This window comes from Pseudomonas brenneri (genome assembly GCF_007858285.1).
Lineage (GTDB): Bacteria > Pseudomonadota > Gammaproteobacteria > Pseudomonadales > Pseudomonadaceae > Aquipseudomonas > Aquipseudomonas brenneri.
Map to the genome: position 1 here is coordinate 170,993 of NZ_VFIL01000009.1, position 56,756 is coordinate 227,748.

At 57.9% G+C, this 56,756-nt stretch carries 53 protein-coding genes, 1 tRNA gene and 1 pseudogene (2 of these 55 running past the window's edge); 31 read left to right on the top strand and 24 right to left on the bottom strand.

All coding sequences use genetic code 11. The features are described 5' to 3' along the window. Both fdhD and FJD34_RS20290 read right to left on the bottom strand, forming a co-directional pair. On the bottom strand, positions 1 to 823 hold the 5' portion of the coding sequence (fdhD, locus tag FJD34_RS20285) for a formate dehydrogenase accessory sulfurtransferase FdhD (protein ID WP_032856592.1). Its footprint begins 17 nt before the window's first position; 823 of the gene's 840 nt are visible here — the first part of the coding sequence; it begins with the start codon at positions 821 to 823; its stop codon lies beyond the left edge, outside the window. A 115-nt stretch (positions 824 to 938) separates the two neighbouring features. Beyond that, positions 939 to 1,808 carry a LysR family transcriptional regulator gene (locus tag FJD34_RS20290; protein ID WP_032856593.1) on the bottom strand — a complete coding sequence of 290 codons (870 nt, stop codon included), beginning with the start codon at positions 1,806 to 1,808 and terminating at the stop codon, positions 939 to 941. A 134-nt stretch (positions 1,809 to 1,942) separates the two neighbouring features. On the opposite strand from FJD34_RS20290, the gene lysM reads away from it, so the two are divergent. After that, positions 1,943 to 2,386 (top strand): peptidoglycan-binding protein LysM, encoded by a 444-nt coding sequence (gene lysM / locus FJD34_RS20295; RefSeq protein ID WP_032856594.1) that lies wholly within the window; start codon positions 1,943 to 1,945, stop codon positions 2,384 to 2,386. 106 nt (positions 2,387 to 2,492) lie between these two features. On the opposite strand, the gene yrfG is transcribed toward lysM, so the two are convergent. Next, complete coding sequence (gene yrfG, locus FJD34_RS20300; RefSeq protein ID WP_032856595.1) at positions 2,493 to 3,161, bottom strand: GMP/IMP nucleotidase; 669 nt, start codon at positions 3,159 to 3,161, stop codon at positions 2,493 to 2,495. Positions 3,162 to 3,252: 91 nt separating this feature from the next. On the opposite strand from yrfG, the gene nudE reads away from it, so the two are divergent. Beyond that, positions 3,253 to 3,819 carry an ADP compounds hydrolase NudE gene (nudE, locus tag FJD34_RS20305; RefSeq protein ID WP_065944487.1) on the top strand — a complete coding sequence of 189 codons (567 nt, stop codon included), beginning with the start codon at positions 3,253 to 3,255 and terminating at the stop codon, positions 3,817 to 3,819. After that, positions 3,816 to 4,652 carry a 3'(2'),5'-bisphosphate nucleotidase CysQ gene (cysQ, locus tag FJD34_RS20310; protein ID WP_032856597.1) on the top strand — a complete coding sequence of 279 codons (837 nt, stop codon included), beginning with the start codon at positions 3,816 to 3,818 and terminating at the stop codon, positions 4,650 to 4,652. The genes nudE and cysQ overlap by 4 nt, the downstream gene beginning before the upstream one ends. Before the next feature lie 145 nt (positions 4,653 to 4,797). Here the strand turns inward: cysQ and FJD34_RS20315 are convergent, their stop codons facing one another. The 7 genes from FJD34_RS20315 to rfbB are packed head-to-tail and all read right to left on the bottom strand — an operon-like array spanning position 4,798 to position 11,877. Beyond that, a complete protein-coding gene (locus FJD34_RS20315; protein WP_090292699.1) occupies positions 4,798 to 5,253 on the bottom strand; it encodes a thioesterase domain-containing protein in 456 nt (151 codons plus the stop codon). Positions 5,254 to 5,279: 26 nt separating this feature from the next. Continuing rightward, positions 5,280 to 6,662, bottom strand: coding sequence for a sigma-54-dependent transcriptional regulator (locus FJD34_RS20320; protein ID WP_032856599.1), 1,383 nt, complete (start codon positions 6,660 to 6,662; stop codon positions 5,280 to 5,282). Further along, a complete protein-coding gene (locus FJD34_RS20325) occupies positions 6,659 to 8,467 on the bottom strand; it encodes a sensor histidine kinase (RefSeq protein WP_032856624.1) in 1,809 nt (602 codons plus the stop codon). The genes FJD34_RS20320 and FJD34_RS20325 overlap by 4 nt, the downstream gene beginning before the upstream one ends. A 35-nt stretch (positions 8,468 to 8,502) precedes the next feature. Next, the gene (gene rfbD / locus FJD34_RS20330; RefSeq protein WP_090292701.1) at positions 8,503 to 9,384 is read right to left on the bottom strand and encodes a dTDP-4-dehydrorhamnose reductase; all 882 of its coding nucleotides are present in this window, start codon (positions 9,382 to 9,384) and stop codon (positions 8,503 to 8,505) included. Continuing rightward, positions 9,381 to 9,926 carry a dTDP-4-dehydrorhamnose 3,5-epimerase gene (gene rfbC / locus FJD34_RS20335; RefSeq protein WP_065944489.1) on the bottom strand — a complete coding sequence of 182 codons (546 nt, stop codon included), beginning with the start codon at positions 9,924 to 9,926 and terminating at the stop codon, positions 9,381 to 9,383. The genes rfbD and rfbC overlap by 4 nt, the downstream gene beginning before the upstream one ends. Next, positions 9,923 to 10,798 carry a glucose-1-phosphate thymidylyltransferase RfbA gene (gene rfbA / locus FJD34_RS20340; protein ID WP_065944490.1) on the bottom strand — a complete coding sequence of 292 codons (876 nt, stop codon included), beginning with the start codon at positions 10,796 to 10,798 and terminating at the stop codon, positions 9,923 to 9,925. The genes rfbC and rfbA overlap by 4 nt, the downstream gene beginning before the upstream one ends. Further along, the gene (gene rfbB, locus FJD34_RS20345; RefSeq protein ID WP_090292702.1) at positions 10,795 to 11,877 is read right to left on the bottom strand and encodes a dTDP-glucose 4,6-dehydratase; all 1,083 of its coding nucleotides are present in this window, start codon (positions 11,875 to 11,877) and stop codon (positions 10,795 to 10,797) included. Before rfbB ends, rfbA begins: the two co-directional genes overlap by 4 nt. 177 nt (positions 11,878 to 12,054) lie before the next feature. Here rfbB and FJD34_RS20350 point away from each other — a divergent pair, with 177 nt between their 5' ends. From FJD34_RS20350 to FJD34_RS20365, 4 genes are all read left to right on the top strand, one after another. Then, positions 12,055 to 14,964 carry an aminotransferase gene (locus FJD34_RS20350; protein ID WP_090292704.1) on the top strand — a complete coding sequence of 970 codons (2,910 nt, stop codon included), beginning with the start codon at positions 12,055 to 12,057 and terminating at the stop codon, positions 14,962 to 14,964. Between the two features lie 214 nt (positions 14,965 to 15,178). Further along, the gene (gene aguB, locus FJD34_RS20355; RefSeq protein ID WP_090292706.1) at positions 15,179 to 16,057 is read left to right on the top strand and encodes an N-carbamoylputrescine amidase; all 879 of its coding nucleotides are present in this window, start codon (positions 15,179 to 15,181) and stop codon (positions 16,055 to 16,057) included. Between the two features lie 5 nt (positions 16,058 to 16,062). Beyond that, positions 16,063 to 17,169 (top strand): agmatine deiminase, encoded by a 1,107-nt coding sequence (aguA, locus tag FJD34_RS20360; RefSeq protein ID WP_032856605.1) that lies wholly within the window; start codon positions 16,063 to 16,065, stop codon positions 17,167 to 17,169. Between the two features lie 243 nt (positions 17,170 to 17,412). Then, a complete protein-coding gene (locus FJD34_RS20365; RefSeq protein ID WP_065944495.1) occupies positions 17,413 to 17,625 on the top strand; it encodes a hypothetical protein in 213 nt (70 codons plus the stop codon). A 58-nt stretch (positions 17,626 to 17,683) separates the two neighbouring features. On the opposite strand, the gene FJD34_RS20370 is transcribed toward FJD34_RS20365, so the two are convergent. Beyond that, the gene (locus FJD34_RS20370) at positions 17,684 to 19,771 is read right to left on the bottom strand and encodes a TonB-dependent receptor (RefSeq protein WP_032856607.1); all 2,088 of its coding nucleotides are present in this window, start codon (positions 19,769 to 19,771) and stop codon (positions 17,684 to 17,686) included. 469 nt (positions 19,772 to 20,240) lie between these two features. On the opposite strand from FJD34_RS20370, the gene FJD34_RS20375 reads away from it, so the two are divergent. Beyond that, the gene (locus FJD34_RS20375) at positions 20,241 to 21,536 is read left to right on the top strand and encodes an OprD family porin (RefSeq protein WP_090292708.1); all 1,296 of its coding nucleotides are present in this window, start codon (positions 20,241 to 20,243) and stop codon (positions 21,534 to 21,536) included. Positions 21,537 to 21,610: 74 nt separating this feature from the next. On the opposite strand, the gene FJD34_RS20380 is transcribed toward FJD34_RS20375, so the two are convergent. The 4 genes from FJD34_RS20380 to FJD34_RS20395 form a co-directional block, all read right to left on the bottom strand. Beyond that, the gene (locus FJD34_RS20380; protein ID WP_090292709.1) at positions 21,611 to 23,176 is read right to left on the bottom strand and encodes a M48 family metallopeptidase; all 1,566 of its coding nucleotides are present in this window, start codon (positions 23,174 to 23,176) and stop codon (positions 21,611 to 21,613) included. A 12-nt stretch (positions 23,177 to 23,188) separates the two neighbouring features. Next, positions 23,189 to 23,554, bottom strand: coding sequence for a hypothetical protein (locus FJD34_RS20385; RefSeq protein WP_032856610.1), 366 nt, complete (start codon positions 23,552 to 23,554; stop codon positions 23,189 to 23,191). A 38-nt stretch (positions 23,555 to 23,592) separates the two neighbouring features. Beyond that, a complete protein-coding gene (locus FJD34_RS20390; protein WP_090292711.1) occupies positions 23,593 to 24,936 on the bottom strand; it encodes a CHASE2 domain-containing protein in 1,344 nt (447 codons plus the stop codon). A 138-nt stretch (positions 24,937 to 25,074) separates the two neighbouring features. Further along, positions 25,075 to 25,962: an EamA family transporter gene (locus tag FJD34_RS20395; protein ID WP_090292712.1), complete on the bottom strand. Its 888-nt coding sequence runs from the start codon at positions 25,960 to 25,962 to the stop codon at positions 25,075 to 25,077. Between the two features lie 119 nt (positions 25,963 to 26,081). On the opposite strand from FJD34_RS20395, the gene FJD34_RS20400 reads away from it, so the two are divergent. Then, entirely contained in the window at positions 26,082 to 26,864 is a 783-nt protein-coding gene (locus FJD34_RS20400) for an AraC family transcriptional regulator (RefSeq protein ID WP_032856613.1), read from the top strand. 51 nt (positions 26,865 to 26,915) lie between these two features. Here FJD34_RS20400 and FJD34_RS20405 read toward each other — a convergent pair whose 3' ends face one another. From FJD34_RS20405 to FJD34_RS20415, 3 genes are all read right to left on the bottom strand, one after another. After that, positions 26,916 to 27,206, bottom strand: a complete 291-nt coding sequence (locus FJD34_RS20405; RefSeq protein ID WP_032856614.1) for a DUF3077 domain-containing protein — start codon at positions 27,204 to 27,206, stop codon at positions 26,916 to 26,918. Between the two features lie 971 nt (positions 27,207 to 28,177). Next, positions 28,178 to 29,746, bottom strand: a complete 1,569-nt coding sequence (locus FJD34_RS20410; protein WP_146552260.1) for a hypothetical protein — start codon at positions 29,744 to 29,746, stop codon at positions 28,178 to 28,180. Positions 29,747 to 30,480: 734 nt separating this feature from the next. Then, positions 30,481 to 31,095 (bottom strand): DUF4145 domain-containing protein, encoded by a 615-nt coding sequence (locus tag FJD34_RS20415; protein ID WP_090292716.1) that lies wholly within the window; start codon positions 31,093 to 31,095, stop codon positions 30,481 to 30,483. Positions 31,096 to 31,428: 333 nt separating this feature from the next. On the opposite strand from FJD34_RS20415, the gene FJD34_RS20420 reads away from it, so the two are divergent. The 19 genes from FJD34_RS20420 (at position 31,429) to FJD34_RS20510 (ending at position 46,809) form a co-directional block, all read left to right on the top strand. Next, a complete protein-coding gene (locus FJD34_RS20420) occupies positions 31,429 to 32,856 on the top strand; it encodes a tyrosine-type recombinase/integrase (protein ID WP_157695995.1) in 1,428 nt (475 codons plus the stop codon). A 1,311-nt stretch (positions 32,857 to 34,167) separates the two neighbouring features. Beyond that, positions 34,168 to 34,335, top strand: coding sequence for a hypothetical protein (locus tag FJD34_RS28105; RefSeq protein WP_157695996.1), 168 nt, complete (start codon positions 34,168 to 34,170; stop codon positions 34,333 to 34,335). A gap of 1 nt (position 34,336) precedes the next feature. Beyond that, positions 34,337 to 34,636 (top strand): helix-turn-helix domain-containing protein, encoded by a 300-nt coding sequence (locus FJD34_RS20430; RefSeq protein ID WP_090292719.1) that lies wholly within the window; start codon positions 34,337 to 34,339, stop codon positions 34,634 to 34,636. Continuing rightward, on the top strand, positions 34,633 to 35,151 hold the full coding sequence (locus tag FJD34_RS20435) for a Rha family transcriptional regulator (RefSeq protein WP_223232734.1): 519 nt from the start codon (positions 34,633 to 34,635) through the stop codon (positions 35,149 to 35,151). The genes FJD34_RS20430 and FJD34_RS20435 overlap by 4 nt, the downstream gene beginning before the upstream one ends. Then, positions 35,148 to 35,627 carry a hypothetical protein gene (locus FJD34_RS20440; protein WP_146552262.1) on the top strand — a complete coding sequence of 160 codons (480 nt, stop codon included), beginning with the start codon at positions 35,148 to 35,150 and terminating at the stop codon, positions 35,625 to 35,627. Before FJD34_RS20435 ends, FJD34_RS20440 begins: the two co-directional genes overlap by 4 nt. Beyond that, positions 35,624 to 35,887: a hypothetical protein gene (locus tag FJD34_RS20445; protein WP_090292721.1), complete on the top strand. Its 264-nt coding sequence runs from the start codon at positions 35,624 to 35,626 to the stop codon at positions 35,885 to 35,887. Before FJD34_RS20440 ends, FJD34_RS20445 begins: the two co-directional genes overlap by 4 nt. Further along, positions 35,884 to 36,393 (top strand): hypothetical protein, encoded by a 510-nt coding sequence (locus FJD34_RS20450; RefSeq protein ID WP_090292723.1) that lies wholly within the window; start codon positions 35,884 to 35,886, stop codon positions 36,391 to 36,393. The genes FJD34_RS20445 and FJD34_RS20450 overlap by 4 nt, the downstream gene beginning before the upstream one ends. Positions 36,394 to 36,493: 100 nt before the next feature. Further along, complete coding sequence (locus FJD34_RS20455) at positions 36,494 to 36,781, top strand: hypothetical protein (protein ID WP_090292725.1); 288 nt, start codon at positions 36,494 to 36,496, stop codon at positions 36,779 to 36,781. Next, a complete protein-coding gene (locus tag FJD34_RS20460; RefSeq protein ID WP_090292727.1) occupies positions 36,774 to 37,001 on the top strand; it encodes a hypothetical protein in 228 nt (75 codons plus the stop codon). Before FJD34_RS20455 ends, FJD34_RS20460 begins: the two co-directional genes overlap by 8 nt. Continuing rightward, entirely contained in the window at positions 36,998 to 37,879 is an 882-nt protein-coding gene (locus tag FJD34_RS20465) for a toprim domain-containing protein (RefSeq protein ID WP_090292728.1), read from the top strand. Before FJD34_RS20460 ends, FJD34_RS20465 begins: the two co-directional genes overlap by 4 nt. Then, a complete protein-coding gene (locus FJD34_RS20470) occupies positions 37,866 to 39,659 on the top strand; it encodes a DUF927 domain-containing protein (protein ID WP_090292730.1) in 1,794 nt (597 codons plus the stop codon). The genes FJD34_RS20465 and FJD34_RS20470 overlap by 14 nt, the downstream gene beginning before the upstream one ends. Beyond that, positions 39,656 to 40,018: a hypothetical protein gene (locus FJD34_RS20475; protein ID WP_146552264.1), complete on the top strand. Its 363-nt coding sequence runs from the start codon at positions 39,656 to 39,658 to the stop codon at positions 40,016 to 40,018. Before FJD34_RS20470 ends, FJD34_RS20475 begins: the two co-directional genes overlap by 4 nt. After that, entirely contained in the window at positions 40,015 to 40,323 is a 309-nt protein-coding gene (locus tag FJD34_RS20480) for a hypothetical protein (RefSeq protein WP_090292731.1), read from the top strand. The genes FJD34_RS20475 and FJD34_RS20480 overlap by 4 nt, the downstream gene beginning before the upstream one ends. Then, entirely contained in the window at positions 40,320 to 40,928 is a 609-nt protein-coding gene (locus FJD34_RS20485) for a hypothetical protein (protein WP_090292733.1), read from the top strand. The genes FJD34_RS20480 and FJD34_RS20485 overlap by 4 nt, the downstream gene beginning before the upstream one ends. Before the next feature lie 106 nt (positions 40,929 to 41,034). After that, entirely contained in the window at positions 41,035 to 41,415 is a 381-nt protein-coding gene (locus FJD34_RS20490; protein WP_090292735.1) for a hypothetical protein, read from the top strand. A gap of 8 nt (positions 41,416 to 41,423) precedes the next feature. Beyond that, entirely contained in the window at positions 41,424 to 42,002 is a 579-nt protein-coding gene (locus FJD34_RS20495) for a tail assembly protein (protein ID WP_090292737.1), read from the top strand. After that, a complete protein-coding gene (locus FJD34_RS20500) occupies positions 41,999 to 42,583 on the top strand; it encodes a tail assembly protein (RefSeq protein ID WP_069868864.1) in 585 nt (194 codons plus the stop codon). The genes FJD34_RS20495 and FJD34_RS20500 overlap by 4 nt, the downstream gene beginning before the upstream one ends. A 44-nt stretch (positions 42,584 to 42,627) precedes the next feature. Next, entirely contained in the window at positions 42,628 to 43,062 is a 435-nt protein-coding gene (locus tag FJD34_RS20505) for a hypothetical protein (protein WP_090292741.1), read from the top strand. A gap of 129 nt (positions 43,063 to 43,191) precedes the next feature. Continuing rightward, positions 43,192 to 46,809 (top strand): SIR2 family protein, encoded by a 3,618-nt coding sequence (locus tag FJD34_RS20510; protein WP_090292743.1) that lies wholly within the window; start codon positions 43,192 to 43,194, stop codon positions 46,807 to 46,809. A 504-nt stretch (positions 46,810 to 47,313) separates the two neighbouring features. Here FJD34_RS20510 and FJD34_RS20515 read toward each other — a convergent pair. Continuing rightward, positions 47,314 to 49,779 (bottom strand): P-loop NTPase, encoded by a 2,466-nt coding sequence (locus tag FJD34_RS20515; RefSeq protein WP_090292745.1) that lies wholly within the window; start codon positions 49,777 to 49,779, stop codon positions 47,314 to 47,316. A gap of 1,538 nt (positions 49,780 to 51,317) precedes the next feature. On the opposite strand from FJD34_RS20515, the gene FJD34_RS20520 reads away from it, so the two are divergent. Then, a complete protein-coding gene (locus tag FJD34_RS20520) occupies positions 51,318 to 51,542 on the top strand; it encodes a hypothetical protein (RefSeq protein ID WP_090292747.1) in 225 nt (74 codons plus the stop codon). A 731-nt stretch (positions 51,543 to 52,273) separates the two neighbouring features. Then, positions 52,274 to 52,462, top strand: a pseudogene (locus FJD34_RS28895) (hypothetical protein); the annotation flags it as partial. A gap of 140 nt (positions 52,463 to 52,602) precedes the next feature. Here the strand turns inward: FJD34_RS28895 and FJD34_RS20530 are convergent. Then, on the bottom strand, positions 52,603 to 52,836 hold the full coding sequence (locus FJD34_RS20530; RefSeq protein ID WP_090292749.1) for a hypothetical protein: 234 nt from the start codon (positions 52,834 to 52,836) through the stop codon (positions 52,603 to 52,605). A 343-nt stretch (positions 52,837 to 53,179) separates the two neighbouring features. Next, positions 53,180 to 53,255 (bottom strand) — tRNA-Thr (locus tag FJD34_RS20535). A 341-nt stretch (positions 53,256 to 53,596) separates the two neighbouring features. Between FJD34_RS20535 and bcsQ the strand changes: the two genes are divergently transcribed. Continuing rightward, entirely contained in the window at positions 53,597 to 54,436 is an 840-nt protein-coding gene (bcsQ, locus tag FJD34_RS20540; protein ID WP_090292751.1) for a cellulose biosynthesis protein BcsQ, read from the top strand. 230 nt (positions 54,437 to 54,666) lie between these two features. On the opposite strand, the gene FJD34_RS20545 is transcribed toward bcsQ, so the two are convergent. The 3 genes in view from FJD34_RS20545 to FJD34_RS20555 are tightly spaced (at most 38 nt apart) and all read right to left on the bottom strand, a layout consistent with a single transcriptional unit that may run on beyond the window. Further along, positions 54,667 to 55,890: a methyltransferase gene (locus FJD34_RS20545; RefSeq protein WP_065944502.1), complete on the bottom strand. Its 1,224-nt coding sequence runs from the start codon at positions 55,888 to 55,890 to the stop codon at positions 54,667 to 54,669. Next, positions 55,871 to 56,560, bottom strand: coding sequence for an ABC transporter permease (locus tag FJD34_RS20550; protein ID WP_032862362.1), 690 nt, complete (start codon positions 56,558 to 56,560; stop codon positions 55,871 to 55,873). Before FJD34_RS20550 ends, FJD34_RS20545 begins: the two co-directional genes overlap by 20 nt. Positions 56,561 to 56,598: 38 nt before the next feature. Beyond that, positions 56,599 to 56,756, bottom strand: partial view of an ABC transporter permease gene (locus tag FJD34_RS20555; RefSeq protein WP_032862323.1) — the 3' end only. It continues 538 nt past the right edge of the window; only the last 158 of its 696 coding nucleotides appear in the window; the start codon falls outside the window, past its right edge — the gene reads right to left on this strand; its stop codon occupies positions 56,599 to 56,601.

Genomic DNA, 56,756 nt, shown 5'->3' on the forward strand with positions numbered 1-56,756 from the left:
TCGCAGGGCTGTAGACCCGCGGCGCGCTTTTCTGCGGCAGGTGGATAAGATTGAGGTTGTGCCGGCGTGCCCATTGCAGGGCCAGGCCGGTGGGCGACGACAGGCTGACCAGGGTCTGGATGCCCGCGCGCAGGACTTTCTGGATCAATTCGAGGCTGCAACGGCTGGTAACAATTGCCACGCCGCCTGCCGTCGGGATGCGCTGGCGGACCAGGGCGCCGATCAGTTTGTCGAGGGCGTTGTGCCGGCCGATGTCTTCGCGGCCCAGCAGCAGTTCGCCCTGGCCATTCATGAATACCGCCGCATGCACCGCGCCGCTGTACTGGCCCAATGGCTGAAAGGCGCTGATGCGCTGGCGCAAGCCCTCCAGCCACACGGCAGGCGGCAATGGTGCGCCAGGCAACACCTTGAGGTCGGGCAGCGCCTGCTCCACCGCTTCCACGCCACACAGGCCACAGCCGCTGGTGCCAGCCAGTTGCCGGCGCTGTTGCTTGAGGTTCCAGAAGGCGCGGCTGGAGATTTGCACCTGGGCGTACTGGGCTGAGCCTGCACCGCTCAGTTGCAGGTCGTAGATATCGCTGATGTCACTGATGATGCCGCTGCCCAGGCTGAAACCGACAATAAAGTCTTCAAGGTCGGTCGGGGTCACCAGCATCACGGCCTGGCTGATGTCGTTATAGGCAATCGCCAACGCGACTTCCTCGGCCAGTGCGGTACTGGCCGATTCCGTGTGTTCGAGGTTGCAGTACTGATAACTCTGGCTGGCGGTGGGCGCGGGCGTTGTCAGGGCGGGCGCCGCGCACGCTGGGCGCTGGGCGTTCATGAAGTCTAGTCACCGGCTAAGTGTTCAGCGTGAAGACTAGGCGCGACAAAGGGTCGCGTCTAATCGTCAGTACTGATCTACCGATAGATGACGTCGATCAAGGTTCCAGCAACGATTACTGATAGAGCGCGAAACACGCCTCGGCCAGTGCCGAACGCGGCGCGCTGCGGCGCATGATCAGCCCCAGTTTGGCCAGGGTCTGCGCGTTTTCGATGGGTTGCAGCCGCAGGTGTTCGGTCAGGGCGTCGAGGCCGCCGTCCAGGGGCATCACCGCACAACACAGGCCGCCGTGCACGGCCTGCAGCAACTGATGGACGGCATCGGTTTGCAGCAACGGTTGTGGCGTCAGGCCCCGGCTGTGGAAGTTATGGTCGATGGATTGGCGAAAGTGCATGCCGCTGGTGAGCATGCCCAGAGGCAGCTCGATCAGCGCCTCCCAGCTCAGGGGCCTTTCGCCAAAACTGAAGAACCGTTGGTCGTACAGCAGGCCCATGCGGGTTTCGTCCAGGGCCAGGGAGTCAAAGCGCTCGGCGTCCAGGCGCTCAAGGTAGGACACGCCCAGGTCCAGGCGATTGCTCGCCAGTTGCTCAAGGATCTGTTCAGAACTCAACGCCGACAACTCAAAGCGCAGGCTGGGGTGTTGCTTGTGCAGTTGTTGCATCAAGGCCAGTGGATCAAAGCTCGACAGCGGCACCACGCCCAGGCGCAATGTCCCCACCAGGTTGCCCCGGCAGGCTGCCGCCTCGGCCTGCAGGCCGTCATAGGCTGCCAGCACCGTACGCGCCCACGCCAGCACCCGTTCGCCTGGGGCGGTAAAGCCCTCAAAGCGCTGGCCGCGATTGACCAGCGGCAGTTCCAGCTCTTCTTCCAGGCTGCGCAAGCGCATCGACAGCGTCGGCTGGGTAATGTGGCAGCGCGCGGCGGCCTGGCCGAAGTGACGGGTTTCGTCGAGGGCGATGAGGAATTTCAGTTGTTTGATGTCCATCTTCGCTCCGGGGCTCTTATTCCAATGGCGTAGGGATTCTAGCGCGTTTGCGTCATTGGTCGGACTGGAACCAAGGTCTGTAAGACTGGTCTAGTCTTTGGCATCTGGAAACCCAATCCCAAGGAGAGCGCACTATGAGTCTTTTTAGCTTTATCAAAGAAGCCGGCGAAAAAATCGTTGATCTGTTGACGCCGGGTAATGCGAACGCGAGTGAGCAGTTGAAGGATCACGTTGCCAAGGTTGGTCTGGGTAACCCGAATGTGCAGACCACGGTGGACGGCGACAAGGTGACGGTCACCGGTGAAGTCGCCAGCCAGGAAGAGAAAGAGAAGATTCTGTTGGCGCTGGGCAATATTGCCGGCGTGGCTACTGTTGACGATCAGATTACCGTGGCCCCAGGGGCCGTAGTGGTGGCTTCGCGCTTTGTCGTGGTGAAAAGCGGCGATACCCTCAGTGCGATCTCCAAGACCGTTTATGGCGATGCCAACAAGTACAACAAAATCTTCGAGGCCAACAAGCCGCTACTGTCGCACCCGGACAAAATCTACCCAGGGCAGACGCTGCGTATTCCTGAGTAAGCTTGTCCCCTTGTAGGAGCGAGCTTGCTCGCGAAGGTCGTTAACGATGACGCGGACATCCTGAATGAAAGCGCTGTCTAGACGTTTTTCGCGAGCAAGCTCGCTCCTACAACGGTAATCCTGAAATCAATTCCCGGTAATCCCCCACAGCAGCAAACTCCGCCGTATCCTTAGGCCCCTTGCGGCTGTCCGGCTGTTTGACCGCCAGCAAATGCCCTACGCCAAAATCCCGTGCACTGCGCAGAATCGGCAACGTATCGTCGATAAACAGGCTGCGCGCCGGGTCGAAGTCGATGTCCGCCTGCAATGCGTCCCAGAACTGCGGGTTTTCCTTGGCAAAACCATAGTCATGGGAGCTGATCAGGCGCTCGAAATATGGCGCCAACTCAATGCGTTCCAGCTTCAACGACAGCGAGTCGCGGTGGGCATTGGTGATCAGGATCACGCGTTTTCCGGCCTGTTTGATGGCTGCCAGGAAGGTATCGGCATCCGGTCGCAGGGCGATCAGGTGGGCGGTTTCCAGCTTGAGTTCGCGCACCGGGATCTTCAATTCGGCGCTCCAGAAGTCCAGGCAATACCATTGCAACTGTCCGGCGTTACGCTCGAACAGCGGCTGCAATTCCATCTCGGCCATGGCCTGGCTCACCCCGTGCAGTTCGGCATATCGCCGGGGCAGGTGCTCCATCCAGAAGTGGTTGTCGAAATGCAGGTCGAGCAAAGTGCCGTCCATGTCCAGCAGGACGGTATCGATATCGGACCAGGGCAATGGAGGCATGGTGGGTTCTCAAGCAGGTAAGTAAATATATCCGACACAGACAATCGGAAAAGCCACGGTATAGTAACCCGATCACGCCAAGGAGCCCTTTATGCGCCAGAAACCCACCGTCCTCGCCCGCGAAATTGTCGCCAGTAGCCGTTTGTTCCGCGTGGAGCAAGTGCAGTTGCGCTTCTCCAATGGCGTTGAGCGGATCTACGAGCGCCTGGTGGGCCGTGGCGCAGGGTATGGCGCGGTGATGATCGTGGCGATGATCGACGCTGACCACGCGCTGCTGGTGGAAGAATACTGCGGCGGCACTGATGAATATGAGCTGTCCTTGCCCAAGGGCCTGATCGAGCCGGGCGAAGACGTGCTGGCGGCGGCCGACCGTGAACTCAAGGAAGAGGCGGGCTACGGCGCACGGCAGTTGGAGCACTTGACTGAACTGTCCCTTTCCCCCGGCTACATGAGCCAGAAAATCCAGGTGGTGCTGGCCACCGATCTGTACGAAGAACGCCTGGAAGGTGACGAGCCCGAGCCGATGCGCGTGGACCGGGTCAACCTGCGCGAGCTTGCGCAACTGGCGCAGAACGCGCAGTTCAGCGAAGGCCGTGCCCTGGCCGCGTTGTACCTGGTGCGAGACCTGCTGACCCAGCGCGGAGCGTACCAGCCATGAGCGAATTGTTCCTCGGCCACCCGTACATTGCTCCGGTGATTGAACTGGCCCGCCAGGCCGGCGAGGTCATCCTGCCGTACTGGCGCGCCGATGTGGCCGTGACGGCCAAGGCGGATGATTCGCCGGTCACCGCCGCCGACCTGGCCGCCCATCACCTGATTCTCGCTGGCCTCACCGCGCTGGACCCGAGCATCCCGGTGCTGTCGGAAGAAGACGCCGATATCGACCAGAGCGTGCGCGCTGGCTGGCAGCGCTGGTGGCTGGTGGACCCGCTGGATGGCACCAAGGAATTTATCAGCGGCAGTGAAGAGTTTACCGTCAACATTGCCTTGATCGAACACGGGCGGGTGGTGTTTGGCGTGGTGTCGATGCCCACTAGCGGCCGCTGTTACTTCGGTGGTGCTGGCCTTGGGGCGTGGCGCTCCGATGTGAATGCTGCGCCCCGGCAGATCCAGGTGCGGCAGAAGCCCGCCGTAGGCGAGGCGTTTACTGTGGTTGCCAGCCGTCGCCATACCAGCCCTGAGCAGGAGCGCTTGCTCGACGGTTTGAGTGAAGGGTTGGGGGCGTTGAAACTGGCCAATATCGGCAGCTCCCTGAAATTTTGCCTGTTGGCCGAAGGCAGCGCCGATTGCTATCCACGCCTGGCGCCGACCTCACAGTGGGACACCGCCGCCGCCCAAGGCGTGCTGGAGGGCGCAGGCGGCGAAGTGTTGGAGTTGAATGGCCAGCCGTTCAGCTACCCGGCGCGTGCGTCGCTGTTGAACCCGTTCTTCCTGGCCTTGCCGGCCAAGGCTGCGTGGCGCGAGCGCTTGCTGGCGCTGGCCCGTTCTTGAAGGCAATGCAGAACAAAATGTGGGAGCGGGCTTGCTCGCGAATGCGGCAGGTCAGTCAGCACATGTATTGACTGACACTCCGCTATCGCGAGCAAGCCCGCTCCCACATAAGCCCTGTGCCCACATTGGTTATGTGTTGTAGGGTTTAGCGGTGCAGGACGTACTGCCCGCTAAACGCCACCGCCTGCTCTTCACTGCCCTCATTCACAATCCACGTCTGCAACGCCAGCCGCGCCCGGCCATGGCGTTTGTAGGTCGCCAAAAAGCGCTTCCAAACCTTGTCCTCCGGGGCCTGGCAAATCGCCGTGGCGTCCTGGGTGACAGGCAGCGGGTAGCTGATCTGCCCTTCCTGGATCACGATGTGCCCGTCTTCGATCCCTTCCTCGCGCAATTGCAGGTGCAGCCAGCCCCAACCCGCCAGCACGGCGCCGCAGTACAGGCTGCCACCGAACATGGTGCTCTTGTGGTTGATATTGGCTTGCAAGGGTAAGTGCAGGCGCAGTTGCCGATCCTGCCAGTCGAGTACCTTGAGGCCCATCTCCCGGGTCAGGGGGATGTCATGGTGCAGAATGGATTCCAGGTAACGGCTATCGCGGCTCATGGCGGTCTCTTGGCGGGTGGGAAAGGTCATTCGTCATCGGCGTGCTGGTTACCGCTGTCGGCAAAGTTCAGCCCATGCTTGCGCAGCTTGTCATGCAGGGTTTTGCGCGGCACCCCCAGGGCTTCGGCCAGGCTGCGCATGGAGCTGTGAGGGCGACCGAGTTCGGCGGCGATCAAGGCTTTTTCAAAGTGTTCGACTTGCTCACTCAAGCCTCCGGTAGACATCGGCACACCGGGCGCCGGCCCATCCGGTGCGCTGTCCAGGGCCAATTCCAGGCCAAGGGCGAAGCGTTCGGCGACGTTTTGCAGTTCGCGCACGTTGCCGGGCCAGTTATGGCGCAGCAGCATTGCCCGTTGGCCGGGTTGCAACTCATGCAGCGGCAGGCCGTGGCGGCTGCTGGCCTCGTCGGCGAAGTGCTGGAACAGCATCAAGGCATCTTCGCCACGCTCACGCAGGGGTGGAATGCGCAGTGGCGCGACATTCAGGCGGTAGTACAAGTCCGCACGAAAGCGGCCCTGGTCGGCGGACTGGCGCAGGTCTTCCTTGGTGGCGGCGATGATGCGGATATCCAGCGGGATCTGCTGATTACCCCCCAGGCGCTCGACCACACGCTCCTGCAACAGGCGCAGCAACTTGACCTGCACATCCAGGCTCATGCTCTCGATTTCATCGAGGAACAAGGTCCCGCCGTTGGCAAATTCGAACTTGCCGATCCGCCGCTTCTGCGCCCCGGTAAATGCTCCCGGTTCATGGCCGAACAGTTCGCTTTCCACCACGGACTCAGCCAGCGCCCCGGCGTTGATGGCAACGAAGGGCCCGGTGCGGCGGTTCGACAGGTCGTGCAGGGCGCGCGCCACCACTTCCTTGCCGGCCCCGGTTTCACCGAGGATCAGCACATCGGCGCGGGTCGCCGCCAGCGCACCAATCTGCTCGCGCAGGCGCAGCATTGGCGCCGATTGGCCCACCAGGCGCGTGCTCAGTTGCTGGCGATCGCTCAAGGCCAGGCGCAGGCTGCGGTTGTCCAGCACCAGTCGGCGCAGGGCCAGGGCGCGGCGTACGCTGTCGAGCAGGGCGTCGCTGGCAAAGGGTTTTTCGAGGAAATCATAGGCGCCGGCGCGCATCGCCTGCACCGCCAGTGGCACATCGCCGTGGCCGGTGATCAGCAGCACCGGCAACTCCGGATCCTGGCCGTGGAGTTCGGCGAGCAGCTCCAGGCCGTCCATGCCGGGCATGCGAATGTCGCTGACCACCACCCCCGGCCAGTCGCGCGACAGCTGCGCCGTAAGGCCGGTGGCTTCGCCAAGGGGCAGGACTTTCAGCCCGGCCAGGTCCAGGGTCTGGCACAGGGCCTGACGCAGGTGTGGATCATCGTCGATCAACACCACCTGAATCTGGTTATCGATACTCATACACTGCGGTCCTCGGACGGTTGCAGACTGACGCCGGGTGCTCCGGCGCGCAGTTTCAAGGTTATCAGTGCGCCGCCTTCCTTGTGGTTGGCGAACAACAGTTCACCACCAAAGGCACGCATCAGGGTGTCACAGATGGCCAGGCCCAACCCCAGGCCCTGAGTGCGGGTCTTGGTGGTGTAGAAGGGTTCGCCGGCGCGGCCCAGGGCCTCCATGCAGAACCCCGGCCCGTTGTCGCGGATGTACAGGTTGACGCCCTGTTCGGTGGATTCGGCACTCAGCCACAGTTTGCGCGGCGGACCTTTTTCGGTCAGGGCGTCCAGGGCATTGGCCAGCAGGTTGCCCAGCACTTGGCGCAAGCGGGTTTCCCCGGCTTCTACCCACAAGGATGCCTCTGGCAAGTCGCGGATCAGCTCCACTTCCATGGAGCGCCGGCGCTTGGCCAGCAACGCCAGTGCATCGTCCAGGGCCGGCTGCAGGGCCACGCTTTCCGGGGCATGGCGGTCGCGGCGGGCAAACGCGCGCAAATGCGCGATGATCGAGGCCATGCGCCCGGTCAGTTCGCTGATCAGCTTGAGATTGCCCCGGGCATCGTCGGTGCGCTGGTGGTCGAGGAGAATCTCGGCGTTTTCCGCGTAACTGCGGATGGCCGCCAGGGGTTGGTTGAGTTCATGGCTGATACTGGCCGACATGGTGCCCAGCGCCGACAGTTTGCCGGCCTGCACCAGATCGTCCTGGGCGCGCACCAGTTCCTGCTGGGCATTTTCGCGCTCCAGCACTTCCTGGCGCAGGCGGCGGTTGAGGCCTTCGAGGTCGCTGGTCCGTTCAGCCACGCGCATTTCCAGCTCGCGCCGGGCCTTGGCTTCAAAGGCAATGCGTTCCAGGTAATGACGCCTGCGCTGCATCATCAGGCCCAGCAGCAGCATCAGCACTAGCAAGGTCGCGCCGCCGACCGCGACTACCGTGCGTACAGGGCGATCGATCAAGGTGCGCGGAGCGAGGATTTCCACATTCCAGCCGGTTTCGGCGATTTCGGTGGATTGGCGCAGCCAGGCGCTGGAGCTGAAATTCAGGGGCTGCGGATCGCGGGTCGGGTAGGGCTGGATCGCGATGATGGCCTGGCGCTCGGCCTCGGTCAGTGGCCGGGTGGTGCGAAAACGCCATTGTGGGCGTGAGGTCAGGATCACCACGCCATTGTGGTCGGTGACCAGCAATTGCTCGGGGGTCTGGCCCCAGAGGCTTTCGGTATGGTCCAGGTCGACCTTGACCACCAGCACGCCGATCACATGCTCGTCTTCGCGGACTGCGGCGGCGAAGAAATACCCGCGCTTGGCCGACGTGGTCCCCAGGCCGAAGAAACGACCCAGGCGCCCGGCCATGGCCTCACTGAAGTAAGGCCGAAAAGAAAAGTTGCGGCCGACGAAGCTGTCTTGTTTGTCCCAGTTCGAGGCGGCCAGGGTCTTGCCGCGAGTGTCCATCAGGTACATCACTTCCACGCCCGCCTGGGCCGCTACCTGCTTGAGCAATTGGTTGGCGGCGACCAGGTTGGTACTGACGTGGGGCGCTGCCAGGGCGGTGCGCAGGGCCGGCAGGTCGCCGAGGATTTGCGGCAACACTTCGTAGCGGTGCAGGGTACCCAGCAGGTTGGCGACGTACAGGTCGAGGGTCTGGCGGTTCTGCCCGGCCAGCTCGCTGCGGTAGTAACGCTCGGCCAGATGCTCCAGCGGCCACAGCAGTGGCGCCAGGCACAATGCCAGCAAGGCCAGGCTGCGCCAGCGGGGTCTGCGTGGAAGGGGTGGAGTCATGTAAGTCTGCGCCTGTGGGTACAGGCGCATTATGCCTAGTGCTGCTGTGCAAGACACTCGCGCAATGCTTCGCGCCACTGCGGTTGGCTAACGTGCCAGTGTTGTTGCAGGCGGCTGCAATCGAGGCGCGAGTTCAACGGGCGTTTGGCGGGCGTTGGGTACTCACTGGCGTGAATCCCTTCCAGCGCGGCGCATGCCTTGCCTTCGGCCAGCAGTTGCTCGCCGATGGCCTGGGCAAAGCCGAACCATGAGGTTTCGCCCTGGGCTGTCAGGTGATACACGCCCCAGTCCCCGGCCTGGCCAGCCTGCCAGCGCTCGATCAGGGCGCGGGTGCTGTTGGCGATGGTCCCGGCCCAGGTCGGCGCGCCAATCTGGTCGGCGACGATACGCATGTGAGGTTTTTCCTGGAGCAGGCGCTGCATGGTCAGCAGGAAATTCTTGCCGTGGCTCGAATACACCCAACTGGTGCGCAGGATCAGGTACTGACCACCCACTGCCGCGATGGCCTGTTCGCCCGCCAGTTTGCTCGCGCCGTAGACACCCAACGGGTTGGGAGCATCGTCTTCGGTGTAGGGCGCAGGCTTGCTGCCGTCGAACACGTAGTCGGTGGAGTAGTGGATCAGCGGGATGCCCAAGGCCTTGGCTTCTTCGGCCAGGATACCGGGCGCCGTGGCATTGATCGCGAAGGCCACATCGGGCTCGTTCTCGGCCTGATCGACAGCGGTATGCGCCGCCGCGTTGATGATCAACCCGGGGCGATGGCTGCGTACCTGTTGGCGGATCTGCTCGGGGTTGGCCAGGTCGAGCTGGTCGCGACCGAGCACGACCAACTCCCCCAGGCCCTGGAGCCGCTGTTGCAGCTCGCGGGAAACCTGGCCGTGTTGGCCGGTGATGAGGATTTTCAAGGCGGTGCTCATGGGAATAGGTCGGCTTCCAGCAGGGGCTTGCCGTGCTGATCCTTGGCAGACAGTTGTGGCGGCTCGGTCAGTTGCCAGTCAATGGCCAGTGTTGGGTCATTCCACACAATGCAGCGCTCGGCACTTGGCTGGTAATAGTCGGTGGTTTTGTAGAGAAACTCGGCGAAGTCGCTCAACACCACGAAGCCATGGGCGAACCCTTCGGGTACCCACAGTTGACGATGATTCTGCGCGGACAGGCGCACGCCCACCCATTGGCCGAAATTCGGTGAATTGCGGCGGATGTCGACCGCCACGTCCAACACTTCACCTGCGCTGACGCGCACCAGTTTGCCCTGGGTGTGTTCCAACTGGTAATGCAGGCCGCGCAACACGCCTTTCTGTGAGCGGGAATGGTTGTCCTGGACAAAATTGCGCGTAAGGCCAGTCGCCTCTGCAAATGCGCGGGCGTTGAAACTCTCGTAGAAAAAACCGCGTTCATCACCAAACACCTTGGGTTCGATGATCAATACGCCGGGCAAGGTGGTTTCGACGATATTCACCGGGGCTCTCCCGCCAGGGCAAACAGGTACTGTCCATAGCCGGTTTTGCCAAAATACGTCGCCCGTGCGAGCAAATGCTCGCGGTCGATCCAGCCGCTCTGGTAGGCGATTTCTTCCAGGCACGCCACTTTCAAACCCTGGCGGTGCTCGATGGTTTGTACATATTGCGAGGCTTCCAGCAGGCTGTCGTGGGTACCGGTGTCGAGCCAGGCGAAGCCGCGACCGAAGCGCTCAACCTGAAGGTCGCCTCGTTGCAGGTAGGCGTTGTTGACGTCGGTGATCTCCAGTTCGCCGCGTGGTGATGGCTTGATCGATTTGGCAATCTGGATCACGTCGTTGTCGTAGAAGTACAGGCCCGTTACGGCATAGCTGGATTTGGGTTTGAGTGGCTTTTCTTCGATAGACAGCGCGCGGCCTTCGCTATCGAAATCGATCACGCCAAAGCGCTCCGGGTCTTTGACCCAGTAGCCGAATACCGTGGCGCCTTTGCCGCGCTTGACGGCGCTGTGCAATTGTTGGCTGAAGCTCTGGCCGTGGAAGATGTTGTCGCCCAGAATCAGGCACACGGGATCATTGCCGATAAACGCTTCACCAATCAGGAACGCCTGGGCCAGGCCGTCAGGGCTGGGCTGTTCGGCATAGCTGAAGGTGACCCCGAACTGGCTGCCGTCTCCCAGCAGATTGCGGTATTGCGGCAGGTCCGCGGGGGTCGAGATCACCAGGATTTCCTTGATCCCAGCCAGCATCAGCACCGAGATCGGGTAGTAGATCATCGGTTTGTCATAGACCGGCAACAACTGCTTGGACACGCCCAGGGTAATGGGGTGCAGGCGTGTACCAGAGCCGCCGGCCAATACAATTCCCTTCATCATGCGATCAGATCCTTTAGGTCGGTGTTGCCCAGTCGTTGTCCTTGATAGCTGCCGTCCTGGACCCTGCGGCACCACTCCAGGTTATCCAGATACCACTGAACGGTCTTGCGCAGGCCGGTTTTGAAGGTTTCTTCAGGAACCCAACCCAATTCGCGCTCGATCTTGCTGGCATCGATAGCGTAGCGCTGGTCGTGGCCTGGACGATCCTTGACGAAAGTGATCAGGTCGCTGAACTGGGCAACGCCGGCCGGGCGCTGTGGCGCCAGCTCTTCGAGCAGTGCGCAGATGCCACGCACCACGTCGATGTTCTTCTGCTCGTTGTGCCCGCCGATGTTGTAGGTCTCGCCCACCACACCTTCGGTGACCACTTTGAGCAGCGCACGAGCGTGGTCTTCGACAAACAACCAGTCGCGCACTTGCAGGCCGTCGCCATATACCGGCAGGGCTTTGCCTGCCAGGGCATTGAGGATCACCAGCGGGATGAGTTTCTCGGGGAAGTGGAACGGCCCGTAGTTGTTCGAGCAGTTGGTCAGCAGCACCGGCAAGCCGTAGGTGCGCTGCCAGGCGCGGACCAGGTGGTCGGACGCCGCCTTGCTGGCGGAGTAAGGCGAGCTTGGCGCGTAAGGCGTGGTTTCGGTGAACAGGTCATCTACACCATGCAGGTCGCCATACACTTCGTCGGTGGAAATGTGATGGAAACGGAAGGCGCTCTTGGCCGGCTCTGTCAACTGTTGCCAGTAGGCGCGAGTGGCTTCAAGCAGGCTGTAGGTGCCGACGATGTTGGTCTGGATAAAATCCGACGGACCGTCGATGGAGCGGTCGACATGGGACTCAGCGGCCAGGTGCATGATGGCCTGGGGCTGGAAGCGTGCCAGCACTGCGCTGACGGTGGCCTGGTCGATGATATCGGCCTGGACGAACTCATAACGGGTGTTGGTTGCGATGCTGGTCAGCGACTCAAGATTACCGGCATAGGTCAGTTTGTCGAGGTTGAGCACTTCATGCCCGGTGTGTTGAATCAAGTGCCGGATCAGAGCGGAACCGATAAATCCTGCACCGCCGGTGATGAGAATGCGCATGTCAGAAGCCCTTTTCCTTAGACAGACATAAAGCGAATGGAGCATAGCTTGTGTTGTGGCGCAGGCCGGTGCAAGGGCGCGTGGTCAGATTGCCGGCTTGGCTGTCGCCCAGGGGGTTGCGCAACCCCCGTAAACAATGGCGATATAAGCGCCAGATAAAAAACCAGGGGCTGTCAGATGTTGCTCGATACATTGATCCACCGCGCCAGTTTGCCGTGCCCACAGGTCGGACCTGGGCAAGCCTTGCAGTTGCTTGAGCAGCATTACGGCCTCGGTGGCACGCTGCAGTCCCTGGGCAGCCAGCAAGATCTCAATTACCGGGTCGACAGTGATCGTGGGCGCTTCGTCCTGAAAATCTGCCGTGGCGAGTACGCGGCCATCGAGTTGCACGCCCAGCATGCGGCCCTGGCGCACTTGCAGGCACACGCCAGCGTCCGAGTGCCCAAGGTCATCAGCACCCTCGCCGGCGAACAACTGTTGAGTCTGACGGTTGCCGGGCAGGCCGTGCATCTGCGGCTGCTGGACTATATCGACGGCCAGCCGCTGACCCACCTGCCGCACCTGGATCGTGGGGTGATCGAAGGTTTCGGCCGGCTATGCGGGCAGATGAGCCAGGCATTGGCTGGCTTCACCCATGCGGGGCTTGCGCGCACCCTGCAATGGGACCCGCGCCACGCGCTGGAGCTGATCAGGCATTTATTGTCGACACTCGACAACGTGCCCCAGCGCGCGGCCCTGGAGCGGGTCGCGGTACAGGTCGAGCAGCACCTGCGCCCCTTGGCGGATCAATTGCCCTGGCAGGCCGCGCACATGGACATCACCGATGACAATGTGATGTGGCAGCGCGATACCCAGCAGCATTGGCAGGTGCAGGGCGTTATCGATTTCGGTGACTTGGTGCACACCTGGCGGATTGCCGATCTGTCGGTGACTTGCGCCGCCCTACTGCACCACGCCGAAGGTGACCCGTTTGCGATCCTGCCGGCGATCCAGGCCTATCACGCGCTGACTCCGTTGCAACCGCAAGAGTTGCAGGCGTTGTGGCCGCTGATTGTGGCCCGCGCGGCGGTCCTGGTGTTGAGCAGTGAACAGCAACAGCGCCTGGACCCGGATAACACCTACCTGTTGAAGAATGCCGAGCACGAGTGGGAAATATTCCAGGTTGCCCTCTCGGTACCCTTCGAACTGATGGACGCGGCGATCCTGGCGTGCGTCGGTACAAGCCTGGCGCCGCTGGCCAGCGAAGGGTTTGCCCCGCTGCTACCGAGCCTGGTGGGGCGCGAATTCGCACTGATCGACCTGGGCGTGCTCAGTCCGCATTTCGAGGCGGGAAACTGGGAAACCCCCGGCATCGACCAACATCTATTACAGCAAGCGGCAGCGGTCCATGGCCTGGCGGCCAGCCGTTATGGTCAATATCGGCTGTCCCGCACGCTGCCTGACTGCGCGACCGAACCCGAGACCTTCGCGCTGCACGTCGAACTGCATGCGCCCCAAGGCACTGCCGTACAAGCACCGTTTGCCGGCACCCTGCGCAGCACGACCGATGGCGGCTTATGTGTGCACAGCGCGGAACTGAATGTACGACTCTGGGGGGTGAAACCCGCGTTGCAACCCGGTGCAGCGGTGCTCAAGGGCCAGGTCCTGGGTGAGGCTGGCGGGCCATTACGGGTGCAGTTGTGCCGCGTCGATCTTGAGCCGCCGTTGTTCTGCACGCCATCGCGCGCTGCGGCCTGGCAGGCGCTGTGCCCGTCCCCGGCGACGTTGCTGGGCCTTGCCTGTGACGCTGAGCCGGAGCTGGATCCAGACGCCTTGCTGGCCCGGCGCGATGCCAGCTTCGCCCGCTCGCAAAAGCACTATTACGTTGACCCGCCGCGCATCGAGCGCGGCTGGCGCAACCATCTGATCGATATGCAGGGCCGTTCCTATCTGGACATGCTCAACAATGTCGCGGTGCTGGGCCACGGCCATCCGCGCATGGCACAGGTGGCGGCACGGCAGTGGTCGTTGCTCAACACCAACTCGCGTTTTCATTACGCCGCGATTGCCGAGTTTTCCGAGCGGCTGCTGGCGCTGGCGCCGGATTCCATGGACCGCGTATTCCTGGTCAACAGTGGTACCGAAGCCAACGACCTGGCGATCCGCCTGGCCTGGGCCTACAGCGGCGGGCGCGACATGCTCAGCGTGCTGGAGGCCTATCACGGCTGGTCGGTGGCGGCGGATGCGGTGTCCACCTCGATCGCCGACAACCCCCAGGCCTTGAGCAGCCGGCCGGACTGGGTGCATCCCGTGACCGCGCCCAACACTTATCGAGGCGAATTCCGCGGCCCGCACAGTGCACCGGATTATGTGCGCAGCGTCGAGCACAACCTGGCGAAGATCGCCGCCAGCAAGCGCCAACTGGCGGGTTTTATCTGCGAGCCGGTGTATGGCAATGCGGGCGGTATCTCCCTGCCGCCAGGCTATTTGCAGCAGGTGTATGCCCTGGTTCGCGCCCGGGGTGGGGTATGTATCGCCGATGAAGTGCAGGTCGGCTATGGCCGCATGGGGCATTTCTTCTGGGGTTTTGAAGAGCAGGGCGTGGTGCCGGACATCATCACCATGGCCAAGGGCATGGGCAACGGCCAGCCTCTGGGCGCGGTGATCACCCGCCGGGAAATCGCCGAAGCGCTGGAGGCTGAGGGCTACTTCTTCTCGTCTTCGGGCGGCAGTCCAGTCAGTTGCCGGATTGGCATGGCGGTGCTGGACGTGATGGATGAGGAAAAACTCTGGGAAAACGCCCAAGTGGTCGGCGGGCATTTCAAGGTGCGGCTGGAGGCGTTGATCGCACGGCATCCGCTGGTGGGGGCGGTGCATGGCTCGGGTTTCTATCTGGGGTTGGAGCTGGTGCGGGATCGGCAGACCCTGGAGCCAGCGACGCAAGAGACCGCGAAGTTGTGTGATCGCCTGCGCGAGCTGGGGATTTTCATGCAGCCGACGGGGGACTACCTGAACATCCTCAAGATCAAACCGCCGATGGTGACGTCCAGACGCAGTGTGGATTTCTTTGTCGACATGCTGTCGAAGGTGTTGGATGAAGGGCTGTAGACCCCTTTCAATGACTTGAAATGAGATCAACACTGTTGATTGGATTTCAATTTTAAATTCGATTGTTATCGGGAATATTTTGTATTTTTTCGATAGATGGAGATCGATCAGCTTTAAAAGCCGATTTTTATCCGTTATAAAGTCGTCCAGCATTCCCCTTTCTGTCATCGGCCATGGTTATCCTGGCCGCTGACCACCGCCCAGGAGATGATTCATGAGCCGTATCGTTACCGTCGCCGCTACCCAGATGGCTTGTTCCTGGGATCTTGAAGCCAACATCGAGACCGCTGAAAAGCTGGTCCGTGAGGCCGCCGCCAAAGGCGCGCAGATCATCCTGATCCAGGAACTGTTCGAGAGCCCGTATTTCTGCCAGAAGCCAAACCCGGACTACCTGCAACTGGCTACGCCGGTTGACGACAACGTGGCCATCAAGCACTTCCAGAAAATCGCCAAGGAACTGCAAGTGGTCCTGCCGATCAGCTTCTTCGAGCTGGCCGGCCGTGCGCGTTTCAACAGCATCGCGATCATTGATGCCGACGGCTCCAACCTCGGGATTTATCGTAAAAGCCACATCCCGGATGGCCCTGGCTACCACGAAAAGTACTACTTCAACCCGGGCGATACCGGCTTCAAGGTGTGGAACACCCGCTACGCGAAAATCGGCGTGGGCATCTGCTGGGACCAGTGGTTCCCGGAATGTGCCCGCAGCATGGCGCTGCAAGGCGCAGAAATCCTGTTCTACCCGACCGCCATCGGCAGCGAGCCACACGACAAGAGCATTTCCTCCCGTGACCACTGGCAGCGCGTGCAGCAAGGCCATGCCGGCGCCAACCTGATGCCGCTGATCGCCAGCAACCGTATCGGCAACGAAGAGCAGGACGGCTACGACATCGACTTCTACGGCTCGTCGTTCATTGCCAACCAGTTCGGCGAAAAAGTCCAAGAGCTCAACGAAACCGAAGAAGGCATCCTGGTGCACAGCTTCGACCTCGATGAGCTTGAACACATCCGCAGCGCGTGGGGCTCGTTCCGTGATCGCCGGCCGAACCTGTACGGCGCACTCAAGACCCTCGACGGTTCCCTGGAGTCCTGATCGCCATGACCACTTTGCACAGCACGCCTCGCGCTGACGGCTTCCATATGCCAGCCGAGTGGGCACCCCAGACCCAGGCCTGGATGATCTGGCCCGAGCGCCCGGACAACTGGCGCCTGGGCGGCAAGCCAGCGCAGGCGGCCCATGTGGCGGTGGCCAAGGCCATTGCGCGCTTTGAGCCGGTGACGGTCGCGGTGTCGGCCGGCCAGTACGAAAACGCCCGGGCGCGCCTGGATGTGCCGAATATTCGCGTGGTGGAGATGTCCAGCGACGACGCGTGGGTACGCGACAGCGGGCCGACCTTCGTGATCAATGACCAGGGTGAAGTCCGTGGCGTGAACTGGGACTTCAATGCCTGGGGCGGGTTTGACGGTGGCTTGTATGCGCCGTGGAACCGCGACTCCCAGGTGGGCGGCAAGATCCTTGAGATCGAGCGCAGCCCGCGTTATCGCACCGAGGGGTTTGTGCTCGAAGGTGGTTCGATTCACGTCGACGGTGAAGGCACGCTGATCACCACCGAGGAATGCCTGCTCAACCGCAATCGCAACCCGCATCTGGATCGTGGGCAAATCGAAGCGGTACTCAGCGCCAACCTGGCGGTGGATAAGATCATCTGGCTGCCCGACGGTCTGTTCAACGACGAAACCGACGGCCATGTGGATAACTTCTGCTGCTACGTGCGCCCGGGTGAAGTGTTGCTGGCCTGGACCGATGACCCGCAAGATCCGAACTATGTGCGCTGCCATGCCGCCATGGACGTGCTGCAAAACAGCACTGACGCCAAGGGGCGCGCGTTTATCGTGCATAAAATGCCGATTCCGGGGCCGTTGTATGCGACCGAGGAAGAGTGCGCCGGGGTTGACCCGGTGGACGGTTCCCAGGAGCGTAATCCGACCGTGCGGTTGGCCGCCTCCTACGTCAACTTCCTGATCGTCAACGGCGGCATCGTCGCGCCGAGCTTTGATGACCCGCTGGATGAACGCGCCCGGGAAATCCTCCAGGGTCTGTTCCCGCAACATGAAGTGGTGATGGTGCCAGGTCGTGAACTGTTACTGGGCGGCGGCAATATCCATTGCCTGACCCAACAACAGCCCGCACCGCACAAAATCTGAGTGCAGTTGTAACAGCCGATTTCCCGGGAAAGCGGCTGCTTGCCAGCCAGTGCACTTGGCAGTAACAGCAAGCCCATGGCCCATCAGGGCCGTGGGCTTTTTTGTGCCTGGCGTCCGATAACCCGGGCTTATTGGCACAGCTCTTGTATCGGCGCTGTGACAGTGATCGGGGTTTGTGACTGCGCAGTTCTGTCATAAACCTTGAGTAAGTTAGCCGCTCAAGCAGTAGGAGAGAGCGCTGAAATGAACGCCGATATCAACCTGGTCTATAAACGCGCGCCCCATCCCCTGGCAGTACGGGGCGACGCGATTCACGCGCTGGCACTCTGGTTGAAGGCCAACGGCTCGCGCCGGATCAGGCAGGCTGACCCGCGGCGGGTGATGAGTGAGCGTTATCCAGCGGGGTTGTTCAGCGAGGATGAAATGCAGGTGTTGTGCGAGTTGATACAGAACTGACGGGCACTGACTATCCAAATGTGGGAGCAAGCTCGCTCCCACATGAACCGCATGTGGCTTAGAAGTTATAGGTCCCAGTGACCACCAGGCTACGCGGGTCACCGAACTGGATCTGGTTGGCGCTGGTCGCCGACGCGTAGTACGTCTTGTCGCTGATGTTGTTCAGTGCTGCTTTCACATCCCATTCCTTGTGCCGGAACCCGGCCAGGGCGTCCCAGCGGCCATAGCCCGGCAATACAACGGTGTTGGCGTTGTCGGCATAACGCTCGCCCACCAGGGTCAGGCCGGTTTCGGCGTACCAGCCCATTTCCGGTTTCCAGGTGACGAACAGACTGGCGTTGCGCTTGGCCACGTCGCTGATGCGTTTGCCTTCAAAGCCGTTGTTGTCTTTGACGACCTTGGCATCCTGCACACCGACGCCGCCGCGTACATACCAGTTGCCGACGATTTTGCCGGTGGTGGTCAGCTCGATCCCTCGGGAGCGTTGCACGCCGCTGAGCAGGGTGACGAGCGGGTTCTCCGGGTCACGGGTGCGGCGGTTGTACAGCTCCAGTTCATAGACGGCGAGGGTGGTGCTCAGGCGGTCGTCGAGCCAGTCGCTCTTGACTCCGATTTCCTTTTGTTTGGTCAGCTCGGGGCTCAGGTCGTTGGCATTGCCGGCCGCATTCGGGGTGATGCCGATCAGGCCGCCACCGGTGGGGGAGAATGTCTTGCTCCACGACGCGTAGAACGAGTGGTTCTCCACCGGCGTCCACACCACGCCCAGCCGTGGGCTAGTGTTGTGGCTGTCAACCTTTTGCCGAGCGTGGGTGACCTTGCTGGTGGTGTCCACTTCGAAGCGGTCGTAGCGCAGGCCGGCGAGCACTTGCCATTGGTCGTTCAGGCGCAGTTGGTCCTGCACGTACAGGCCCTGGCTTTCGACTTCGGTGTGGTTATTGCTGGAAACAAACATCGGCCCGGTATGGCTCAGGTGGCGATTTGGGTGCTTGAGATCCAGGCTGGGGACCGCTTTGCCGCCGTCCTTGACGGCCGTTGAAGTAGACAGTTTAGGGTCACGGCGCTGGCTGCCCAGCTCAATGCCGGTCAGCAGGCGATGCTCCAGGCCAAAGGTGTTGAAGCCGCCTTCCAGCTCGACGTTGTTGAACACATTGCGGGTTGTCAGATCCTGCTGCCAGCGCTGGCGCCCGACGGTGTTGGTCTTGGCGTCGTAGCCGGTCAGGTAGGTGTTGTCGAAATCGCTGTCGAGCTTGAACACACCCAGCGTATGGCGCAGTTGCCAACTGTCATTGAGCTCATAGGCGAGCTTGGAGCGCAGCGATTGGGTGGTGTCGTCGATGTAGTCGCGCGGGTCGCCGTAGGTGGTGTCGCGGCTCACATCGGCCGGGCGTCCACGCACACCAGGGATGCCACGGTCCGGGGTGCGGTCGTAGCGGCTGTATTCGTATTGCACCAGCCAGTTCAATTGCGGGGTCAGTTGCCAGCTCATCGACGGTGCGAACAGTTTACGGTTGCCGCTGATGTTGTCGCGCAAGCTGTCGGTGTCCTCGTTCCCCATGTTCAGCCGCAGGCTGATGTTGTCCGTCGGGTCGGCGCTCAAGTCGGTGTACAGGCTGCGCGTCCCGTTCGTGCCGCCCTGGGCTTCGATACTGGAAGCACGCCCGGCCTGGGGCAGCTTGCTGACGCGGTTGACGATCCCGCCCTGGCCACCACGCCCGTACAGCACAGCGGCAGGGCCTTTGAGCACGTCGATGCGCTCGATGTTGTGCAGGTCGCGCACGTATTGGCTGTCGTCACGGATGCCATCGAGGTAGAAGTCGCTGCTGGCTTCGAAGCCGCGGATACGCAGGCTGTCGAAGCGGGTATCGGCGCCGCTGCTGACGTTGGGGATACCGCTCAAGGCCTGGCCCAGATCGTTGGTGCCGTAGGCGCGCAGGTTCTCGGTCTTCACCGAGTCGATTGCCTGGGGTACGTAGCGCACCGGCGTGGCCGTGCGCGTGGCGGTGTTGGTGTTTTTGACGCGCGGATCGTCCTCGTCAGCTTCTGCACTGATGGAGGTAGCGGGCAGTGTCGTCGCGGCGCAGGCAAATCCGGCGCACAGCAGTGCAGAAAGCCCAAGGGTCATGGGCGTCAGGCGAGAGGCTGGCATTAAGGGGGTGCATCCGTAAGAGGGAGGAAAAATTGCGCGCGAATGATAATGCTTGCCATTTGCTGGCGTGATTTATTCTTGTACTGTTGGCTCGAATAAATATTTCTAAATATTTCTGCGTGTTTTTATAGGTTTTTTTGTCGCATCGGAAAATGCGTTACCCGCCAGCGCTTATTCACGTTATGAGTCGGCTGAGCGTCTATAACGCGTAAATAGTGGCTAAATAATATTGCTTAGACTTTTTTCGCCTAAATTCAGACGATTCACTAAATTGACACGTGGTTCAGGGCACGGATAGGATTCGCCTCAACGCCTGTGGCTAACCGCCATGACTTCTCTATAAAAAAATGGCCCGCGGCATGTTCGGTCGTCCGCGGGCCTTTTTTTATCCGGGGAAAGTCGATACCAAAAAATCCAAACGGAGCCAGGTGTCACAGCGCGTACTCAACCAGTAATAAGGAATAAAAAAATGTTGAAGCAACGGATGGGTCTGATCGCTCTGGGGATTTTGAGCGCTACACAGGCAATGGCCAACGACCAGGAGCAATCCAAGGGCTTCGTGGAAGACAGCCACCTGAACATCGCGGCGCGTAATGCGTATATCAGCCGCGATTACAAAGACGGCGGTAAAGATAAAGCCGAATGGGGCCAGGGCTTCATCGGTAAGTTCGAATCCGGCTTCACCCAAGGCACCGTCGGTGTGGGTGTGGACGTGATTGGCCAATACGCCATTCGTCTGGATGGTGGTAAAGGTCGCAGCGGCGCTGGCGGCATCAACTTCTTCAAACAAGGCGACAGCGGCGCAGCACCACACGACCTGGCCAAGGGCGGCGCAGCCGTCAAGGCTCGCATCTCCAACACTGTGCTGAAGTACGGTGACCAGATGCCAGCCGTGCCGGTCCTGCAGTACGACAACTCCCGTCTGTTGTCGGAAACCTACACCGGTACCTCGATCGTCTCCAAAGAGATCAAAGGTCTGGAGCTGCAAGGTGGTTACTTCACCAAGGAAGCCCAAAAAGGTGCCGAAGGCACCGACAGCGGCAACCTGAAAAACATCGCCTACCTGGGCGGTAGCTACAAGTTCACCGAAAGCCTGTCGGCCGCGCTGTACGCATCCGACATGGAAGACGTACTGAAGAAGCAATACGTCAACGTCAACTACGTGCTGGGCCTGCCACAAGAGCAGTCGCTGACGTTTGACTTCAACGGCTACAAGACCAAGCTGGACAAGAGCTTCGCCCAGCTGACCCAGGGTGATGCTGACGCTCGTGACAACAAAATCTGGAGCCTGGGTGCCACTTGGGCCTTCGGTCCGCACAGCCTGACCCTGGCTCACCAGCGCAGTTCCGGTGATACCGGCTACATGTACGGCGGCTATCGTAACAACACCAAGGGCAGCGGCATTGGCGACGGTGGTAATACCATCCTGCTGGCCAACTCCTACTGGTCTGACTTCAACGCTAAAGACGAGCGCTCCTGGCAGGTCGGCTACGGCATTGACTTCAGCACCTTCGGCGTACCGGGTCTGACTTACAACATCGCTTACGTGCGCGGCACCAACATCGACGACGGTAGCAACCGTGGCGATGGCACCGAGCGTGAAATCTTCAACCAGTTCAAGTACGTGGTACAGAGCGGCCCGGCTAAAGACCTGAGCCTGCGTGCCCGTGCCTCCTGGTTGCGTGTTTCGACCAACGCCAACAACTACAACGTTGGCGGCAACGAAATCCGTCTATTCGCCGACTACCCGATCAACGTGTTCTAAGATCGCGCGTCGTGCCTGATACCAGGCAATAAAAAACCCCGACGTGTCGGGGTTTTTTTATGGCTGCCTGAAACCTACGCCTTTACCTGCGCCAGTTTCTGGCAGTTAGCCTTGCGCGCCGGGTACTGCCCGCATTTGCGCAACACACTCTGCACCTGCTGGGCATTCTGCAATTGCTGGCTAGCCAGCAGCTTTTCGGTGATGAACAGCTCTTCCGAGCCCAAGTTGCGTTCGGCCTTGTCGATCATCGCCAGCGCCGCCTTGCCGTCGCCGCGCTTGAGGTAATAGCTGATCATCAAGTCATAGGTCGAAGGCCCGGCCAGGGACCAGTCCTTGATCGCCTGCAACTCCTTCAACGCCTCGGCATTTCTGCCCTGGGCCAGACGCACGGCGTAGGCGGTGCGGCGGATGTTCGGCTGGTCCTTGACCGGTGAACCCAAGGCGCGGCGGATAAACGCATCGGCCTCGGGCACCTTGTTTTTTGCCAGGGCGGCGGTGGCGGCGTAGGCGTCCTTGTAGCCCTGCATCGCCTTGGCCACGGGGGCTGCGTCACGCACCTTTGGCCAGCTCTGCTTATTGACCCGGACGCGGCGCTCCTTGGGGTATTCGCGTTGCAGGTATTGGCGCAGCTCGGTGTCACGGTCCAGCGCAGACATGTGGGAGCGGTTGAAGTACTGGCTGGTGGCGCTGATGGTGGTGTTCAGGCCGTCTTTGACCAACACATCCAACTCTTTGGTAAAGCGGTCGAGGTTGAACTGCTGCAACGAGTCTTGCATCGCGTTCTTGCGGGCGGTGAGAAAACCCGTCAGCAGCGGCTTCTGCTTGCCCTGGAAATCATTCAGGCGCTCCAGGCTGTGAGTGGCCGCGCGGGGGGCGTAGCCGGCACGAATCATCAGGTCGGTGCCGAGCAGATCTGCCTGGTCTTCCTGGCTGCGGCCCCAGGCGGTGCTCCACACATTGTCGGAAAAACTATTGGCCAGCGAGGTATACAACACGGTGTTGCCGATGGTTTTTTGCGTGCCGGCCGGGTCCTTGCTGAACAGCTTCATGGTGCCCGAACTGCGATCCACCCCGGTGTTGGCCGCCACTGTTGCCAGGGCCACGGTGGAGGCCACGGTGGTGAACATTTCTTTCTGCTGCTGGAAGGCGGCGGCGCGGTCATGGTGATGCAGCAACACATGGCTCATTTCATGGCCGAGCATGGCGGCGATTTCATCTTCGCTGCCGACGTTTTCCAGCATCCCCAGCGGCACGAAAATATTGCCGTAGGGATCCGCCGATGGGCCGAAGCTGTAGCTGTCGGTGATCTTCACCTGCAACAGCGGCAACTCCCCCGGCCAGCCCTTGGACAGGCGCGTGACGATGCCCTGCAAGTACACCTGCAACATCGGGATATCCACCAGGTTCTGCTGGCGCGCCTCGGCGGCAGGCACGGTGCGGCCGTCGTAACTCAAGCGCTGCTGGCCCGCGCGTTGCGGGTCGAGCTTGTAGTACTGGCGCACTTCGCTGTTATCCACGTAGTGGCCCTGGACCTGCGACTGGGTCGACGACCCCACCAGGTTCAGAAACGCCTGGTCCGCACCCTTCAAGGTGGCGCAACCGCTGAGCAATGCGCTGGCCAGCAATAGATATCCCTTCACCGCGATACTCCTTTATTGACTGCAACCGGCGCCGTAGCCGAGGGTGGATTTGTTGTGCGTGTCGCTGGCCAGGCTCTGGGGCATTTGTTGGCACGGCAGGCTCATGACATTCAGTGGCGGTTCGATTCGCAGGTCCCGGGTGTCCAGCCAGACTTTCTGCCCAGCCAATTCCACCAGCACCAGTTCCAGGTCCGTGTTGAGCTGCAACACCTGAACCGGTTGCTTGGGTGTGTCTTTGCGGGCGATTTCTCGCTGCAGCTTGCCTTGCTCGTCCACCACCTCCACCGGGTCGGCCAGGAACTCCTTGATGACGTGGGTTTCGGCCAGCACGCCCTGGCTGTAGAGCGCGGCGAGTAACACGATGAGGATTCTGTTCATCCTTGGTTTCCTTGAGTGAGACGACATGGTGGCGCCCTTCAGTGGCCACGGTCGAAGAAGGCTTCGATCCGCTCGCTGAACAGCGCCAATGACAGCAAAACAATACCCAGCACGTTGACCAGGGTGATGTGGTTCAGATACAGCACGCCGCACACCGCCAGCAGCATCAGCATCACCAAGCCCCACGACCAGTAGGGTGAGGTGAAGAAGCGGACTTCTTGAGCGTGCCAGCGCGTCCAGCTCGGTAAGCCGGCCAAGCGCCGTGCATGCAGGGCCTTGAGCACGAGAATCAACGCCAGCAGCCCCAGCTCCAGCAGGTCCACCCAGTGCAGGTTGAAACCGGGGAAATTGGCCGGCTCGCGGTCGTAATCCATGCCCTTGTAGATCAGGTTGTCCAGGGCCATGGCATGCAGGTACACCCCGGGAATCAGCCCATGCACGGGTGACTGCACCAGGTCGCCGGTGGACGTGATACTGGCCCCGACCATCACCAGGCGGTCGCGCAGCAAGCCGGCCACCAGCGCCTGATCCTCTGGCGAACTGACCTCCAGATCGCTGGCCGACAGGGTCAGGCTATAAGGGCAGCGAGCCTGGGCCGAGTCGTCGAGTTTCCAGAACACCGCCTGGAAAAACTGCGCCACCCAATCCAGCACAAAATTGCGCGGCGGTGCGCAGTGACGGATATCCGAGATCTGCGCCTGCTCGGGTGCCAGTTTCAAGCCCCACTGCACGGCGATCGGCTGCCGTTGCGCAGCCGCCTCGGCATCCGCGGGCAGATCTGCACACGGCTGGTCCTTGCAGAACTGGCGGTACAGCGCCAGGGCCGGCGTCTCCATCACCCCTAACGCCGTCGGCATCGCCAAGGGGTACTTGTCGTCCACCCCCGACCACATCACCAGCCCGGGCTGGGTGAATGCGGCAAATTGTTCGAGAGTATTGGCTTGCCCATTCTCGCCCCGCGTCACCCCGGTATTGGCCAGCAACAAGGGAATGCCCCGGTGCTGATAGCGCTCGAACACATTCGCCAGTAACTGACTGCCGCGCGTCGGGTCGCCGAGGGAGTGATCGTGGCTGTACAACAAATCCACAAACACCGCCTTGGGCTTGTAGGCCAGCAGGCGCTTGAATAACTTGCTCTGCTCGCTATACGGCATCGGCCATGAGGTGTTGTTACGCATCAGGTAGGCGTCATCGATCAACACCACGGCGATGTGCTGCTGGCCGGTGCTGGGGTAATTGCTGGAAAACATCCGGTTGAGCCACTGGGCGGATGCCTTGTCACTGGAGCTTGCCAGGCCGAAGGGATCGAGCACCGCCAGCAACACGATAAAAAACGCGAGCAAATAGCGGCGACGATTGAACAGCGGGGGGTTGTTCGACATCCATGTCTCAATAAAAAACGGCGGGTGCTGTGACGGGGCAGGGTTTCCCGCATGAACGCAGCGAATGCATGGGTTTTAAAGGACGGGGAGGGGGGTGTCAATTAGAAATATGGCTAAGTGCCATCTCGCGCCCATCGCCTACGGCAGCAATCGGGGCGTGGCTGGTGAGGGCCGACGCCATTTCACCAACCCCACCGCGAGGGCAGACAGAATCAGCGCAATAGAGATTCCCTCGTTCAAGCCCACCCGGTGCCCAAGCAACAGCATGGAGCCGCTGACACCAAACACCGGGATCAGCAACGACAGCGGCGCCACCTTGGAAACCGGGTACTCGCGCAGCAACAGATTCCAGCCCCAGTAACAAAAGTGCGTGGCCGCATAGACTTGAAACAGCAGCGAGCACACCGTCAGCCACTCCACATGCGTGACCAGCTCATTGAACGGCGCCGATCCATGGGCCAGCCAGGTCAATAGCAGCAACGGAACCGGCGGGAACAGACTGGCCCACACCACAAAGGCAAACATCTCTCGCACTTTTGATTGCTTGATGATGACGTTGCCCACACTCCAACTGAACGCACTTACTAGCAACAGGCCGTAACCCAGCGTGGTCGCTTCGCCTGGACTGCTGGCGATAATGCCGATCAGTCCTACAGCCGCCAGCCCCACCCCGAGGATCTGTCCGACGCTCAGTTGCTCGCGAAACAACAACACCCCCCAACCCAGGGTGAAAAATGCGCTGAACTGGATCAGCAAGGCCGCGGTACCTGGCGGCACTCCCAGTTCAATCCCCAGGTTGATCAAGGCCCACATCGCCACCCCGAAAATCAAGCCATAGGCCACCAGCCACTTCATCGCAATAGCCGGGCGCCGCACAAAAAATACCCACGGCAACGCCGCCAGGGTAAAACGCAACGCGGTCAGCAACAGCGGATCGATCCCCACCAACCCCAGTTTGGTAATCGGAAAATTCAGCCCCCAGACAGCCGTCACCAACACGGCCAGGGCCAGATGCTTCTTTTGCATGGTGTTCTGATTCCACAAAACAGCGCCGGCGCTTGAGTACGCCAGCCAAGGCGCAACTATGCGTAATAGGCGTGATGGCTCGCTTGCACTATCAGGTCATAAATCATTAAATTCGGGCCATGCGCGAAACTGACATCGACCCCTACGAAAACACCCCCCGCGACGCCGTGGTCACGGCCAACGACTACCGCGATGGCCAGCACTTTGCGCTACACACCCATCAACGCGGGCAGTTTGCCTACGCCGCCTGCGGCGTTATTACCGTCTTCACCCAACAAGGCAACTGGGTCGTGCCGCCACACCGCGCCATCTGGGTCCCGGCAGGTGTTGCCCATGAAATGAGCATGAGCGGCCCGGTGACCATGCTCAACACCTACATCCGCACCCCCGCTGCAACCCGGCTCAACCTGCCCACGCAGTGCCAGGTGTTCGGCGTATCGACCTTATTGCGAGAACTGCTGACCCGCGCCGTCGACCTTCCGCCGCTGTACGAAAAGGAGCACCGCGAAGGCCATCTGATGACCTTGCTACTCGACGAAATAGCCGCCATGCGCGCCCTCTCACTCAATGCCCCAATCCCCAACGACCCCCGCCTGGCCCACATCTGCCGCAACCTGCTGCAACAACCATCCCTGGAAACCGGCATCGACGACATGACCCAACGCCTCGGCATGAGCCGCCGCACCTTTACCCGCTTGTTTCGACAGCAGACGGGTATCAGCTTTGTGGAGTGGCGCCAGCAGGCGTGCCTGTTGGCGGCGGTGGTGAGGTTGGGGAATGGGGAATCGGTGACGCGGGTGGCGATTGATTTGGGGTATAGCAGTTCGAGTGCGTTTACGAGTGTGTTCAGGCGGGTGTTGGGGGAGGTGCCGAGTCGGTACTTTTTGAAAAAATCAGCCTGACTGGCTGAAGCGGATTTAGGCGCCCGATGCACCGCATCGAGCGCAAACGGCCTATTGCGGCTCAGGCCCCTCGGGCTGCATGGCCAGGAGCACATCATCGAGGATCGCTTTACCCATTTCGCCCAGATAGTGCGAAGAGAACGCGTACTTTTCCCCGTCTACATCCATGGCGGCATCCAGTGATAGCACTTTGGCGTAGTAGAGCAGGTGCGATGCGTGCTCAAGGGCTTCCTGGAAGGGGATGCCGGCATTGACGCGGAAGACCTTCATATCGTGTTTGCTTTCGCCACAGTCTGCGAAGGTTACGGCACCGAGGGTGGTTGCTTGGGGTGGGGTGCTCATTGTTGGCCTCCTGAATGCGGAAGGTCATAAGCGGGGAGTGCAGTGTGTCTTGAGGTTTTTTCGTACGGCATAAGCTTGCTCCTTTGGTACAACCAAAAAGAGCTGCCAGTCACGATTCCAAGCATGAGGGTGGCAGCTGTACGCAGGTTGGAATCCGAGAAGAAGCGACTCGGCAGGCACGGGGCCTCCCACGTACAGCCGCCAAAAAGCACAAAAAGCAGGCACAAAAAAAGCGCCCGCTGATTGCTTGACGACGCTGTAGCGTCTTCTTACTCGGGATTCCACGCCCGGTCACTGGTGAGCAGTGACGGGAGGGAGGTTAGCGCGATGGTTTATGGGGTGCAACTTGTAGGGTGTAGGATTTGTCTGGTGGAACAGTTCTCCGGAATATCGGCGGGATACATGGAGTACAGAAGTTATGCACTCGAAGCTAGCCAGGTAATAGCGAAGAAAGGAGGGGGGGGGGAGGTGAGAGTGGTGTTCACAAACCCTATCCCCAGAAACAACAAAGCTCCCACATATATGTTGGGGCTTTGTTTTGTATGGTTCGGCATCAGACGAACGGTATATTTCGGGGCGGCTAGGTTTTCTGCGGGTCTGGAAGTGGGTGGAAAATTTGGCGTCCCCCCTCCCCCCAAAAAAACTAGTAACTATAAATAAATCAGCTAATTATGGCGCTCGTATTTTGGACTTTTTAGATGTGAGCACATTGTCGGTCACGTAAGTGGTTCAGAGACGCATACGAATTGTGAGCCTCCTGAATTCGAACGTTTAGAGAATAGGCCGGAGTTCTCGAAGAGCCGCCATGACAACAGACAGCAGATGGCCAGAGGCAGGCCGCCTGTTTTATAAATAAATGCGTCCCCTTTTGGGGCTCGGCGCAACTTGGTATTAAGTTGAAAACGATAACCTTGCAGGCCGATTTGTAGAGGAAGAGGCTTTTGGGGGGCGAGCTAATTCTAATGCTGTTTTTAATCTTTGATTTTAGGTAGTATAAGTTTATCTGAAAGATCAATCACTGTTACTTCGCTTCTATACTCGCTTGCGACTCTTTGAATTTGATCGAAAACTTCCGATGATTTCGAGATGGGCGAGTTGAAGTAAGTCTTGTATAGTAGTTTTCGTTGTTTTGCGCGCAATACGTAAGCTTCATCACTTATGTTGTCTAGAACTCCACTTAGAGCGTAAAGCGCTACAAACTGAGTACCGCCATAACTTATGGATACCGGGAGAATACATTCGGCCTCTAATATCTTTCTGCTCGCCCCATGTATGCAAAATTCTACTGTCATATCAATTTTTGAATCTGGCAAATATAGAAATTTTGAGAGATTTATAAGTCTGTCAGCAATGCTTTCTATCTCAATGGGTGTAGCAAGAAGGCGATCGTACAGGTCAAAAAAATGCTGGATGCGAAGTGTTGATTCAAGTGTTTGAATTGCATAGTCAAAGCCTCCGCTAAAGCCGTCACCACTAAGGGCTCCCTTAAAATCTATGTTGTCAATTAAAAGCTCCATAATAATATTTTTCGGGGCACTCATCAATTGCATAAATCTATAAGATTTTAGAAGATCCTTAATGTCTGCTGCGCTTTCGTCACCATCGTGAAACCAGATTTTGAATGAGTTTTTATGCGTGTATACGTCAATGTTAAATCTGTCAGCCTTCAAGCGTATAGTGCGGTTCTCAGGAGGCGCCCAGTTGCCAAATCCTGCTCGATAGACTTTAACGTTATAGACGATGCACTCGCCGGTACTTTGATTTCTAAAGGTGGCCTTTCCCTCATAATCATATTTCACATTGGTTACAGATATTAGCGCTGTATCACTTTTGAATTCTGGTAGTTCTTCGGTAATGCCGAATCTTGTTAAGAAAGACTTGAAATTAGTTATGGGTAAGCTGGCGCGGGTGCCGAGGGTCATCTCAACGAATTGCTGAATGTCTTTTTTGTCTATATCGAATTTGACTTTAAAATTTCCGTCTTCGTAACCTATGCGGCTAAGCATATTTTGCTTATTGGTTACATAGGATGCCTGTGAGGTTCCGATGGATTTGGCTAGGGCAGCCTTAAGCCCCTCTCCATCAAGAGGTGTTATCTTCATCGCGCTCGTGAATTTTAAATTCATCTTTGAATGGTTTAGTCGAAAGCCTCCTGGCTTTACCGTTTCTTTTCTTATTCGTTTAAGAACTTTTTCGCAATGATACTCATCCATATGAAGCAAATATCCGACAACTGGATCGGCAGTGCTATTAAATTCCAATAATAGATAGAAGGTCGGGAGCGAACTTGTCGCCATTGCACGAAGATTACTCAATTCGATCGACTGAGTACGCGTAATTCCATCCGTTGACTTTACTTGAACCTTACATTCAATGCCCGGTTCGTGTAGGCCTCTTGCGGTTTTTACGTCATGAATGCTGGGGATTTCAAATAGCAAGTCCCAGCCATAGCGATCAAGATCCGGTTCTGTTGCTGTGATCCCTGATAGTGCACACCACTTTTGAACAGCCAACTCGCCAGCAGTACCCAGATCCCTCATGTACCCCTCCATATTAGCCTCACTCCAATACCATGGATTGGAGCATACAAATTACAGTGCGAGAAAGAAAACCACGACGAGAAATCACTTATCCCACTCCCGCCGACGGGGTTTGCGTCGTTTTTTTGTGCAAATCCGAATGCAGCGCAAACGGAACTGCAGCCCAGGCGCCCCGGGACGCTCTGCGGGCAATAGGCAGTTTCACAGATTGCAAAATTTGGAAGGTATGTGCAATGCAGTTGCACTGCTGTGCAGCGGGCGGCTAGGAGCGGGGAGGGACTGAAACTCCCGGTTTCATTGGGGGAAAGTTTTGAAAACGCTTGAGCTCGGTAGTTTTCGAAAAAGTGAACGGTCTTTTTGAGGTGGTAACTGTGTATGAGCGCGGAGAGACAAATTCCGATACAACCCAAACTTTGCCTGGACTGCAGCCATTCCGATCCATTTCGATTAGGCGCACTGCATTGGACGCGGGTCGATGCTTGCTGGATGTAAGCAGAGGCTGTGAGAAAACACCATAAAGATAATAGCGATTCTTAGGCAGAGGGTGGGCATTTCAAAAATAGTGATAAAAGCAATATGCGGCTGAAAGCGGACTGGAGGCCACGGTTTGCCGGACTTCGGATATCACCTTTCTCAAATTTCGCTCAAAGCCTTGTGGTGTATGGCTTACAGCTTGATTCGGAAATTGATGTCACCTTTATCACTCTTTTCTTTGCGGGTGCAGATTTCAGAAATCATCCTTTCGATGCTCGCGCTCTACCATCAGCGACGCGAGCCGGCAGAACGAATAAAAACTGAGCTAAAGCGAGTGTGAACTCAATGGATTTACGGGCATCAGCCTCATCTGGCATGGGGCCTTCCTCGTCTGCATGCCGCTGATCATTCGCATCGAGCCTAACCTCATGCGCCCACTCTGCCATCTCCGCTGTAATAAGGTGTTCAGCAGATGCTTTACCAATACGAGTGTACAGATTGCCTTCTTTTAGGCCCTTATCTTTTAACATCGCGTCTACGGCCGAAGCTGCAAGCATCACAGCACCTGATGGGGCTGCGATGCTACTAATGGCCTGTTGCAGAAATGTTCTGGCTCGTTGGGGTATAGAGTCATGGACAGTCTGGGGGGCAGGCCAAACCTCAAGTACATCGCTCATACTCGCGTTGCGCGCGTCGAAAACGTCAGAGGTTGCCATGGTGACTCCGCCGCACACGGAGCACTTGTACAGATACCAGTTACGCACGTTTCTTTCGCGATCATCAGCAGTAGTAATCGAGGCCCCGAAATTCAGCGAGGGCTTGGCGATGTTGCAATGCGGGCAACGGGGTAAGGGCAATGAGTTTCCTTGCTTCATTTTCCACTCCGAATCGCTCTACGCCCCCGCGCCACAAGGCCTGTTACGTGACTTGTTACGTACGGGACAAAAAACAAAGGCCTGCATCGCTGCAAGCCTTTGTTTTTAAATGGTGCCGGCACCAGGAGTCGAACCCGGGAGCTACTGATTACAAGCCGTTTGCTCTGAGGCTTCGCTCCGCTTCATCGAGTATCACCTGTTTTGCTTGGCCCAGGTTTTACTTGGTCTGTAGTCAATTCGGTGTCTTTCTATGTTTCACCTGTTAGCGTACCTTTGCATGAGAAACGGGGAACGGATGGGGAAAACGGGGAAAGAATGGCTAAGCGTACGCGAATGACCGAGATGGAAGCCTATGCGGTAAAGACTCGTCAGTCGGAGCCGGTCGGCTCTCGCGGAAAGGGGACTTTGCTGCTCGAACGTAAAGCTTCCGGAGCTATTCAGGCCTACTATCGGGAACGCACATCTGACAGCGACAAGCGGCTGCCTCTCGGGACGCTTGCGAAGAAGCCGCGTGTGGGTACAGACGAGCAGAGCTTGGATGGTATCCGGGGTGAGGCTTTGCGAATTTCAGTTGAGGCGGCTGCCGCTGGCGGTATTGCCAAGTACTTGGAGCACATTTCGGTGCAACAAGTAGCGGCCGCGGCTAGTCGTGCAGCCACAGCCGCATTAGAAGAAGCAGAACGGCTAGAACGTTTCCGCCTCGCCGAAATTGAAGCGGCCCGCGGAAGCTTTCACGATTTGTTCCTGGATTACATTGAGTCGCGCCGCGTGAAGGCGACACCTGGCGTCGTGAAGGAGTTGGAACGACTGCTCAAGACGAACATGCAAGAGCCCCACCCTGAGGTAATGCGGATGAAGGCCCGAGATATTAGGGCTGACCACATCCTGACCATTCTCAACCCGATCTGGGAGCGCGGCTCCAAAGTGCAGGCGGATCGTATGCGTTCGTTTCTGGTGGCGGCATTCAACCATGGGCTCACGGCTGAGAGTGTGGTTGGTCGCTCCAATGCGAAGACCTATAGCCTTGAGATCAACCCTGCAGCAATGGTGAAGGTCGATAAAGTCTCGGCCCCTGTCGAACGAGCCCTGTCTGATGCTGAGCTTAAGCAATTCTGGGAGACGGTTCAGAGTACAGGCGGAATTGGTCCGGTAATGGCGCTGCTATTCAAGTTTGTCATATCAACTGGCGGTCAGCGGATCAAGAACCTGATCGAAACCACTTGGGGGGACTACGATCTAGACGCGGGCACGGTGCTATTAATTCACCGCAAGGGGCGAGGTGGTCAGACCATGAGCCGGCCGCATTTGGTACCGCTCTCCGATCGAGCCATTGCCATAATGCGGCAAGTGCGGGAGATCAATGGTGATCATCCATGGCCCTGGACTACACACGGTAAACAGCCCTTTGTGATCAGTAGTCCGACCCATGCCGTTGCAGACTGGCTGGATTCCAAGCACGCGTTAATCGCTGGTGCGAAGATCCCGACGTTCTCCCCGAGAGACCTGCGCCGGACCTGCACACAGCTGATGCAGAAGCACGGTGTTGATGATCGTTTGTCAGATCTCCTTCAGGCTCATGGCCAGACAGGTGTCGTCTCTCGGCACTACCGAAACAATCCCGAAGCAGCGCTGCCAGAGAAACGTAAAGCTATCGAGCTCTTTGACCGAGCTTTGGCTAAGGCTTTGGGGGAGGTCACTGATACGGGCAACGTGCTTTCCATCTCGCGCCGGAAAAAGAAAAACCCCGATGGAATGTCGTAATGTCGTGCAACTGACCCGAATCTGAAAAAGAAAATCCCCGCCCCCATGTCCCAATCTTGTCGCACGCAGGGCACCACCAGCAGTCCGCTGCTGAATCCCCGTAGTACGCGGCCTACAGCACTTTTCAGTTCCGCAAGTTCTGCTTAAAACACCCTGAAACTGCGAATAATCGGGAATAACAGCGAATAAGCGGGAATAAGCGGGAATAAACAACGTTTAGTAATACGGTACGTTGTTAGTTTGGAATTTTGAGCTGGCGAGATATGTCGCGACACGATTTTTTAATTCACGTTTTGTGTCGCGACACTGCTATTACAAAGCGCGGGTGCGATTTCCGCGCCACGTTTTGCTTAGTTTGTGATTCGTGGCGCGCACGACAAAACACTGGTGCAATTATCGTCAGAATATCACCGTCAAATCTATGCATGATCATTGCTGGAACCTATTGAGGCCCTCATACGCCCCCCCTGAGACCCCCATGCTTAGGGCATTTAGAGCGGTCAGACAAACGGTAGGGGGATATTTTTTGCGCTTTCCCCAATACATAGTCGAACGTAAACGGACGTGTTGGTACGTGTTGGTACATGTTGGGCAGTAGTTGGGAGATTGTTCCATGTGGAACAGTGCAAGTAATCCACACATAGTCGGCAAAAAACTGTTTGGTGTTTTTTGGGTGCCCCGTTACCATGCGACCACGCCTAGAGCTTTCTACCAACAAATGAAACGCCATCGAACATTGTTGGTTAGAGTTTGCTGTTAGAATCGCTGACAGTTGGAATTGCAGACAAAAGAAAGCCCCTGGTCTTCGACCTCCAGGGGCTGCTCGGAAAAGGACGCTCTAACGTCCTCTGCATACCGGCTAGGCCAGCACGCAACGCCGAGGGAGAAGCATTTTGACGGGCTTCGATGAATTTACCGTAAAAGGTAAACTCGGGCGGACTGTAGTACCGGAGGGAATAATGCGCTACTGGTTTTTTATGCAGTGGTGCTCTTTCCGATGACTTGCCACCTTTTGACCTGTTCACAGGTACGGGTGGTCTACAGGACGATCCTCTCGGTTTTTCAATTCGGTTTATTGAGAAATCACCAATGACATCAAATGTCGCCCGCATCACTGATGTACCCAACCTGCCGATCCCTGGCACTCGCGCAACCGCAGCTCAGCTCTGTGCCCGCTATCAGGTCAGCCGTTCCACTTGGTGGCGCTGGTCTAAAACTCCAGGCTTCCCTGAACCGATCCGTTTTGGTCGTTCAGTCCGCTGGGAGCCTGAGTCTGTGGAATCCTTCCTGCTCAGTCAGGAGGCTTAACCCATGATGACCAATCAACTCTGCGCTGACGCGGGGACAGGATCGCTTTGTCTTGAAAAAGCGGCTTTACCCCTTCCTGTACCCTTAAACGCTTTGGTGCTTAATCGTCGTTTAGTTTGCCGCCATCAATTCGTCCATCCCGAAGCTGACTCTGATAGTGGGGTGGCCTGACATGGAAAAGATCCTGCATTCCGAGAAGAGTTACTCGGCGCAAAGCATCAGCGACACCAGTGGTAGCGCCCAGCGCATGCGCCTTTTGGCTTACCTGCATCTGCATGGTTCGATCAACACCTTCCAAGCCATCATGTTTCTAAACATCCTGCGTCCTGGTGCGCGAATATCTGAGCTGCGTGCGCAGGGGCACGGCATCGTTACCCACCTGGGTACGCTGAAGGATGACCAAGGCCGCGAGCACCAGAAGGTTGCGACCTACTACCTGAGTACTGGTCCAGTGCAGAAGGTGGCGTCATGACGACCAAGATCATTAAGCCGATGGGTGAGGGTGGTCCGGGAAATCCGCGCATCGCCGTTACCGATTACCAGGGCGAACCTCGTGTGGACAGCCGCTTGCTGGCTGAGCAACTGGGTAACAAACACAAGAACTCGATGGCGCTTATCGAGCGCTACCTGGCGAAATTTGAAGAGTTCGGGGTTGTTCCTTTTCAAACGGAGAAACCCTTGGTCGGAACTGCCGGTGGTAGGCCGGAGCGCTTCGCCCTGCTGAACGAAGATCAAGCGTTCTTCCTGCTGTCGTTGTCCCGCAATACCGACCGCGTTGTGGAACTGAAAGCGAGCCTCATCATGGCGTTTCGCGAAGCTCGGTATGGGCACGCCTGCCAGACGTTGGAGACTCGCAAGGAGGAAGCCAGCAGCAGCGGTCGCCGGCTGGCCCATTGGCGATATGACAAGCCGGGGATGTATCTGCATGTCGCTCATCTGAGGGAACAACTGAAGCTGCCACTCGATTCTGAGGACTTCCGCCCATGACGGCTATTCTCATGATCAGCGATAAACGGTCGATATCTTTTGTTGCAAGCAATCGTGCTCGTCGGTATGGTTCGCCCGTCACTGCAAATTCAGTGACCGGGCTTGGTAACCCGATCAGCAAAAGGCGCAACAGCGCCCCCATTACGATTGCAGGCGCTTTTTTTGTGCCCGCAGTTACGTGTTATGGCGGCTGTGCGTGGGAGGCATTCGTGCCTGCCGGGTTCCTTTTGCCCCGGTTTACCAACCTGCGCACAGCTGCCACCCATTCGCTTGGTAACGAACGTGGCAGCTCCTCAGCAGAAGGAGCTACACCGATGAAACACGCCCTCATTCCATCCGCAATTCGCGCATTTGCTCACCGCCGCATGGCCCTGAGCGCCCTCCGCGCAAACTCATCACTCTCCGTTCGCCTCGCCCGTTACAACTCCCACATGGCCATCGCTCGTACCCTGGAGTCTGCTGAGGGTGCGCAATGAATACTCCCGCCCGCACCATCCGAGAAATCGCCCACGACACGCTTGAGGATCTCGAGAGCGCCCAGATCGCCCTGCGCAAGGTTGAGGCCGTTCTCTATGCCGCATTGGCAGACAGGGGTACGAGTCAGCACGTCCGCAATCTGGTAGATGTCGCGTGGAACCTAGCCGCTGACGGCGCCAACACCGCCGACTGCAACCGCGAGCAAATCGTCGCCGCGCTGTCCGGGTGTATTGCGCTGGGCGCCGGAGGTGATCAATGAGCCGCTCCTACAAGGCAATCGCCGAGACTGCCGTCCAGGATCTGTACGAAGTGACCAGCGCCTTCGATAGCGTGCGCGCAATCTTCACGCTGATGCTTGAGACCTTCCCCGAAGACAGTACACCTCACGCTTTCGCACAGTTGGGCACCCTCGAGATAAGCGACTGGAACACCAAGGTTTATCAGTGGTGCGAGTACATGGAAAACGAGCTGGATGATGCGAACGCCGAGGCGCAGAAGGAATCGCCATTGCCCCACTACCTGCTGGACCTGCGCAGCAACGAAGTGGCCGAGGTGATTTCTGCCGAGCGCACACACGCTACCCGGTGGTGGACGCACTTGAACGAGATGCGGCGCCGCAAGGAACTGCCTGACTGGGTGGCGGCGGGAGTCGGCACGCATGATGAACACGATCTGATGCTGGAAAGCCGGAAGGCCGTCAATCAAGCCCTATTCGGATCGGACGACCTGGGCGGCGCTCAGCAATACCGCGAGGTCGCCCTATGAGCCAGCACATGCGTTCACATTCGATCCTTTTTATCAGCCCCACATTTTGTCCACCGCGTACTCACGCGAACCGCCGACGCACTGACCTAAGAGGTTAAGCATGAAAATTCAAAACGGCGCATCTGCGTCGACGGGATCGGCTTGCCTGAAAAAAGCCGCCGAACTGTTTTACATCACGCACCCGAAGGTGCCCAAGGCATTGCTGGGACCGTTCTTGACCGAGGCCGACGCTGAGTGCGGGCGCGTTGTTATGCGCAGTGCTGACGCCCAGGTGACGGCCTGCCTGGTTGATTCAATCGACGACATTACCCGCTGGCACGGTGTGAACAACGGTCAAGTTTGCCGGGCCTTTGCTGGCGCTAATCGCCGGGAGGTCGGCCATGGGTAACGTGACCCCAATCAAACGCAAGGGCAGTGGCGGCCCACCCGCTGCTGGCGCTCATATCGACAGCGCCAGCTATGTGCTGCTGGTGGAAACCCTGGTCGGCTTCCTGGAGCTGCGTATCTCGGAAGGCGACCAAGGCCGCCATTGTGATGAGCTGGAGCGCCTGACTCAGAAACTGGAGAGCTTGGCCAAGCGGTTTACCCCGCCGAAGGGGGCCGCATGACTGACGCAACGATCCTGTTCCGTGATGCGCTCCAGGCCGTCTATGGCCCTCTCGACTGGCTACCAGAGCCCGACGGCACCATTCACCGGTTTCACGTCCCAGGCGACAAGGCCGGTTCCTCAAATGGCTGGTACACGTTGTTTACTGACGGTATCGCGTCCGGCGCGTTCGGCAGTTGGAAAGCCGGCGGCGCCAGCACCTGGTGTAGTCGCGAACCAGTGGACGCCCGCGAAGCGGCCCAGATCCGCGAGCGAGTTGACCTTTCCCGGCGCCAGCGCGAAGCCGAGCAACACCGGCGCCAACAGCAGGCAACAGAGAAGGCCAACCACTGGTGGAGCAATACGCGCCGTGCCTCACCCGACCACCCGTATCTGGTAGCCAAGGCGGTTCGGCCCTACGGCCTGCGCCAGCGTGGCGCTGACCTGCTGATCCCGCTGTACCTAGATGGGCGCTTAGTCAACCTGCAAAGGATCGGGCAGGAGGGAGACAAGCGCTTCCTGTTCGGCGGCCGTATCAAGGGCACCTATTCACCGCTGGGCATCATCGAGCCAGGTTCTGTTCTTTGCATCTGCGAAGGGTGGGCGACGGCCGCCAGCCTCCACCAGCACGGCGGCTATGTCGTTGCCGCTGCCATGAACGCGGGCAACTTGATCCCGGCGGCGATGGCACTTCGCGCTCGCTACCCGGGCCAACCAATCGTCATCGCCGGCGACGACGACCGACTCACCGATGGCAACCCGGGTCGCGCAGCGGCAAACGCAGCGGCGGCGGCCGTGGGTGGCCAAGTGGCTTTCCCTGAATGGCCGGAAGGCGCTCCCGAGCACCTCACCGACTTCAACGACCTCGCCAACTGGAAACTCGCCCATGTCCAAGCCTGACACTAACGTGATCAACCTTCGGCCGGACGCCGCGACCATTGCGCCAGATCGCCCCTGCTGGGCGGTGTATGAGCATTGGGTGATCAATGAGAAGGGCCGCAAGCTGCGCCCGGGCGTTTACTGGCATAGCTTCAAGCGCGCCGCCGCTGACCAGGACGACGCCGAGGGCGATACCGGCGACCGGCCAATCACAGATGAGTGGATCTCCAGCCCTGTCACAGTCGTGGCCCGAACCACCAACAGCGACGACGGCAGCGAGGGGCGGTTGCTGCGCCTGGTAACTGAGGGCGGCATCAAGGAATGGATCATCGCCATGGAGGTGTTCGGCGGCAGCGGCGAGGACGCCCGGCGCGCCTTGTTCGGGATGGGCGTCATCATTGCCCTGAAGAAGCGCGGCACGTTCATGGAGTACCTGCTCGACCAGCATCCTGCAGAAGTGTTTGCCACCACCAGCCGGCCGGGCTGGCATGAATCGGGAGCGTTCGTGCTGCCTGGGCGGACTATCGGCAGCGCCAATGTGCGGTACCAGGCCAGCAACAAGGCTCAGGTACTTTTCAGCCGGCGCGGCGAGCTGGCGCTGTGGCAATCGGAGGTGGCCGCCAAGTGCGCGGGCAACCCGGTGCTGACACTAGCGATCGGCTGCTCACTGGCCGGCCCACTGCTGAGTTTGGTGGGCGTGCTGGGCGGTGGTGTTCACCTGGTGGGCGATAGCTCGAGCGGCAAGTCGCTGGCGCAACTGATCGGGTCGTCGGTATGGGGCGACCCGGGCGTGTTCGCCGCCAGTTGGGACATGACCAAGGGTGGCCTGGAGATCGAAGCATCGAGCCGCAACGACACCATCCTGCCCTTGGATGAGATCAAGCGCGCCGACCCCAAGCGCGTACAGGAAATGGCCTACTCCCTTGCCAACGGCCAGGGTAAAGGCACCATGACCCGTGAGCGCGAAGGCCGCGCCAAATTGAGCTGGCGCCTGCTGACACTCTCTAGCGGCGAGCGCTCACTCTCTGAACACGCGGCCATATCAGGCAATGCCGCCCACGCTGGCGCCGAGTTGCGCATGGTCGACGTGAACGCCGGTACTCGGACACACCGGGCGTTTGACGAATTGCATGGGCTTGAGGGAGCGGACTTTCACCGGCAGCTCACCGTGGCGGTCGGCGCCCACCACGGCCACCTCGGGCCAGCCTTTGTCGAGAAGCTGCTCGAGAGCGACGACCGGGCCGGCCTGCTGGAAGACTTCGCCGGGGTACGCGCCAGCTTTGTGGAAGACAACGCCCAGGCAGGCCGGGTGGCTGATCGGTTTGCTGTCATCGCGCTTGCCGGCGAGATGGCCATCGCCTACGGCCTGCTGCCATGGGTGCCGGGTACCGCCCTAGCTGACTGCCGCTTGCTGTACGGCGAATGGCTCAGCAGGGTGGGCAGCGGCAACGCAGAAGACCGACAGATCCTGGCTGGCATCCTGGACTTTATCGACCGCCACGGTAGCAGCCGCTTTTCAGATGTCGACGATCAAACGCCTGACACCAAGGTGTTCAACCGGGCCGGTTACTGGGAGCTGGTGGGCACCAATCGCCTGTACCTGTTCAACAAGCCGGCGCTCATCGAGGCGGCGCACGGCTATGGCCTGTCTCGCATCATCAAGGCTCTGGAGAGCGCTAACGTCCTCGCACGCCGTGACAACGAGCGTAAAACCAAAAACTACCGACTCCCTGGTGGTGGCCAGGCGCGTCTCTATGTGATCGACCCAGACATCATGGATCGTGAAGGCGGTGGCGCATGAACGTCACTCAAAGACCAGCAATCCAGATTGCCCAAGTTCACAGGAACCTAGAATCACTGGCAACAGTGGCAACACCGGCAACGGCCTTGTGTGGCGTGGCCTACAGACGTTGCCACCCTATAAAAAAAGTGGCAACAACTGGCAACGCACACCTCATTTTCAACATAAGAGACCCACATTTTCCCTTCATTTGGTTATCACTGTTGCCGGTAAAAAACCGGTGGCAACAGTTTGGCAGCATGGGCAACGCCTGGAGGCCACGGTTTACGGGGCTGTTGCCATTGTTGCCGCTGTTGCCGGTGATTTTGAAATCACAGGAACACTGGAATACCAGCGATCAGACCGAGGTGACGCCATGAGTCTCCTTTCCGGCCTGCTCGATCACATGCCGCCAGCTATCGCTGGGGTCGACTCGCCAAAAGTGGATAACCGGCCTCGTCCGCGCCTGGTGCTGGCCAACCCTGTCGAGCGCACTCACCGACTCATCACAAGCCCACACGCAAATGCCGCCACCGCCACGCCCGAATGGCGTCAAGCCCGTGACCAATACCTCAACCACATCATGGTGTGCCGGAGCTGCTACGCGCCCACCGGCCGCTATTGCACGGCTGGCGCCAATCTGCGCGCCAGCTACGACGCCACACCTATGGAGGCGCACCAATGACGCCCAGCCTTATCACCCGCTTATGCACCATCGCTTTGAAACCAGGCGTCAGCGCCACCACGCAGCTCATTACAACCCGGCGCATCTGTCGCGCCATTGCTGAACAGCTCGAGGTTATCCGCAGCGAGCGGCGAGCGCTTCGCCGGCAGGCAGGCAAGTTGAAAGCATTCCTCCCCTTCACCCGACAGGCCATTGCGGAATTGGAGGAGCAGGCCCGCGAACACCAGGAGGCAACCCGCAGCGGAGCGTGGAGCGCACTTGCGGGGTTTGGCCAATCACTGATGTTCGACCGTGAGGGGCTGGCGCAGGCGCTGGGATTCGACCAGGTGTGCGACCTGCTGGGCGTCAACCCAGTACATCGCCAACAGCCCGGCGCAGACGGTGACACCAGCCTTCGCGGAGTGGCCTACCTATCCCAGCTAGAGGACAGCGCCGACCGCAAGAGCAACGAATGGGGCGCCGGTGGCCCGCTGTATCGCGCCTGCCACGCCGCCATGATCCAGTTCATCAGGGAATGCCCAGAAGACCAACTACCCGACCCATTCGCCCCTGGCGCACCGTTCGGCCCAAAGCTGCCGCCCGTCCTGAGCATCGTCAGCAAATGACCATTTTCCGCGCCACGTTTTGCGAGTCACGAAAACGTGGCGCGACACAGAGCAACAACAACGGGCGCCAGCCCATGACCAGCGCCAGCGGCGTACAGAGGAAACCATGACAGATCAAGACACCACCACGGCGGGCCATACGCCCACCTATCAGGAGCGATTCACCGACGCATGCAACACGCAGAAATTCAAACCCTACGAACTGATTCAAGGGCCAGACGCAGGCTACTTGGTGTGGGAGGTCCAGCAAGTCCGCAATGGCCAGCAAGTGACCATCGACGGTCCCTACTTCACCGAGGAAGAAGCACGGGTTTCGGCGGACCTTATGCGGGGAACATTCCGCGGCGCCAGGGCAAGCGAAACGATCTACAACCGGGTGTGGAACTACGACCCGCGCCAGGAACAGCTGACCATCGACCAGGCGCATATGTCGCGCGCACTGCTCGCCGTTCGCCTTGGGCTATCTGCCCCTTCGATCACCGTATAGGAGGCCCCATGGCCGCTACAGCATTCGATAACTCCCCTATGACCACCATCAAACTCTACGGGCAGCTCCGGCAGTTCGGCAGGTCCTACGATCTTGCAGTGCGGACGCCTGCGGAAGCCTTGAAGGCGCTGTGCGTGCAGATTCCCGGCCTTGAGCGATTCATCTCAAACGCCAAGTCACGCGGACTAGTGTTCGCCGTTTTCCGAGGAAAGAAAAACATCGGGGAGAGTGAGCTCAACTACCAAGGCGATGGTGACATCATCATCGCCCCCGTGGTCGTCGGCAGTAAGCGGGCCGGTATCTTGCAAACGATCATAGGGGCTGTACTGATCGTAATGAGCCCTTTCACAAATGGTGCAACCCTTGCGCCGGGTATCGCCTTGGCCGCCGGCGGCGTAATTCAGATGTTGAGCCCGCAAGCCCAGGGTTTGAAGTCCAGCGCCGCGCCCGAGAACACACCTGGCTATGCTTTTGGTAGTGCGAAAAACACCGTCGCGTCGGGCTTGCCCGTGCCTCTTTGCATCGGCCGTCGCCGCTGGGGTGGTGCGATCATTAGCGCCGCCATCTATGCAGAGGACCGGGTATGACCGCGATCGAGTACACCCCAAAAACAACCATCCTACTCAGCGGCTCTTTGGCCAAAAAGTATGGAAGGAGACACACCTATGCACTTTCCGCTCATGGCGATACGAGGGAGGCATTGAGAGCAATCGATGTAAATCACCCTGGGTTCTTGGGCGACATCGCCCGAGCGCGCTCTATCGGCCTGGAGTTCGCAATTTTCCGCAACAGGAAGAACGTAGGCGAATCCGAGCTGACACTCGGCGGAGCCAGGGAGATACGGGTCGTCCCCGTGATCACCGGTAGCAAGCGTGCAGGGATACTTCAGACCATCATCGGAATTGTGTTAATCGTGGCCAGTCCGTTCACCAACGGCGCTACGCTTGCCCCAGGGATTGCTCTCGCTGCTGGAGGTGTTATCCAAATGCTCAGCCCGCAGGCCGGCGGCCTCAAGACCAGTGCCGCACCAGAGAACACCCCCGGGTACGCCTTCGGCAGCGCCAAGAACACCACGGCAAGTGGTAACCCGGTGCCGCTCTGTTACGGCAAACGGCGGGTAGGCGGAGCGATCATCAGTGCTGCCATTTACGCCGAAGACCAGATGTAGGGGGGGCTGGTGTAAAGTGATCTATCAACCACGGAGGAAGAAATATGCACAGGATTTTGCTCGCCACCGTCACCTTCGCACTACTGGCCGGATGTTCAAGCACACCAGTAGAGCCTGGCTCTGCAAAGCGGGTGCCTGCCGACAGGGTCTACGCCTATCAGTCAGACCTCCCTGGTGGTGCGATACTGGCAGTTAGTCGAGACAATGGTTTTTGGGCGTCTGGCGGCTGCTTGGCCACCGTGCTCATCGACGGAAAAAAGGTCGCCCGCATCGACACCGGCGAAATTGTTAAATTCAAGGTCAAGCCAGGTCGGCATATCGTTGGCATCGCCGGCGATGACGAAGGCAACGGCCTCTGTGCAATGCAGATTGGTCAGCCGGTGAAGGAAACGGCAGCCGAGGTAAGCTCAGGAGAAACCCAAAAATTCCGAATTTCGGGTACTCAGAACGGAACGGACATACGCCCCAGCTCCATTTAACTGACTGATCGAAACAGACGATATGGTCTCACTCAGACCAAATCGTCTGTCTCGCTGACCACCTCGCCCGCGATGATCAGCAATGAGAGTAGCGACCGAAGCGGCATTACTACTTAGAGGCCCTACCTCGTGAGCATCCGTTTTTCTGAAGAAGGACCTGCATTTCCCGAAACATTGGTAGACGCCCTGCTGGCTGGAGAGGTGGTCTTTTTGTGCGGGGCAGGTGTAAGCGCGCCACAGCTGCCAGGTTTTGGAGATTTAGTCCAACAATGCTTTGACCGACTTAATCTGAAGCAGAGTCGGTCCGAACTTGCATCATCAGAAGCAGGCCGCTTCGAAGAGGTACTAGGCTCCCTTAGCCGTCGGATCGTCAATCCAAGGGATATGACACGCGCGCTAGTTGACCTGCTGCAGGCACCTAAGCCTCCCGATTTCACTAATCACACTACGATTTTGCGATTATCGCGGTACATCGATAACAATCCGTTAATAGTCACAACTAACTTCGACACAATGCTTGAAAAGGCACTTCATCACGCTGACAACATCGTAAACGTACAGAAGCTTAGTTTTGCTGGACAGGATCTTCCCGCGCCAGGAAGCGCTGACTTTCGGGGGATCATTCACCTCCACGGACGCATTGCAGACGATGCGATCGGGCTGCACCAGACGCCGCTAGTAGTAACGAGTGCAGACTATGGCGATGCCTATATGCGGTCAGGATGGGCTTCTCGCTTTCTTTTCGACTTATGTCGCTGCAAGACAGTAGTTTTAGTGGGTTACAGCGCAGGGGACGCACCAGTACGTTATTTTCTAAACGTCCTAGAAGCGGACCGCGAACGCTTTCCGGATTTACGACCTGTTTATGCTCTAGACGCAGTTGAAGCTCGAGACGCTCCGGACGCACGCTGGGAAGCTCTCGCAGTCGAACCAATATGCTACGAAAAAACCTTGGATCTAAGGACCGGTCGCCTCGGTCATCGAGCGTTATGGGAAGACCTTGGCCAATTAGCAGACCTAGTAGAGCGCCCCCGCTCGACCAGACAAGCGTTGGCGAAGATGATCCTTTCCCAACCTTGCGGTTCCAGCACCCAAGCCGAGCGCGACAAAATCTGCTGGCTGTTCAAAAGTAAAAATGATCTAGCTTCTATTGCAATCAATTCGATTCAAGACTCGGCATGGATTGATTTTTTCCTCGAACGTAAGCTCTGGAATGGCGATCAATCCTCTTGGATATTGGCTGCTTGGCTTACTTTGGACTTTGAGTCTCGAGATCGATACTTGCTAGCCCTTAAATGGATGAAGACGTTTGGCAAGTCGCTCGCAAACGAGATAGCAAATCGTGTTGATAACGCAAGTGGATTGCCTGATCTATGGATACGCGCATGGCGTCTCCTAGCTGCTAATCCGCCGTCCTCTGGCCGCTTGGAGGCAGAGCACCAAATTTACACCCTGCAAGCGCGCCTTAGCAGCGCGGTGGTTCTTCATACCGATCTCCTCGCAGCAGTTGATTTAATTACCCCCGTCCTTCGCCTCGAAGGCGCGCGAGCATTCCCTCCGGAACAAGAACGCGTTCAGATGCCGAAGCAGATCTCGGATCTGATTCGGCCAACCTTTGACCTACGAGACTCTGGCGGTTCCACTGAGTTGGTAGATGCATTGCTGGCGCAGCCACAGCAAGCAAAGATAATGAAGTTAGCGACCGCAAAGCTTCGGGATTTTCTCGCATTATGCATCGATTGCGGGGCGCTTGAGGCTGACTACGACAGCACTGACTCCGCCGTTCCCTCAGTGGAACCTCATGCACAGAATGAGCATCATGACGGGCCTATACTCCTGGTAAATATTCTCGCGCGTCTTCTGCCGCAGGTTGCCAAAACGGATGTAGATATGGCTCGGCAGATTGTTGGTGAGTGGCGGCTCATGCCAGGAATGCTAGCTGTACGCCTATGGCTTCACGCACATCGGAACGCAGCTATCTTTACAGCAGACGAGGCAATTAGCGGGCTCAACGCTTTGTCGCTTGCTCAGTTTTGGCAGGTGAAGCGCGAACTTCTTTTGGTGATACGCGAACGCGCCGCTCAGGCTAGTCAAACGTTGGTCAGAGCACTCGAGCAGCGGGTGCTGAGTGAGGGCGAAAAATACTTCGAACGCTATTCCGTAGACAAGGGGCAGATCGACTGGAGAAGCCATGCTCGTGACTCTGATGTATGGCTTCGCCTGAAGATGTTGGAAGCAGCGGGAGTTTTGTCTGATACAGGAACCCAGGAACTGTCAGCAATTTTAAAACGTCGCGGCTATCTCGATCGGGACGTGGAGGAGCGTGACTTCTTTAGATCTTATTCAAGCGGCGTTCGAACAATTGTCGGCGATGCCAAGCCAATTATTTCGGTTGCAAGCGACCAGCGTCTCGAGATCGCGCAGGCAGTTATACAAAGCTTCGACATCGAGAAAAGAATGGGCTGGAGCGCCTACTGTATTGGTGATCCGGAGGGTGCATTCGACACACTGAGAAATGCCCCCCTTGACGAAATGAATGCACCACTGTGGAACGATTTGATAGGTGCCTTGACTTTCCCACCAAGTACCAGCAACGGGACGACCTCAGAACTTATCACTCGATTTTTTCAACGCTTGGAACACGCTGAACCTGCGTTTCTGGCCATTGTGATCGAACGCCTGGCAACCCTTTATGCGTTTACCCCTAGGCCAACAAGCAATAGCGTATCGACGTGGTGGCAAAGACTATTCTTAATCGCCAACGGACAAGGCACAGAACCATTGGAGCTCGGGGGGCAGCTTTATGAAGATGCGATAAGCTCACCCTCCGGCAGATTAGCTGAAGCATTACTCTCTGACATACAGGCTGCGCAAAAAGCTTTTGGTGCGGTGACGGAGAGTCATCTCAGGTCGATGGAAAATGTTGTTCACGCGAAAGGAAAGCAGGGGGCATTTGCACGAGCGATTTTCGTCAATTCGCTGTCGTTTGTAGTCGCCGTAGCGAACGATAAAATTTGTAGTTACCTTGATGACGCCCTTGGCCAGACAACCGATGAGGGGCAAGGGTTGCGGGCGGTATTAGTAAACCAACCTCGTACCTCGAGATCAGTCTCTAGCAAATTCTCCGCACACATTTTGAGAGGCCTTTTAGAGGTTGAAACATCGAATCATCAGACTAAGGCCGCCGCGGCAAAGATCATTGCGCCAGCGTTATCAATAATTCGTGAAGACAGTGATTTTGAGGCCTGGGGTATCAACCTAGCGGATGTTGCTCACACTCTCCGTAGCTGTTCAGCCGCGTTGCGAGAAAGCGTTGTGGAGTTACTCACTCAGTGGATTGCAGAGATCGAAGGTGACCCAGCTGAAGCATGGCGTACAAGCATAAGCCCTCTCCTTGAAAGTGTATGGCCGCGAGAGCGCGTACTGCGTGAAAGCACGCTGACCGGCCCCTTCGCGAATCTAGCAATCAAGTCAGGAGACGCCTTCCCCGAAGCACTTGTTCAACTGCTTCCTTATGTCACGCAGGTTCAAGGGGCAGGAAGGGTGTTCGCATTAGAGCGATCAGAATGTCCGGAAAAATTTCCTCGCGAAACGCTGACATTGTTGTGGCGCCTCTATGGTCCGGGCAGTACTCACAATCTCTATGGGGTTCCCAAGCTGTTGGACCGTTTGATTCTAGCTGAGCCGACGATTGAGCTTGATAGGCGACTTCAGTCTCTAGATTATCGAGCTGAGAGATATGAATAGAGCCAAGAATTGCCCAGTCTTTCATAGACACCGAATGTTCGCGACGGGTCTAAACCTGCCGGTATCCACCTCCTGCCAATCATCCGACTGATCCGGTAACCGCCCGAGTAACCACCAAAAGTAACCATCTCGCATGGTTACCATGAATCTAGGGGCTCTCTATCACTAAGGCGCCCGCCCACCCTGACAATTGTTAACAGGGCGACAGGCTGGCCAACCTCCCGAGGGACTAATTTTTGCTAACAGGCGGCGAACGTTGCCACCGGTTCCAGGCCGACCTGATGTCAACATCGAGCCTGGTCCCGCACTCGATCCGATGTCAGGTTTTGTCAGGTTTCAGTGATCGCCCGATGACAGGCTTTGACAAGTTCTCGACCTGAAAAAAGGTTAAGTTTTGTTAGGTCGCTGGCGCATACCAAACGGCAGAAATCGGCCAAAAGCAGACATTCATCTATGGCTGCTTTCGACCTTTAACTGCGACCAACCGGACTTAATAGACTATTTTTAATCTGCTACGGCATTCAGAATCCATTGACGTTGAAAATTTTCTAACGAAGATTTGCCTTGGTCATCAAAAATTAACGACTTGGCATTTTCTGCGGCCTTCATCCAACTCTTCCATTGCAAAGATAACGCATCCATCTCACCGCTAAAGTGAGGAGACTTCATAGCCCGAAGCGCGTAGGTAAAGAAGGTAATGTAAGGATGCTCCCACTCCAATCCGTTTTGCGTGGAAAGTTCTCTGGAGATTTTAAGCTCACTCACTCCTTCCCAGAAGCGCTCGACGCCAACTGAATCTTTTCGATCTATCCCTATTCTTACGCAGATTTTACCAAGAGTAGTATGCGGAAATGGGTCATGTTCAAGCAGTGCTACAGCTTTTTTTGCATAGGAATATGCAAGAATTTCCTGGCTCTTATTACTTGCCAATAGTGCTCTCTGCTCCCAAAATCTTGCGTTCCAACCGCATACGGATTCTAAGCTAGAGTACCAAGCATCTGCACTAGGCCCCATATCTTTTTCGATTGTGTCATGATCCATTAATGCGCGCATGATTAGGTATGGCAAAGTCCGGCGAGCTATAGTCTGAGGAACTACCAGTGGCGCAAGTGCGCGCACAATAATTAATGAAATCTTATGTTTTTCACCCCTGCCAATTTGACCCCATACAAAGTCAGAAAACGCACTACTGCGAAGCCTTAACCCCCTATCATCTAAATAGCCGATTTGTCCTATAGCTGTGTCTTGATCGAAAACATCCTCTAGCTTTCCCTTTGAAAGGAAACTATCAGCCAAGTCGAACGGTAAAGAGTACCCGAACCGGTGAACTGCGGCGGCGGCTACTATCAGTTCTATTAAACCATGTGGCAATGAGTTTGGATTCGCAAGCATTTCAACAATTGCATTTCGATAAGAGTGAGCATTCTCTAAACTTTCCAACCACTCAAGCAATTGCCCCGAATAATCTGACTTGAAGTCCTTCCATGCTTGACTAATAGTCAAAGTGCTGCGCGTTCCCAATCGGCCTTTGCTGCTTCGCTTTGAAAAAATATTGGCAAAATCTATTCTGACAAGCGGCTCTAGCGAGCATTCCAAACGATCCGCACCAATTACGTCAGCTCTCACGGCGCGAACTCTGTGAGAGTCGCATGTAGCAACAATGCGAAGATCATGCTTGTTTTCTATTGCGAGGTTTATAGATGACTTCAATGAACTTGAAAAATCTGCACAGTCGTCGAAGATGAACGCTACCTTAGTCGATTTTGCATACTCAACTATGTCAGCATCGTTAAAACGCTCTTCGCCTCTAAAGAACCAAACTTCATAGCCTTTGTCTATTAGTTCTTTCGCTGCCCGAAGTGCAGCGGCTGATTTCCCGCTTACAGATCCGCCATAAATTAATGAAAGTTTAACAGCTGGTTTCGTAGTAGTCTCTGTGAGCCACTGTGCGCTATGCAGCGCCGCTAATAGTGGAGCATCTAAGTCTTGAAGTATATGAACCCACTGCGTTTCCGCTGACGCGTAAAAATCTAATACTTTCCTTGGGACAATGATATCCAGCGTAAGCTGCTTAAACTTAGCTCTGACTTCTTCACGAGCAGCCTTAAATTCTTTACTTACAGTTGGATTGCGCCCCTTCCAATCAAGCAGGTCCTTCAGCAACGCCTCAAAAAAATCCTTTCCGTTCGCAGCAATTGGAATAAGTCCCTGGCGAGCAAATCGAGTAACTTGTGCTTCGGTCATGCTATTTAAAACTATTACAGAAGGACAGCCGCCTCGATCTCTGGACCGATTCCCAAACTCAAAGACAGTTATTAAATCAACCTCTTCTTGAAGCCTTGCCCCGCAAACGATAAACGGCTTTTTTACCCATTCCGATCTAAACTCTGCATGCCAACCAGGCGTGCTCTCATTACGGGAAGCGTATTCTTTTAGCGAAAAGATAAGATGATCCGGTTGCTCTGATAACTTGGATGCCTTTCCGTGAAGGTAGACAACTTGTAGCTCTTTTTTCTCTAGAGAACGTGGCTTATATGGCTCACACCAAAGAAAAGATTCAAGCTTCGGTATTGAGCCGCGTATCTTTGACCTGTCAAGAATATCATCGATATTTAATGTCCAAATCCTTTTCCAATGTAGGTCGTGGAGCACGCGCTGCCAAGTTGGTCTACACCCAACAAACCTGCCACTCAGAAAACTATTCAAAATTGGCTTATTTTTAGGAGAGCTTTCAAGGTCCCCATAGACCAATGGTAAATTCCATTGCTCTGAATCATCCAGTCCCAACTTAAAATTTTCGTTTAACTCACTAGCTAAACCCGCGCCGCCCTTGAGTTCAACGCCATCTCCGCCGAAAGCTCCAATGCTTCCTCCAGCCCCCAACAGCAAATTCATCGCGCCATTTGCAACAGCGGTAACAATCAGCAAAGCGTCCTCTTCACTAATATTGAACTGATCAACCAACTCCATTTGCAGCTCCTGTTTTACATTATAGCGCTATTGCAGTGGCGCTTTATTAGCAGTTCCGCCTCACTAAAAAGCATGAGACATGCTCCACGCCGAGGCATTCATTTGGTGTGAAGGATAGGCATACGATTAACACCGGTGCAAGCTAAGAGCTAGCGCGTGGTTCTGGCTTACGCTCGCTACATACCGATCAGATGTACGAAAAGGAGTGGGGAATCACTTGAGCCAAACCTAGCGCTTGCGATGTAGCCCACGAGCCCTCTGCACTGACAAGGTTCAGGCTAGGACGAAAAACTTGATAATGGGACTAGGAGGGACGGGCTGGTGCTTGGCATTCCCCCTTCCAAAGCCCAGCTGTCGTAAGTCTTCGTACTGAGGCGAAACGCCGCCCTCTAAAAAATGGTAGCTTTTGGCCGATTTCTGCCCTCGGTAAAAAGCAGCTTTGGGTCGAAACCTGCCAGTATCCAACCAGGTATCCAGGGTTTGGCACTGATCCACCCCGGATACCCAGTGTGGTGACCAAAAGCGGTGACCGCCACCAGTGACCATTTTGTGCTGGTCACAACCATCAGGATGCCCAGTTTGCGAAACAACCCCATGGAAGGCTCGCGTCAAGTGGTGGTCGACGCGGTTTCGCGCAGTGTTTCGCGCACGCTCGTCGCGCACTTGGTCAATGCGCGAAGCTCTCACCCGCCAAGGTTTCACGCACCCTTCACGCAGCATATTCACGCACTGGGCCGCGTGATGCTCCTGGCGGCCCGCAGATACTCAAGCCTCAGCAACGGCCTCTGGACTGCGCAGTAACTGCGCAAATTGCGCGCAGGAAGTACGCAGCTCAGTACGCACGGTTGGTACGCATTTGGGCGCGTACCGATAGCAGGTTCGCACTGAGGTTCGCACCCTCTAACGCGAACCTGGTGCGAACCAGGCCGCCAGCCTGTTATCAAAAGTTATGGTTGCCAGGCGCTGGTTTCCACTGTGGTTTCCAGGGTTTTACAGTGGTTTCCACTGGCAACCTGGCCGGGCCCAGACCAAACCCACGGCGCGGGGTCGACTGGCCGGCGCGCACGATCCGCGCCAGCATTGAGTGTTGAATTCAACTCACCGTGTAGATCGCAACATGCTGGCGCCGACTATTACTTTGACCACACTTTGACGGAATGCGAAGCAGGCGTCAGACCAAAACCACGCCGGGTGGGCGTCTGAGGCTTATCGCGTGGCCAGCCCGTCAAACAAGCGCACCTTGACCGCTGATACCCCTGACAGACCCCAGACGGATACGGCGCTTTCGGCCCGCCTACTTTTACCTGGCTTTTACCTAATCGCTGGCGAATGTGAGACAGGCATGAGACGGATTCGGCGAGCGTGACCGCCTGAGAACCCGCAGCGGCAACTGCGGGCGGGGCTCACGCATTAGATGCGGGGAAATCCCGTATCACATCGCCAGGCCAATTTTCCGCAAGCAGACGCAAACCACGTAAACGTGATTCTAGGCATTCGCGGCGCCGGTGCTACGCTCTTTCGAAACACGGAGAACCACCATGACGGATACAAAACTGATCGCCAACCTGTTCGACCGCCTCAATCAGAACCAGCTCGCCTTGGGCGCCGCGGTGGAGGAGCTTTCCAACTGGGTCGAACAGCGCGGGTCGGCGGACATTGCGAACAACGTGCGCGGCGCGCTGGAAACGCTCGACCTGAACCTGGTGTTCATTCGCCAGGGCATTGCTGAGTTGGCCGTCGCGGGCAGCCTGGGCCAGTCGTGACGCTGGTTAGGATTCTGGACAGGCTCTGGACGGCTGGAGAGGCCACAGTCTTCCGGCCCGGTCCGCAGGCCAAAGCCAGCAAGGGCTGATGGCAGATCGGGCATGCGGCCGGATATCTACCTCGTCCAGAAACAGGGGCGAGCCGCGACATTCACTGACGGGAAATCCTTGACCAGCCTTGACGAAATTCTTGACAGGTCTTGACGGATTTATCCGGCGCCATCAGCGGTTGGCGCGCTGAAAGCCACGCAGTTCAAGGTTTTGCGAGCATTCGGGATACTTGACCAGCACCAGCCCCGTCTAAAATTCGGGAGGCGGCCGTCAAGGTGGGTGTTCGATAAATATCCTGGCGCGATGGGGTGGTGAAACGCCGGGCCAGATAAATCCTTAGCGCGCCAGGCAATATTAGACAGGCCCTAGACGGATTTTCCCCGGCGGCTCACGCGCAAACAGCCCAAAACTCAAGTATTACGCCGCCGCCAGCGTGAAAGGTGTTGTGTTGGCGCTTGGTGCTCGTCAAGTATTTTCCGGGGCTTCCCGCGACCTGACAGCAGGTCGGAGCAGGTGGTGAACGAGTTGTTCACTCTGGAGCGGAAACCGGTCGACTTGCCAGCTTGGCCAGCCACCGGTTTCTAGGTAATCGTTCGCGTTCCGCTGGTAACATCTGCAGGTCATTTGCTGGCCCTGCTTCATTCCAGCGCCAGCATCAGGCGCGCACGGAGGATAGAGCCGTGTCCCTTATTGAGTGTGATTATCTACCCGCTGACAAGGTGGTGTTTCCGCCGGAGCTGGCGCTGCTGATTGTCAGGAAGGCTAGTGCAATGGCGGCAGTATTCGAGGAGCAAGCGCTCGACCAGCTCACGAAGGACGCCCTGCGGGCACTCTCCCAGGGCGTGGAGCCTCGGCGAGTCATCAGGGAAACGCTTGTAGCGGGGCGGCGAAACTACCGGAACTCCGGTGGTCATCATTACCTGCCCTACGGAAATGGAAGGACAGATAGCAATGCCAGAGTGGAAAAGCAGAAAGCTGTCCGGCATTTACTCCGCTTGATGTGCGGACTTCATAAGTGATCAAAGTTGTAGTCATTCGCTATAGCGTATGAATGCATGAGCTCGCCCAACTTTTGCCAAGAAAGGGTCTGGTTATCCAAAGCGGCGCTGAGAATATCTAGACGTCTCTCGCTCATCTGCTCCACTGGCGTCAACGCCAACATCTCATCAATCAGATCCTTGGCCTGCTTACAGAGCTCTAGGGCCACAACCACCTGCTGCTTCAAGCTCAACTCTTCATTCATATTCAGATCCATCCAAATTGATCGTCATGACAAGAATAGTATTGTGGAGTACTGCAGGGCATCGAGAAAGCTGAGCATAGCTTCTGGCTTTGAGGCAGAACCAAGCAAAAGCGCCTATAAGCCTTCTTACCAAAGGTAACAGCCCGTGAGCGACCACTACCCTGATCCGGGGGGGTGATGCACGAGGTATAGGTGACTGAGATGGTTTGTCGTGCGAATGACTGACGTAGGGTGAATCACCAGTCCTCAGGCGAAACGGGGAACGAACGGGGAAAATTTCTACTGGAAGAAGCCAAAAACGAAAAAGGCCCACCTTGAGGTGAGCCTAAGTCGTTGTTCTATATGGTGCCGGCACCAGGAGTCGAACCCGGGACCTACTGATTACAAGTCAGTTGCTCTACCAACTGAGCTATACCGGCGTGTTAGGGCGACGATTATAGCGATTGGAAAGGTTCTGTAAACCCCTGAATTCTGACTATTTTTCAGATCGCGGTTTTTCCGCTGCCGGCTGCGCTTTCCAGCGGATTCGTGGGGGTGAGATCCTGCTGTGGTAGCGGATAAATACTCGCCATTAATTTGACAATTTGCCGTTCGTCGAAATGGATCCAATAGAAAACACCAAAATAATGACACTTTCATGCTCCTGTCCCACACTGCCTAAACAACAAGTGCACCTAAAAGGTGCCGTGACAAGGGAGGATGGTCTGTGAGCCAGGACGACAAACGTTTTGCAACGAATACTGCCCGTCATGATCAGCAGATGACGTCGACGCTGCAGTTCTTCGAAGATACTCCCATCGCAGATGCGCCCTGCGCCGCTGAACAACCCCAGCCAATTGCTTTGCCAGCCTGCCATGCGCGGGTTGTGGTGTTGGCGTCGGTCAACGGTGGGGTGGGGCGCAGCACTCTGGCGGCGGCGTTGGGCAGTGGCTTGCAACGATTGGGGCGTGCGGTGACGGTCCTGGAGCTGGACCCGCAAAACGCCCTGCACCTGCACTTTGGCCTGCCTCAGGACACCCCGGGCATCGGCCGCGCCAGTCTGTGCAATCAACCGTGGGATCACCTCGTCCAGCCCGGTTTCGCTGGCTGTCGGGTGCTGGTTTTTGGCGAGACCGACCTGCAACAGCAGGAGGACTTGCAGCGCTGGCTCAAGCAGGACCCGGATTGGCTGGCGCAACACCTGTCGCGCCTGGGCTTGAGTGAGCAGGACATGGTCATCATCGATACCCCCGCCGGCAATAACGTTTACCTGCACCAGGCGTTGCATGTCGCCAATAGCGTGGTGGTGGTTGCCCTGGCGGACGCGGCGTCGCTGGGTGCGCTGGAGCAAATGCAGCGCTTGCTGGCGCCGTACCTTGCGCGGCCGTCGGCCCCGCGTTGCCACGTGTTCGTCAACCAACTGGATGAAGGCAGCGCCTTCAGCCTGGATATGGTGGAGGTCTTCAAGCAGCGCCTTGGGGAAAACGCTCTGGAAGTGATCCATCGCGACCCGCTGATCAGTGAGGCGCTGGCCTTTGGCGAGGACCCGCTGGACAGCGAGGCGGCGAGCATGGCCTGTGACGATATCCATGGGCTGTGCCAGCGATTGGATGGTGCTTGAACCGCGTCTTATACGGTTAACCGCAGATGCTTATGCACAATCTGTTGGTTGGACAGAGGTTGAAACAGCCATTTTGTGGAGCTGTTCTCATTACGCTGCAACTGCCTGTTTTGCGTGCGTTTTATTTTGTGAACAAAAAATGACCAGTCAGCATTTTTGCCTGTAGCGCCCGCTTCTACGGCGTCCTACAGAATTTCATCAACAGAGTTATCCACAGGGCGCATTGCCCTTTAATCGCGCTCGGCAAGCACCATCAGGTTGCGTGGTGTCAGGGCGGTTTCGCAGAAGTGGCCGACTTGAGCCTTGTAGCCGTTTTCCTGAAGAAACAATGCCCGATCCAGAACCAGCCACAATTCCAATGGGCGACGAAACAGGCCACGCACCAGTTCCAGGTTTCGTACGTGGGCGAGGCGTTGCCAGCCGTGCTGTTCCAGCGTGACCCAGTCCTGTTCACCTGTGGATAACCCTTTGAGCGCCGCGAGGTGCTGGCAGTAATCGGCGTAGGGCCGATTCAGCCATTCGCTGGGCAACGAAGGCGTGGGCAGGTACTCGTCGCTCCCGCGCAGTTGCCGCTGTAACAGGTCGAAGCCCAGGCGCCGGGCCATGGAGGTGTCGCGTTGCAGGCGCACCCGCAAGCCTGCGGTGACGGTTTCGCTCAGGGGCAGGCCAAGGTCATCCCGCGACAAACGTAGCGCCGAAGCGCGGGCCGGGGCCGACAGGGCCTGGTAGTGTTCGCTGGCGATGCGGTTGTAACAGCAGGGCGCCACGGCCAGGTGCTGGCAGCCGGCGGCGCTGGCCAGTTGCAGCAGGCGCACGTGCAGGTCGCCACAGGCGTGCAGGGCGACCGGGGTGTGCTCGCGGGTGAGTTGCTGCACGGCGCTTTCGGCCATCACGTCTTGCTGATGGTGGCGGGCGGGCATTTGATGGTGGTCGCTGAGCGCCTGGCCTGCGGTGATCAGCGCCGGATCGTACTCCAGGCAAGTCAGGTCTTGCCCTGGTTGCAACAGCCGACGACCAAGATGGCCTTTGCCGGCGCACCAGTCGAGCCAGTGGGTGGGGCGCTCGGCAAAGTGCAGAGCGGCGCCAAACGCCTCGATCTGCTGCCATTTGCGCCCGGGCACGTCCACATTCAGGCGCGTTGGCGGCGCATGTAGCGCCCCCGACGGTAACTTATCCACAGCACTCAGACGCGTCGACAGCTCCGCCCATTGGCGAAACGGCGCTGGCGCCTGTAGTTCGGTGGGCAGGTTGTGGTTGCTTTCGGCCTCTGCCAGCGAGCGCTGGCGCAGCCATTGGGCCAGTTGTGGATGCTGGGTTTCCCAGGGCAATTGCAGATGGGTAAAGGGCCGTGGTCGCCACAGCCCTTGATGCTCGGTAAGGAACGCATCCAGCGCGAGGAAACGGGCCAGCAGCCGCTCGCCCGTTAACCTGGTATCAGCGTCCCTGGCAGGCATCGACCCGCAACCAGCGCTCCAGCAGCTTGAAGCCGCGCACCAGCACATAGGCCATCAGCAGGTAGAACATCCCGGCGGCAAAGAAGATCTCCACCGGCAGGTAGGTACGGGCAATGATGGTACGGGCCATGCCGGTCAGTTCGAGCAAGGTCACGGTACTGGCCAGGGCGCTGGCCTTGAGCATCAGGATCACTTCGTTGCTGTAGGCCGGCAGGCCGATCCGCGCGGCACGCGGCAGGATGATGTAGAACAGCGCCTTGGGCTTGGACATGCCCAGCGCCCGCGCCGCTTCGATTTCACCGGGCGGGATGGCCTGGATCGCGCCGCGCAGGATCTCGGCGATGTAGGCGGCGGTGTGCAGGGTCATGGTGGCGGTGGCGCACCAGAACGGGTCCCGCAGGTACGGCCACAGGGCGCTTTCGCGCACGGCGTCGAACTGCGCCAGGCCGTAGTAGACCAAGAACAACTGCACCAGCAGCGGTGTGCCGCGGAAGAAGAAAATGTAGCAGTAGGGCAGGGTACGCACGTACCACAGGCGCGAGGAACGGGCGATCCCCAGGGGAATCGCCAGCAGCAGCCCGGCGATCACTGCGATGGCCACCAGTTCCAGGGTCAGGGTCGCACCCTGGGCCAGTCTCGGCAGCCATTTGATGATCACGGCCCAGTTCAGGCCCAGGTCGAAATGCGACAGCCAGCTGTAGTCGCCGTTCATTGTGTGCTCCTCGCAAAGCCGCGAGCGGCACGTTTTTCCAGGAAGTACATGCCGGCCATGGCCAGGACGGTGAGGCCCAGGTACATAAAGGCCGCGACCATGAAGAAGGTGAAAGGCTGCTTGGTGACGGTCACGCCGATCTGCGCGTGGCGCA

Excerpts from the sequence above, each read along its gene's own strand:
- FJD34_RS20375 (WP_090292708.1), top strand. The coding sequence starts at position 20,241 with ATGTTGAAGCAACGGATGGGTCTGATCGCTCTGGGGATTTTGAGCGCT.
- cysQ (WP_032856597.1), top strand. The coding sequence starts at position 3,816 with ATGAGCGAATTGTTCCTCGGCCACCCGTACATTGCTCCGGTGATTGAA.
- FJD34_RS20530 (WP_090292749.1), bottom strand. The coding sequence starts at position 52,836 with ATGAATGAAGAGTTGAGCTTGAAGCAGCAGGTGGTTGTGGCCCTAGAG.
- FJD34_RS20465 (WP_090292728.1), top strand. The coding sequence starts at position 36,998 with ATGACTGACGCAACGATCCTGTTCCGTGATGCGCTCCAGGCCGTCTAT.
- FJD34_RS28105 (WP_157695996.1), top strand. The coding sequence starts at position 34,168 with ATGATGACCAATCAACTCTGCGCTGACGCGGGGACAGGATCGCTTTGT.
- FJD34_RS20415 (WP_090292716.1), bottom strand. The coding sequence starts at position 31,095 with ATGAAGCAAGGAAACTCATTGCCCTTACCCCGTTGCCCGCATTGCAAC.
- FJD34_RS20435 (WP_223232734.1), top strand. The coding sequence starts at position 34,633 with ATGACGACCAAGATCATTAAGCCGATGGGTGAGGGTGGTCCGGGAAAT.
- FJD34_RS20500 (WP_069868864.1), top strand. The coding sequence starts at position 41,999 with ATGACCGCGATCGAGTACACCCCAAAAACAACCATCCTACTCAGCGGC.
- FJD34_RS20440 (WP_146552262.1), top strand. The coding sequence starts at position 35,148 with ATGACGGCTATTCTCATGATCAGCGATAAACGGTCGATATCTTTTGTT.
- FJD34_RS20515 (WP_090292745.1), bottom strand. The coding sequence starts at position 49,779 with ATGGAGTTGGTTGATCAGTTCAATATTAGTGAAGAGGACGCTTTGCTG.
- rfbA (WP_065944490.1), bottom strand. The coding sequence starts at position 10,798 with ATGATGAAGGGAATTGTATTGGCCGGCGGCTCTGGTACACGCCTGCAC.
- nudE (WP_065944487.1), top strand. The coding sequence starts at position 3,253 with ATGCGCCAGAAACCCACCGTCCTCGCCCGCGAAATTGTCGCCAGTAGC.
- FJD34_RS20290 (WP_032856593.1), bottom strand. The coding sequence starts at position 1,808 with ATGGACATCAAACAACTGAAATTCCTCATCGCCCTCGACGAAACCCGT.
- aguA (WP_032856605.1), top strand. The coding sequence starts at position 16,063 with ATGACCACTTTGCACAGCACGCCTCGCGCTGACGGCTTCCATATGCCA.
- FJD34_RS20395 (WP_090292712.1), bottom strand. The coding sequence starts at position 25,962 with ATGCAAAAGAAGCATCTGGCCCTGGCCGTGTTGGTGACGGCTGTCTGG.
- FJD34_RS20495 (WP_090292737.1), top strand. The coding sequence starts at position 41,424 with ATGGCCGCTACAGCATTCGATAACTCCCCTATGACCACCATCAAACTC.
- yrfG (WP_032856595.1), bottom strand. The coding sequence starts at position 3,161 with ATGCCTCCATTGCCCTGGTCCGATATCGATACCGTCCTGCTGGACATG.
- rfbD (WP_090292701.1), bottom strand. The coding sequence starts at position 9,384 with ATGAGCACCGCCTTGAAAATCCTCATCACCGGCCAACACGGCCAGGTT.
- FJD34_RS20410 (WP_146552260.1), bottom strand. The coding sequence starts at position 29,746 with ATGAGGGATCTGGGTACTGCTGGCGAGTTGGCTGTTCAAAAGTGGTGT.
- FJD34_RS20430 (WP_090292719.1), top strand. The coding sequence starts at position 34,337 with ATGGAAAAGATCCTGCATTCCGAGAAGAGTTACTCGGCGCAAAGCATC.
- FJD34_RS20460 (WP_090292727.1), top strand. The coding sequence starts at position 36,774 with ATGGGTAACGTGACCCCAATCAAACGCAAGGGCAGTGGCGGCCCACCC.
- FJD34_RS20365 (WP_065944495.1), top strand. The coding sequence starts at position 17,413 with ATGAACGCCGATATCAACCTGGTCTATAAACGCGCGCCCCATCCCCTG.
- FJD34_RS20370 (WP_032856607.1), bottom strand. The coding sequence starts at position 19,771 with ATGCCAGCCTCTCGCCTGACGCCCATGACCCTTGGGCTTTCTGCACTG.
- rfbB (WP_090292702.1), bottom strand. The coding sequence starts at position 11,877 with ATGCGCATTCTCATCACCGGCGGTGCAGGATTTATCGGTTCCGCTCTG.
- FJD34_RS20455 (WP_090292725.1), top strand. The coding sequence starts at position 36,494 with ATGAAAATTCAAAACGGCGCATCTGCGTCGACGGGATCGGCTTGCCTG.
- FJD34_RS20315 (WP_090292699.1), bottom strand. The coding sequence starts at position 5,253 with ATGAGCCGCGATAGCCGTTACCTGGAATCCATTCTGCACCATGACATC.
- FJD34_RS20470 (WP_090292730.1), top strand. The coding sequence starts at position 37,866 with ATGTCCAAGCCTGACACTAACGTGATCAACCTTCGGCCGGACGCCGCG.
- FJD34_RS20505 (WP_090292741.1), top strand. The coding sequence starts at position 42,628 with ATGCACAGGATTTTGCTCGCCACCGTCACCTTCGCACTACTGGCCGGA.
- FJD34_RS20350 (WP_090292704.1), top strand. The coding sequence starts at position 12,055 with ATGTTGCTCGATACATTGATCCACCGCGCCAGTTTGCCGTGCCCACAG.
- FJD34_RS20450 (WP_090292723.1), top strand. The coding sequence starts at position 35,884 with ATGAGCCGCTCCTACAAGGCAATCGCCGAGACTGCCGTCCAGGATCTG.
- FJD34_RS20475 (WP_146552264.1), top strand. The coding sequence starts at position 39,656 with ATGAACGTCACTCAAAGACCAGCAATCCAGATTGCCCAAGTTCACAGG.
- FJD34_RS20320 (WP_032856599.1), bottom strand. The coding sequence starts at position 6,662 with ATGAGTATCGATAACCAGATTCAGGTGGTGTTGATCGACGATGATCCA.
- FJD34_RS20385 (WP_032856610.1), bottom strand. The coding sequence starts at position 23,554 with ATGAACAGAATCCTCATCGTGTTACTCGCCGCGCTCTACAGCCAGGGC.
- FJD34_RS20445 (WP_090292721.1), top strand. The coding sequence starts at position 35,624 with ATGAATACTCCCGCCCGCACCATCCGAGAAATCGCCCACGACACGCTT.
- FJD34_RS20485 (WP_090292733.1), top strand. The coding sequence starts at position 40,320 with ATGACGCCCAGCCTTATCACCCGCTTATGCACCATCGCTTTGAAACCA.
- FJD34_RS20405 (WP_032856614.1), bottom strand. The coding sequence starts at position 27,206 with ATGAGCACCCCACCCCAAGCAACCACCCTCGGTGCCGTAACCTTCGCA.
- FJD34_RS20420 (WP_157695995.1), top strand. The coding sequence starts at position 31,429 with ATGACCGAGATGGAAGCCTATGCGGTAAAGACTCGTCAGTCGGAGCCG.
- lysM (WP_032856594.1), top strand. The coding sequence starts at position 1,943 with ATGAGTCTTTTTAGCTTTATCAAAGAAGCCGGCGAAAAAATCGTTGAT.
- FJD34_RS20480 (WP_090292731.1), top strand. The coding sequence starts at position 40,015 with ATGAGTCTCCTTTCCGGCCTGCTCGATCACATGCCGCCAGCTATCGCT.
- FJD34_RS20325 (WP_032856624.1), bottom strand. The coding sequence starts at position 8,467 with ATGACTCCACCCCTTCCACGCAGACCCCGCTGGCGCAGCCTGGCCTTG.
- bcsQ (WP_090292751.1), top strand. The coding sequence starts at position 53,597 with ATGACGTCGACGCTGCAGTTCTTCGAAGATACTCCCATCGCAGATGCG.
- FJD34_RS20390 (WP_090292711.1), bottom strand. The coding sequence starts at position 24,936 with ATGTCGAACAACCCCCCGCTGTTCAATCGTCGCCGCTATTTGCTCGCG.
- FJD34_RS20400 (WP_032856613.1), top strand. The coding sequence starts at position 26,082 with ATGCGCGAAACTGACATCGACCCCTACGAAAACACCCCCCGCGACGCC.
- FJD34_RS20545 (WP_065944502.1), bottom strand. The coding sequence starts at position 55,890 with ATGCCTGCCAGGGACGCTGATACCAGGTTAACGGGCGAGCGGCTGCTG.
- FJD34_RS20520 (WP_090292747.1), top strand. The coding sequence starts at position 51,318 with ATGACGGATACAAAACTGATCGCCAACCTGTTCGACCGCCTCAATCAG.
- aguB (WP_090292706.1), top strand. The coding sequence starts at position 15,179 with ATGAGCCGTATCGTTACCGTCGCCGCTACCCAGATGGCTTGTTCCTGG.
- FJD34_RS20490 (WP_090292735.1), top strand. The coding sequence starts at position 41,035 with ATGACAGATCAAGACACCACCACGGCGGGCCATACGCCCACCTATCAG.